The sequence below is a fragment of the Acidimicrobiales bacterium genome, from assembly GCA_035540975.1.
Classification (GTDB): domain Bacteria; phylum Actinomycetota; class Acidimicrobiia; order Acidimicrobiales.
In genome coordinates, this window is the sequence record DATLFN010000064.1 from 1 (window position 1) to 42,094 (window position 42,094).

At 72.2% G+C, this 42,094-nt stretch carries 38 protein-coding genes; 18 read left to right on the top strand and 20 right to left on the bottom strand.

What is annotated here, in order from left to right:
* A partial coding sequence (locus tag VM242_07850; protein HVM05068.1) for an ATP-dependent DNA helicase UvrD2 occupies positions 1-2,484 on the top strand: 2,484 nt, incomplete at its 5' end.
* Between the two features lie 24 nt (positions 2,485-2,508).
* Here VM242_07850 and VM242_07855 read toward each other — a convergent pair.
* Positions 2,509-3,963 carry an FGGY family carbohydrate kinase gene (locus tag VM242_07855; GenBank protein ID HVM05069.1) on the bottom strand — a complete coding sequence of 485 codons (1,455 nt, stop codon included), beginning with the start codon at positions 3,961-3,963 and terminating at the stop codon, positions 2,509-2,511.
* 95 nt (positions 3,964-4,058) lie between these two features.
* Here VM242_07855 and VM242_07860 point away from each other — a divergent pair, with 95 nt between their 5' ends.
* Entirely contained in the window at positions 4,059-4,601 is a 543-nt protein-coding gene (locus VM242_07860; GenBank protein HVM05070.1) for a hypothetical protein, read from the top strand.
* Positions 4,602-4,617: 16 nt separating this feature from the next.
* Here the strand turns inward: VM242_07860 and VM242_07865 are convergent, their stop codons facing one another.
* Genes VM242_07865 through VM242_07875 form a run of 3 tightly spaced genes read right to left on the bottom strand, consistent with a single transcriptional unit; the run spans position 4,618 to position 8,495 of the window.
* Entirely contained in the window at positions 4,618-5,514 is an 897-nt protein-coding gene (locus VM242_07865) for an ABC transporter permease (GenBank protein HVM05071.1), read from the bottom strand.
* Positions 5,515-5,567: 53 nt separating this feature from the next.
* Complete coding sequence (nikB, locus tag VM242_07870) at positions 5,568-6,512, bottom strand: nickel ABC transporter permease (protein ID HVM05072.1); 945 nt, start codon at positions 6,510-6,512, stop codon at positions 5,568-5,570.
* Between the two features lie 33 nt (positions 6,513-6,545).
* Positions 6,546-8,495, bottom strand: a complete 1,950-nt coding sequence (locus tag VM242_07875; GenBank protein ID HVM05073.1) for an ABC transporter substrate-binding protein — start codon at positions 8,493-8,495, stop codon at positions 6,546-6,548.
* A gap of 325 nt (positions 8,496-8,820) precedes the next feature.
* On the opposite strand from VM242_07875, the gene VM242_07880 reads away from it, so the two are divergent.
* Genes VM242_07880 through VM242_07890 form a run of 3 tightly spaced genes read left to right on the top strand, consistent with a single transcriptional unit; the run spans position 8,821 to position 12,764 of the window.
* The gene (locus VM242_07880; GenBank protein HVM05074.1) at positions 8,821-11,301 is read left to right on the top strand and encodes an ATP-binding protein; all 2,481 of its coding nucleotides are present in this window, start codon (positions 8,821-8,823) and stop codon (positions 11,299-11,301) included.
* Between the two features lie 54 nt (positions 11,302-11,355).
* A complete protein-coding gene (locus VM242_07885) occupies positions 11,356-11,832 on the top strand; it encodes a VOC family protein (GenBank protein HVM05075.1) in 477 nt (158 codons plus the stop codon).
* 11 nt (positions 11,833-11,843) lie between these two features.
* Positions 11,844-12,764: an ADP-ribosylglycohydrolase family protein gene (locus tag VM242_07890; protein ID HVM05076.1), complete on the top strand. Its 921-nt coding sequence runs from the start codon at positions 11,844-11,846 to the stop codon at positions 12,762-12,764.
* Here VM242_07890 and VM242_07895 read toward each other — a convergent pair.
* Positions 12,754-13,230, bottom strand: coding sequence for a GNAT family N-acetyltransferase (locus VM242_07895; GenBank protein HVM05077.1), 477 nt, complete (start codon positions 13,228-13,230; stop codon positions 12,754-12,756). The genes VM242_07890 and VM242_07895 overlap by 11 nt on opposite strands.
* A gap of 63 nt (positions 13,231-13,293) precedes the next feature.
* Complete coding sequence (locus tag VM242_07900; GenBank protein HVM05078.1) at positions 13,294-13,968, bottom strand: TetR/AcrR family transcriptional regulator; 675 nt, start codon at positions 13,966-13,968, stop codon at positions 13,294-13,296.
* 59 nt (positions 13,969-14,027) lie between these two features.
* On the opposite strand from VM242_07900, the gene VM242_07905 reads away from it, so the two are divergent.
* On the top strand, positions 14,028-15,047 hold the full coding sequence (locus tag VM242_07905; protein HVM05079.1) for an ATP-binding cassette domain-containing protein: 1,020 nt from the start codon (positions 14,028-14,030) through the stop codon (positions 15,045-15,047).
* Positions 15,044-15,820: an ABC transporter permease gene (locus tag VM242_07910; protein ID HVM05080.1), complete on the top strand. Its 777-nt coding sequence runs from the start codon at positions 15,044-15,046 to the stop codon at positions 15,818-15,820. Before VM242_07905 ends, VM242_07910 begins: the two co-directional genes overlap by 4 nt.
* Before the next feature lie 967 nt (positions 15,821-16,787).
* On the opposite strand, the gene VM242_07915 is transcribed toward VM242_07910, so the two are convergent.
* The 8 genes from VM242_07915 to VM242_07950 all read right to left on the bottom strand — a co-directional run bounded on the left by VM242_07915 (position 16,788) and on the right by VM242_07950 (position 23,410).
* On the bottom strand, positions 16,788-18,977 hold the full coding sequence (locus tag VM242_07915) for a glycoside hydrolase family 15 protein (GenBank protein HVM05081.1): 2,190 nt from the start codon (positions 18,975-18,977) through the stop codon (positions 16,788-16,790).
* A gap of 12 nt (positions 18,978-18,989) precedes the next feature.
* Positions 18,990-19,334, bottom strand: a complete 345-nt coding sequence (locus VM242_07920) for a hypothetical protein (protein ID HVM05082.1) — start codon at positions 19,332-19,334, stop codon at positions 18,990-18,992.
* Between the two features lie 376 nt (positions 19,335-19,710).
* Positions 19,711-20,097: a type II toxin-antitoxin system VapC family toxin gene (locus VM242_07925; GenBank protein ID HVM05083.1), complete on the bottom strand. Its 387-nt coding sequence runs from the start codon at positions 20,095-20,097 to the stop codon at positions 19,711-19,713.
* The gene (locus tag VM242_07930; GenBank protein ID HVM05084.1) at positions 20,094-20,345 is read right to left on the bottom strand and encodes a type II toxin-antitoxin system CcdA family antitoxin; all 252 of its coding nucleotides are present in this window, start codon (positions 20,343-20,345) and stop codon (positions 20,094-20,096) included. The genes VM242_07925 and VM242_07930 overlap by 4 nt, the downstream gene beginning before the upstream one ends.
* A 16-nt stretch (positions 20,346-20,361) precedes the next feature.
* Positions 20,362-20,511: a hypothetical protein gene (locus tag VM242_07935; protein ID HVM05085.1), complete on the bottom strand. Its 150-nt coding sequence runs from the start codon at positions 20,509-20,511 to the stop codon at positions 20,362-20,364.
* 184 nt (positions 20,512-20,695) lie between these two features.
* A complete protein-coding gene (locus VM242_07940; GenBank protein HVM05086.1) occupies positions 20,696-21,058 on the bottom strand; it encodes a hypothetical protein in 363 nt (120 codons plus the stop codon).
* A 264-nt stretch (positions 21,059-21,322) separates the two neighbouring features.
* Positions 21,323-21,922: a hypothetical protein gene (locus VM242_07945; GenBank protein HVM05087.1), complete on the bottom strand. Its 600-nt coding sequence runs from the start codon at positions 21,920-21,922 to the stop codon at positions 21,323-21,325.
* A gap of 1,008 nt (positions 21,923-22,930) precedes the next feature.
* Positions 22,931-23,410: a pyridoxamine 5'-phosphate oxidase family protein gene (locus VM242_07950; GenBank protein HVM05088.1), complete on the bottom strand. Its 480-nt coding sequence runs from the start codon at positions 23,408-23,410 to the stop codon at positions 22,931-22,933.
* A 426-nt stretch (positions 23,411-23,836) separates the two neighbouring features.
* Here VM242_07950 and VM242_07955 point away from each other — a divergent pair, with 426 nt between their 5' ends.
* The 9 genes from VM242_07955 to mnhG all read left to right on the top strand — a co-directional run bounded on the left by VM242_07955 (position 23,837) and on the right by mnhG (position 30,206).
* Complete coding sequence (locus tag VM242_07955) at positions 23,837-24,064, top strand: hypothetical protein (protein HVM05089.1); 228 nt, start codon at positions 23,837-23,839, stop codon at positions 24,062-24,064.
* Between the two features lie 67 nt (positions 24,065-24,131).
* Positions 24,132-24,446: a hypothetical protein gene (locus VM242_07960; protein ID HVM05090.1), complete on the top strand. Its 315-nt coding sequence runs from the start codon at positions 24,132-24,134 to the stop codon at positions 24,444-24,446.
* Positions 24,447-24,449: 3 nt separating this feature from the next.
* On the top strand, positions 24,450-26,786 hold the full coding sequence (mbhE, locus tag VM242_07965; protein ID HVM05091.1) for a hydrogen gas-evolving membrane-bound hydrogenase subunit E: 2,337 nt from the start codon (positions 24,450-24,452) through the stop codon (positions 26,784-26,786).
* Positions 26,783-27,244 carry an MnhB domain-containing protein gene (locus VM242_07970; protein ID HVM05092.1) on the top strand — a complete coding sequence of 154 codons (462 nt, stop codon included), beginning with the start codon at positions 26,783-26,785 and terminating at the stop codon, positions 27,242-27,244. Before mbhE ends, VM242_07970 begins: the two co-directional genes overlap by 4 nt.
* The gene (locus VM242_07975; GenBank protein ID HVM05093.1) at positions 27,241-27,618 is read left to right on the top strand and encodes an NADH-quinone oxidoreductase subunit K; all 378 of its coding nucleotides are present in this window, start codon (positions 27,241-27,243) and stop codon (positions 27,616-27,618) included. The genes VM242_07970 and VM242_07975 overlap by 4 nt, the downstream gene beginning before the upstream one ends.
* A complete protein-coding gene (locus VM242_07980; protein ID HVM05094.1) occupies positions 27,615-29,099 on the top strand; it encodes a Na+/H+ antiporter subunit D in 1,485 nt (494 codons plus the stop codon). Before VM242_07975 ends, VM242_07980 begins: the two co-directional genes overlap by 4 nt.
* On the top strand, positions 29,096-29,620 hold the full coding sequence (locus VM242_07985; protein HVM05095.1) for a Na+/H+ antiporter subunit E: 525 nt from the start codon (positions 29,096-29,098) through the stop codon (positions 29,618-29,620). The genes VM242_07980 and VM242_07985 overlap by 4 nt, the downstream gene beginning before the upstream one ends.
* Entirely contained in the window at positions 29,611-29,868 is a 258-nt protein-coding gene (locus tag VM242_07990; protein ID HVM05096.1) for a monovalent cation/H+ antiporter complex subunit F, read from the top strand. The genes VM242_07985 and VM242_07990 overlap by 10 nt, the downstream gene beginning before the upstream one ends.
* 2 nt (positions 29,869-29,870) lie before the next feature.
* Entirely contained in the window at positions 29,871-30,206 is a 336-nt protein-coding gene (gene mnhG, locus VM242_07995) for a monovalent cation/H(+) antiporter subunit G (GenBank protein HVM05097.1), read from the top strand.
* Positions 30,207-30,233: 27 nt separating this feature from the next.
* Here the strand turns inward: mnhG and VM242_08000 are convergent, their stop codons facing one another.
* The 3 genes from VM242_08000 to VM242_08010 all read right to left on the bottom strand — a co-directional run bounded on the left by VM242_08000 (position 30,234) and on the right by VM242_08010 (position 35,407).
* Positions 30,234-33,149, bottom strand: coding sequence for a UPF0182 family protein (locus tag VM242_08000; protein ID HVM05098.1), 2,916 nt, complete (start codon positions 33,147-33,149; stop codon positions 30,234-30,236).
* 439 nt (positions 33,150-33,588) lie between these two features.
* Positions 33,589-33,744, bottom strand: a complete 156-nt coding sequence (locus VM242_08005; GenBank protein HVM05099.1) for a hypothetical protein — start codon at positions 33,742-33,744, stop codon at positions 33,589-33,591.
* Between the two features lie 277 nt (positions 33,745-34,021).
* On the bottom strand, positions 34,022-35,407 hold the full coding sequence (locus VM242_08010; protein HVM05100.1) for a hypothetical protein: 1,386 nt from the start codon (positions 35,405-35,407) through the stop codon (positions 34,022-34,024).
* A 211-nt stretch (positions 35,408-35,618) separates the two neighbouring features.
* On the opposite strand from VM242_08010, the gene VM242_08015 reads away from it, so the two are divergent.
* Entirely contained in the window at positions 35,619-35,813 is a 195-nt protein-coding gene (locus VM242_08015; GenBank protein ID HVM05101.1) for a transposase, read from the top strand.
* A gap of 1,139 nt (positions 35,814-36,952) precedes the next feature.
* Here the strand turns inward: VM242_08015 and VM242_08020 are convergent.
* The 3 genes from VM242_08020 to VM242_08030 all read right to left on the bottom strand — a co-directional run bounded on the left by VM242_08020 (position 36,953) and on the right by VM242_08030 (position 40,950).
* Positions 36,953-38,329, bottom strand: coding sequence for a S8 family peptidase (locus tag VM242_08020; protein ID HVM05102.1), 1,377 nt, complete (start codon positions 38,327-38,329; stop codon positions 36,953-36,955).
* A 630-nt stretch (positions 38,330-38,959) separates the two neighbouring features.
* Complete coding sequence (locus VM242_08025; GenBank protein HVM05103.1) at positions 38,960-40,267, bottom strand: HAMP domain-containing sensor histidine kinase; 1,308 nt, start codon at positions 40,265-40,267, stop codon at positions 38,960-38,962.
* Positions 40,264-40,950: a response regulator transcription factor gene (locus VM242_08030; GenBank protein HVM05104.1), complete on the bottom strand. Its 687-nt coding sequence runs from the start codon at positions 40,948-40,950 to the stop codon at positions 40,264-40,266. The genes VM242_08025 and VM242_08030 overlap by 4 nt, the downstream gene beginning before the upstream one ends.
* 258 nt (positions 40,951-41,208) lie before the next feature.
* Between VM242_08030 and VM242_08035 the strand changes: the two genes are divergently transcribed.
* Positions 41,209-41,781, top strand: a complete 573-nt coding sequence (locus tag VM242_08035) for a hypothetical protein (protein ID HVM05105.1) — start codon at positions 41,209-41,211, stop codon at positions 41,779-41,781.
* The last annotated feature ends 313 nt before the right edge of the window (positions 41,782-42,094 follow it).

Consider the following 42,094-nt stretch of genomic DNA (forward strand, 5'->3'; position numbering starts at 1 on the left):
GTGTGGTGGTGGGGGCGAAAGGCGCAGCGGGTGGGGGCGGCGGAGACGCCCGACGGTCCGGCCGACGTGGCCCTCGCCGACGGGCGGCCGGCGTGGGTGGACGGCGGCCCGCGGGGGCCCGTCGACGTCGGCGGCGCCGTCGTGCACGCCGAGTCCGTCGAGGCCGGCCGGCTGGCCGTCGCCCCACCGCCGGCGGCGCCGGCCGGCGACCTGGCGCCCGACCAGCGGGCCGCCGTCGCCCACGGGTCGGGGCCGGCCCGGGTCATCGCCCCCGCCGGGTCGGGGAAGACCCGGGTGCTCACCGAGCGGCTCCGCCACCTCGTCGTCGACCGGGGCTACGAGCGGGAGACGGTCCTGGCCGTGGCGTACAACAAGAAGGCCCAGGAGGAGTTGGAGGCGCGGTGCGCCTCGTTCCGGCCCCGGGTCCGGACCCTCAACTCGCTCGGCCTGTCGCTCGTCACCTCGGCCCGGGGCCGCCAGCCGCAGGTGATGGACGAGCGCGACGTCCGCCGCCTCGTCGACGACCTGTTGCCCCGCCGGCAGCGGCGGGCCAACACCGACCCCATCGGGCCCTACCTGGAGGCGCTCTCCCTGGTCCGCCTCGGCCTCCGCGACCCGTCGGGGGTGGAGGAGGAGCGCGACGACGTGCCCGGCCTGGCCGAGGCGTTCGGGCCCTACCGCCGCCGCCTGGCCGAGGCGGGGGCGATGGACTTCGACGAGCAGATCTACGCCGCCGTCGAGGTACTCCTGGCGGACGGGGCGTTCCGCCGGTCGGCCCAGGCGTCGTGCCGCCACCTCCTCGTCGACGAGTTCCAGGACCTCACCCCGGCCCACGTGCTGATGCTGCGCCTCCTCGCCGCGCCCGGCCTCGACGTGTTCGGCGTGGGCGACGACGACCAGGTGATCTACGGGCACGCGGGCGCCGACCCGGCGTTCCTGGTCGACTACGCCCGGCTGTTCCCCGGAGCCGCCGACCACCCGCTCCGGGTCAACTACCGGTGCCCCGAGGTCGTGGTGGGCGCCGCCCGCACGCTGCTCTCGTACAACGAGCGGCGGGTCCGCAAGGAGATCGTCGCCGGGCCGGACGCCGACCCCGAGCCGTCCGCCCTGGCCGTCACCCGCCACCGGCCGGAGGCGGGTGGCGCCGCCCTGGCCGGCGTCGTCACCGGCTGGCTCGCCGAGCCCGGTGTGGAGCCGGCGTCTGTGGCCGTGCTGGCCCGGGTGAACTCCCTGCTCCTGGCCCCCCACGTGGCCCTGGCCGAGGCGGGCGTCCCGGTGGACTCCGTGCTGCGGCCCGAGGTGCTGGAGCGCACCGGCGTGCGGGCCGCGCTCGCCTACCTGCGCATCGGCGCCGACCCCGACCACATCGACGGGGCCGACGTGGTGGAGGTGTACCGGCGCCCGTCCCGCGGCTTCCCCCAGTGGTTCCCGAAGTGGCTGAAGGGCCGCTTCACCCTGGACCGCCTGCGGGCCATGGGCGAGCGCATGGACGACGCCAAGGTCGCCGCCAAGGTCGACGGCCTGGTGGACGACCTGGCGATCGTGGCGCGGGCGGCGGCCGACGGGACCACGCGCGAGGTGCTGACCGTGGTGAAGGGCCGGGTCGGCCTCGGCAGCGCCATGGGTCTGCTCGACAGCTCGGCGTCGGGCGAGGGCGGCTCGAGCCATTTGGACGACCTGGAGGCGCTCGAGCAGGTGGCCGCCCTCCACCCCGACCCGGCCACCTTCGAGTCGTGGCTGCGGGCCACGTTCCATCGCGAGGCGGTGCCCGGCGGAGTGACCCTGTCGACCGTCCACCGGGTGAAGGGCCGGGAGTGGGACCGGGTGGCGGTATTCGGGGTCACCGCCGGGCTGGTCCCCCACCGCCTCGCCCTCGACGAGGAGGAGGAGCGGCGGGTGCTCCACGTGGCCATCACCCGAGGCCGCCGCCGCGTCCACCTGCTGGCCGACGAGTCCCGGCCGTCGCCCTTTCTCGACGAGCTGGACGGGACGGCGCCGCGCCAGCGTCCGCGCCCGGCCCGCCCGGCGGCTCCGGCTCCGGCTCCTGGGGCCCGCCCGCCCCGGGTGGCGACGACCGAGGCCCGGGTGGGGCTGGCCGTGGTGGCCAACGGCGGCTTCGAGGGCACCATCGAGTCGATCGACCCCGAGGGTGCGACGGTCCGGCTCGGAACGGGCGCCGCCCTGCGGGTCCGCTTCGGCGAGCCGGTGTCGGTGCGGGGCAGGCCGGCCGTGCTCACCGCCCGCCCCGCCATGGCGCCCGACGCGGAGCAGGCGGAGGAGGCGCTGCGGGCGTGGCGCACCGACCGGGCCAGGCGCGACGGGGTCGCCCCGTTCATCGTCCTGCACGACCGCCACCTCCGGGCCATCGCCACCGCCCGCCCCCGCACGCTCGTCGCCCTGCGCTCGGTGGACGGCATCGGCCCAACCAAGCTCGAGCTCTACGGCGACGAGATCCTGGGCGTGATCGAGGCCCTCGACGCCTGACCCGGCCACACGCCGGGTGGCTCGTCACCCCGGGGCGACGAGCCACCCCCGCTCCCCCAGCGCCTCCAGGAAGCGCCGGTAGCTGCGGTCGAGCGCCTCCCGCTCGTCGTCGACCGGGCCGACCTCCTCGCCCGGCGCGCCCATGGCCTCGGCGGCGACGGCCACGTCGGGATGGAGGGTGCCCGAGGCGGCCAGGATGCACGCCCCCAGGGCGGTGGACGCCCCCGGCTTGGCCACCAACGGGACGCCCAGGGCCGTAGCCCTGATCCGGTTCCACACCCCGCTGGCGCTGGCCGCGCCCGACGCCGAGATGGGCCCGTCGGCGGCCGCGCCCAGCCCGGCCAACCGCTCGTACCCGAGGCGCTCCACGAAGGCCACGCCCTCCAGCACGGCCCGGTAGCGGTCGACGGCGTCGCCCTCGTCCCCGCCGAGGACGAAGCCCTCGGCGTCGGGCGCCACGAACGGGAAACGCTCGCCCCGCCCGACCAGCGGGTACGCGACGCTTCGCGCCGGCCCGGCGGCGGCCGCCTCCCGGTCCAGGGCGGCCAGGTCGCGACCGGCGAAGCCCGCCCCCAGTGCGGCCCCGCCGGTGCTGGAGGCGCCTCCCGGCAGCCACCACCCGAGGGGGTGCCGGTGGCTGTAGACGGCGCCCCCCGGGTCGGCGACCAGCTCCCGGCTGACGCCCTTGAGCACCAGCGTCGTCCCCAGCACCGACACGAAGCGGCCGGGGACGGCGGCGCCGGCGGCCAGCTGCGAGGCGCAGGCGTCGGTCATGCCGAGGCGGACCTCGCACCCGGCGGGCAGCCCGGTCGCGCCGGCGGCCTCGGCGCCGACCCGCCCAACGGCCGTCCCCGGCGGCCGCACGTCCGGCAGGAGCCGGCCGGGGACGCCGAGGGCGTCGAGCGCCTCGGCCGCCCACTCGCCGGCCAGCGGGTCCCAGCCGCTCTTGAGCGCCGAGCTCCAGTCGGTCGCCACCAGCCCGCCCACCAGACCCGACACGACGACGTCGGAGGCGTGGGCCACACGGGCCGCCGCGGCGGGGACGGCGCCGTGGCGCACCATCCACCCCCACTTGGCCAGGCCGAACGACGGCTGCACCCGCAGGCCCAGCCGCCCCCAGCGTTCCGCGCCGGCGTCCTGCGCCCGGTCGGCCTCGGCGCCCGCCCGCTGGTCGGCGTACGTCAGGGCGGGACCGACGGGCGCGCCCCGGTCGTCCACGGCGACCACCGTCCCCGACGTGGCGCACACGGAGACGGCGACGACCGACGCGCCGGCGTCGCCGAGCCCGTCGGCCAGCCGGCGCAGGGCGGCCACGGTGGCGGGCCACCAGGCGGCGGCGTCCTGTTCGACCTCCCCGGGCCGGGCCGACCGCGGAGGCGGCAACGGCACCGACGCCTGCCCGTGGACGCGGCCGTCGGCGGCGGCGGCCACCACCCGCACGTCGGCGGTGGCCAGGTCGACGCCCACGACCAGCTCCACCGGGCGCAGGCTACGGCCGCCGACGCATCCGACGGGCGGGGACGGGCGCCTCCTCGTCGTGCATCCGGTCCGGGGGGGCGCGCGAGGATCGCGGGATGCTCTGCCTGTTCGGGTTCGACCGGGTCGGCGTGGCCGTGTGCGACCTGTACTTCCTCGACCCCGAGCCCGAGCCGGGCCAGGAGGGTGGCGAGCAGGGCGTCCGGCTGGAGGTCCGCGTACTGGAGCGGGGCCCGCTGCCCGGCTCGGCGTACTCGGCCCAGCCCGTCGAGGTGTCGACGCCGGTGTGGCGGGCCGACCTCCTGGAGTCGGTCGCCAACCCCGGGTCGCTCGACCGAGCCCACCACCACCCCCGCTTCGACGGCTGGGAGCCGGGTCGTCGGCACTTCGACGACGCCCTGACCGCCGACCCCGTGGCGTGGGTGGGGCGACGGCTGGCCGACCTCGACCAGCTCGTCGCCGCCGCCGGGGTGGCGCCCGACGTCCTCGGGCCCGACGACGCGGCCGCCGTGCGCGACGCCGTCCCCGAGATCGTGGCGACTATCGAGCGCCTGCTCGACCGGGCCCGGGCCGCCGGCTACGGCCAGCCCGGGCGTGCCCCCGCGCCGGGCCCCGGCGGAGCCCGGTTCGGCTGGCTGTAGGAGACGGCGCCGGCGGCTACCAGGAGCCGGTGGCCCGCAGGCGGGGGTCGAGCACGTCCCGCAGGCCGTCGCCCAGCAGGTTGAGCCCGAGGACCACGAACGACACCGCCATGCCGGGCGCCAGCATGAGGTGGGGGTACGACGGGAAGTAGGGCCGCGACTCGTTCAGCATCGATCCCCACTCCGGGGTGGGCGGCTGGGCACCCAGACCGAGGAAGCTGAGCCCCGCCACCGCCAGGATGAGCCGTCCCATGCGCTGGGTGACGAGGACGACGACGGCCGGGGCGATGTTCGGCAGGATGTGCCGCCGGATGAGGCGGGCGTTGCCGGCGCCCAGGGCGCTGCTCGCCTCCACGTACGGCTGCCTGCGCACCGACAGGACCAGTCCCCTGACGATCCTGGCGAAGCCCACCCACCACACCGACACCAGCCCCACCAGGACGGCCAGCACGCTGGGCTCGAACAGGCCGGCGATGGCGAAGGCGACGACCAGGCCCGGAAGGGCGAGGAGGAGGTCGACGACGCGCATGATCACGGCGTCCACCTTCCCGCCGAAGTGGCCGGCGACCGTGCCGACGAGGACACCGATCGACATGACGAGGGCGGTCGCCAGCGCCGCCGCGCCGAGGGAGAGGCGCCCGCCGTGCAGGATGCGGCTGAGGACGTCGCGCCCCAGGCCGTCGGTGCCGAGGAGGTGCCCCCACGACGGGGAGCGCAGCCGCTCGCCGGTGATGACCAGCGGGTCCTGGGGCGAGACGAGCGGAGCGAGCAGCGCCGCACCGGCGGCCAGCGCCACGATCGCACCGCCGGCACACGCGTTCCCGCTGCGCAGCACGCGCCCTGCCAGCCGCCGCGGTGCGCCCACCGTGCCCGGGGCCGGGTCGACCGCGGGCGCCAGGACGTCGCCCCCCACCGCCGGCTCCTCCGCCGACGCCGCAACCCCCGCCCGCCGCGGCCCCGCCACCATCAGCGGCCCTCGGCCGACAGTCGGATGCGGGGATCGAGCGCCCCGTAGACGAGATCGGTGAGGAAGTTCACGACGACGTAGGCCGTGGCGGTGACCAGGACGAAACCCTGGATCACCGGGTAGTCCTTGGCGTTGATGGCATTGACGGCGAGCTCGCCGAGCCCCGGCCAGCTGAAGATCCACTCGACGACGAACGCCCCGCCCAGGAGGCCCCCGAGCGAGAGGCCGATGACGGTGACGATGGGCACGGCGGCATTGCGGAGCGCGTGGGCGAACAGGACACGGGAGGTGCCGACGCCCTTCGCCCGGGCCGTGCGGAGATAGTCCTCGCCGAGGACGTCGAGCACGGCGGCGCGAGCGAACCGGGTGAGGCTGGCGGCGGACCCGAGGGCGAGGGTCAGTGCGGGGAGCACCAGATGCTGCGCCGAGTCGAAGCCGAGCACGGGGAGGACCTCGAGCCGCACGGCGAAGAACAGGATCAGCAGATAGGCCAGGAGGTAGCCCGGGAGCGATGCGCCGACCAATGCACCCATGCGGCAGATGTGGTCCACCAGCGTGTCGCGGCGGTAGGCGGAGAGCACCCCGAGGGGCACGGCGATGAGCACCGAGAGGGCGAGGGCGGCGCTCGCCAACAGCACCGTCCGCGGCAGCCGCTCTCGTATCAGCGAGGCGACGGCGTCACCGCTGACGTACGACTCACCGAGGTCGCCGCGCGCCGCCCGCCCGAGCCACCGGGCGTACTGCACCGCCAGCGGGCGGTCGAGGCCGAGCTCCTCGCGCTTGCGCTCGATCTGGTCGGGCGTCGGCGGCAGCTCGAGCGTGAGCTGGAGCGCCAGCTCGGCGGGATCGCCCGGGGCGAGGACGCCGAGGCCGAAGGTGACGACCGAGACCCCGAGGACGACGACGGCGAGCCATACGACCCTCGCCGCCGTGTAGCGGATCACCGGCCGGCACCCCCGGTCAGGCCGCCCCGCCGCTCACAGGTCGCTCGACGCCGTGGTCCTGTAGACGGTGGACCAGTTGAGGTGCGACTCCGCCGGGTGTGGTGGCGTGAACCCCGCCACCCCCTTCTTCATGGCGTAGACCCGGGAGAGGCCGGCCAGGGGGATGATCTTGACCTCTTGATCGAACAGGAGGTCCATGGCCTCGGCCGAGTACCGCTGGGCGCCGTCGAACGTGGGCGACGCCAGCGCCCGCTCCACCAGGGCGTCGAAGGCGGGCCCGGCCTGCTGCCAGGGGCCGCAGTTCGGCGGCGTGGCGGCGAGGCAGGACACCCAGGGGTTGACCGACTTCGACCACCACTGGAGGGTGAGCAGGAAGGCCGGGTTGGCGTCGTTCTGGTTGGGGTTGGTGTGGTCGAGGTCCCACAGCCCCTGGTTCTTGCGAGTCGTGCGCTGCGCGCTGGACAGGTTGCCACCGATCTCGATCTCGATGCCGGCCTTGAGAGCTCGCGACCTCAGGTCCTGCAGCAGCGGGTCGTCGGCGTTGTTCGTGCTGCTGAGCATGTACAGGCTGAGGCGCTCGCCCGCCTTCTGGCGCACCTCGTCGGCGCCGCAGGCCGTGTTGGCGCCCGGAGCGCCGCCGCCGCACGTCCACCCGTCGGCGTCCAGGACCTGTCGGGCCTGCGCCAGGTCGAACGGGACGCCCTGGATCATCGGGGCATGGCTGCCGAGGATCGACGGCGGCGACGGGGTGTGCACGACCGTGGCGACGCCCGGCTCCCAGTTCTGGTCGACGAACTCCTGGCGGTCGATGCTCAGGGCCAGCGCCCGACGGACGCTCGGGCTCTGGAGCTCGTCGTACGCCGGATCGGTCCCGGCCAGGTTCATGTAGAAGTTGAAGACGTAGCTCGGCGGGGCCGTCACGACGTCGAGGTCGGACTTGGCGCGCAGGCCGGCGACCTGGCTCCGACCGACGTCGTACATGGCGTCGATCTGGCCCGCTTCCAGGGCGAGCCGGCGGGTGGTGGCGTCGCCGATGAACCGGAACGTCAGCTCCCGCAGCCTTGCCTTGGTCCCCCAGTAGGCGTCGTGGCGCTCGACGACGATGCGGTCGCCCTGCGTGTAGCTCTTGAACTTGAACGGGCCGGTGCACACCACCGTCGACGCCGTCGCCGGCATGGTGGATGGCTCGGTCTGGTCCTTGATGACGGCGTAGGTGGGGTGGACCAGGATCTCGGGAAGCCGGAGGTTGGACTCGGCCGGCGTGATGTCGATCGTCTGCGGGTCGACGACCACGCTCGATGCCGCGCCGAGCTTGGCCGTGAAGTCGTCTCCCTTGGAGACGAGCCGGTCCATGGACCACTTGACGTCCTGGGCGGTGAACGCCGACCCGTCGTGGAAGGTGACCCCGGGCCGGAGCCGGAACCGCCAGGTCGGGTTGTTGACCCCACCCGTCTTGTAGGTCGGGTTGTTGCCGGGGTTGATGAGCTCCCAGCTCGTGGCCAGGCGCTCGCCCACCGAGTAGTCGTTGCGGACCTTGGCGAGCGTCTCGCACGTTCCGGCGTCCAGGGCGAACCGGGACAGCCGGAGCTTGCTGTTCGCCCACGGGTCGGCCTTGTAGCCGACCGTCATGGTCTGGTCGGCGTCGCCCACCGGTTGGCCGGCAGCGATCGAGTACCCCGTGCCGTCGGACGTCGGTGCGATGTGGTGGTAATCCGACGGCGAGGCGAGGAAGCCGCCCTCGACCAGCTCCTCGACGCTCCCGGCGTAGCGACCGTTCTTGGCGAAGAACGCCTCCTGGGCGGTCCGGATGGTGCGGGCGTCGGTGGCCTCGGCCGCCGACTCGCCCTTGTCGTCGATCCCGCTCACCGAGAACACCACGACCCCGGCCAGGATCCCGAGGATGACGATGACGACCAGGAGCTCGATGAGCGTGAAGCCGTCCTGGCGTGACCGGTTCCTCGTGCGTGAGACCAGCCGGGTCATGTGAGCCCTCCCCCAAGGTGTGCCGGCAGGCCACGAAGGCTCGGCACGGAGCTCCTCGCGGGACCCTCGGTCGTGGCACTCCCGACGCCACATCGTCTGGTCGCACGTATTGTAACGGTCTACTTCCGTGGGTATCTAGTCCCGCCCCACGACGTGCTCGGCCTCGCCGTCGGGCGCGCAACCTTCCACGTTGCTTACCATGACGCCTGTGCCCAGCGATGCCGGCGACGCGCGTCCGGCCGGACGGAGCGCACCGGTGCCGCCAGGCCCGCCGGCCCGCCGTCGCCGCAGCGCCAGCCTCCGCCGCCTCCTCCTCTCGATCGCCGTGATTAGCGGGGCCGTCTACGCCGCGTTCTGGACGTCGTGGACGTGGGACCACCACCAGGAGGAGCGCAGACGGGCCGAGACGGTCGTCCAACGCAATCTCGACCGGGCCACGCTCGGGTTCGTCGGTTTCCTGAAGGCTCGGACGGCCGCCGCGGCCGAGGCGGCGGCGGCCGTCGACCCCGGGGCGCCGGGTGGGCCGGCGTGCCCCCTGCCGAGCATCCCGGTCAGCCCCGGCGACGCGCCGATCGAGCGCTACGACCTCGTGCGGCCCGACGGCTCCCTGGTGTGCACCACGGCTGGCGCCACGAGCGGGCCGGTCCCCTCGGCCCTCGGGGCGCCGTGGCTGGCAACCGACTATCGGCCCGGCTCGCCGTCCGACGACTACGTCGACCCGGCGACCGGTCTCAGCGCGTGGGGCGTGGCGTTCCCGGTCGGGAGCGGCGCCGACGCCGCCGTCCTGGCGGCGGTGGTCCAGCTGGCGCCGGCCAGCGACCAGCTCGGGGGGCTCTTCGGTGACGGGCTCGGGACCGCGTACGTGGTCTCCGACGCCGAGACCGGCGCCATCCTCTCGCGCCCGGCCGGCACCTCGTGGACGGCGGAGCGCCCCGGCGGGCACATCGTCTTCAGCCGCCGCATCCCGGGAACCGACTGGCAGCTCTCGGCCGGCGTCGACCGGTCGGTCGCCTACGCCGAGACCTGGGACGAGGTGAAGGGCGGCGCCCTCGCGCTCGTCGCCGCCATAGGGGCGCTCACCCTCCTGACCACGCTGGTCCACCGCCGCATCGTGCGGCCGCTGGGCGACATCACCGCCGCCGCCCGGCGTGCCGGCGACGGCGGTACGACGTCGCTGGACGAGTCGGGACCGGCGGAGCTGGCCCAGCTGGCACGCGAGCTCAACCAGCTGACGGCGAGCCGGGCCCGGAGCGAGAACCTGCTGAAGGTCACCGCCGAGCACCTCGCCCACTCCGTGGAGCGTCTGGACGCCGTGCTTGCCAACTCGGCCGACATGGTCCTGATCGTCGACGGCGACGGCAAGGTCACCTTCGCCAGCCCGGCCGCCGCCGCCGCCTGTGCGCCCGTCGTCGTGCCCGGCGTCGAGCTGGCGTCGGTGGTCCATCCCGACGACGCGGCCAAGGCGACCGCCCTGGTCCGGCCCGGGGCCCCCGCCGACCCGACCGTCGAGCTGCGGCTCGGCAGCCACGGCTGCGGCTGGCGGCACGTCGAGATGGTCGCCCGTGACCTGCTCGACCACCCGGCCGTGCACGGGATCGTCATCAACGGGCGCGACGTCACCGAGCGCCGGGCCGAGGCCGCCGAGCGCGCCGCCCTGGACGAGCAGCTCCACCAGTCGCAGCGCCTGGAGAGCCTGGGCGCCCTCGCCGGCGGCATCGCCCACGACTTCAAGAACCTGCTGTCGGTGATCGTGTGGACGAGCGACATGGTGGCGAGCGACCCGGCGGCCGGCCCGCTGCTCGGCGACCTCGACGAGATCCGGGAGGCGGCCTCCCGCGGGGTCGACCTGGCGCAGCAGCTGCTCACGTTCGCCCGCCGTGACCAGGCGCTGCCCGAGCCCATCGACGTCGGCGCCGAGCTGCTCGCCCTCGCCGAGCTCCTGCGGCGGGCGCTGGGCGACCACATCGACCTCGACCTGCGGATCGACCCCGGCCTTCCCCCGGTCCGCGTCAACCGGTCGCGTTTCGACCAGGCGATCGTGAACCTGGTCGTGAACGCGCGCGATGCCATGGGTGCGGGCGGCCGGCTGGTCGTCGAGGCGTGCGAGCACCGCTCGACCGGCGAGCCGGGGCTCGATGCCGGTCCCTGCGTCGTCGTCGCCGTCTCCGACTCGGGGTCGGGCATGGAACCGGAGGTGGCCAGGCGGGCCATGGAGCCCTTCTACACGACCAAGGCGCCCGGGCAGGGAACGGGGCTGGGCCTCGCCATCGTCCACGGGATCGTCACGTCGGCGGGCGGCGCCGTGCGCATCGCCTCCGAACCCGGACGGGGGACGACCGTGCGCCTCCTCCTGCCCGCCTCCGACGAGCCCAGCTCGACGACCGCTTACGACACCACCCGCGAGCCCGCCCTCGGCTCCGGCGAGGTGGTCCTGGTCGTCGAGGACGACGACCCGCTGCGGGCGCTGGTCGAGCGGATGCTGCGGGCCGGCAACTACACCGCCGTCGGCGCCGCCGACCCGGCGGCTGCGCTCGTGCTGGCCGCCGACCCCGACCAGCGCCTCGACGTGGTCCTCAGCGACCTCCTCATGCCCGGGATGTCGGGGGCGGACCTGGCCGCCCGCCTGGGCGACAAGCGCCCGGGCGTCCCCGTCATCTACATGTCGGCCTACACCGCCGACATCCTGGAGGAGCTGCTGGAGGCGGGGAGCTCACCGGTGGTCCTCGAGAAGCCCTTCACGCAGCGCCAGCTGCTGGAGGCCGTCGACGAGGCGCTCAGCCGGTCCAGCGCCGCGTCCGGCCGCTGACGCGGCCGCGGCGGGAGGCGCACCCGGGCCGGCCGTCCTCCTACGCTGCCGCCCATGCTCCTCGACGGCGTGAACCACGTGGCGCTCCTCACCAACGACGCGCAACGACTGGTCCGGTTCTACGAGGAGGTGTTCGACGCCACGATGAGCGGCCGGATGGACGCGGGGGACGGCGCCGTCCTCACCTTCATCGACATCGGGACCACCGCCCAGCTCAACGTGTTCGAGGTGCCGGGGAACACCGAGGCCGAGCGCCAGACCCCGATGTTCGGGCGGGGCCGCATCGACCACCTGGGGCTCCAGGCTGCGTCGCTCGACGCCTTCGGCGCGATCCGCGACCGCCTCATCGAGCGGCGTGCCACCGACGGGTTCGTGACCGACTTCGGCGACGTCCTGAGCGTCTTCTTCCGGGACCCGGACGGCCTGGAGTGCGAGGTCTGCGTCGCCAACCCGGATGCCCGGCCCGGCGTCCGCAACCCCCCGGGGACCCCGGCGGCGGGGTACCCGGTCGTCGACGCGCCCGACCGCTGACCGAGGGGCGAATGAGGATCCAGGCCGCCCGCGACGCGCTCGACGGGCTGTCGGTCGGCGACGCCCTCGGCGAGCAGTTCTGCGGGCCGCCCGACGAGATGCGGGCAGCCGCCCTGGCCCGGCGGGCCCGTCCGGCACCATGGCGCTGGACCGACGACACGCTGATGGCGTCGTCGGTCTTCGAGGTCCTCGCCGCCGGGCGGGAGGACGACCAGGACGCGTACGCACGGAGCTTCGCCGAGCGGTACGAGCCCGGGCGCGGGCACGGCCCGGCCACTCGAGACCTGCTGTCCGCCATCGGCAGCGGCGGGGACTGGCGCACGCTCGCGCCGGCCGCCTTCGGCGGCCGCGGTTCGTGGGGCAACGGCGCCGCCATGCGCGTCGGCCCCCTCGGGGCGTTCCACGCCGGGGACCCGGCCGGGGCGGCCCGGGCGGCGGCCCGCCAGGCCGTCGTCACCCACACCCACGCCGAGGCGGTGGACGGGGCGGTCGCCGTCGCGGTGGCCGCCTCGGTGGGCGCCGCCAGCCGCGGGGGCACCGCTCCGGGATTCGCCGAGGTGCTCGGCGCCTCGCTCGAACGTCTCGGCGAGACCCGTACGGCGGCCGGCCTCCGCCAGGCGCTGCGCCTGGGGCCGGGCACCGATCCGGCGACCGCCGGCGCCGTCCTCGGCACCGGCGCCGGGGTCGCCGCCTTCGACACCGTCCCCTTCGCCCTGTGGTCCGCCGCGTGCAGCCCCGACGACTACGAGGAGACGTTCTGGCGCACGGTCGTCGTGCTCGGCGACCGGGACACGACGTGCGCCATCGCCGGAGCGGTGGTGGGCGCCCGGGTGGGCCCGAGCGGGATCCCGCAGGCCTGGCTGGCGGCGCGGGAGCCGCTCCCACCGTGGGTCGGCGCCGGGTCCCGGCCCGGGAGCGCCGTCAGCCGGTGAGCTCCTGCGAGTAGTAGAGGGCACGCTCGGTGGACCCGGGCGTCTGGACGGCCGAGAACCCGTGACGCTCGTAGAACCGCTGGGCGCCGACATCTCCCTCGTCGACGTTGATCTCGACCAGCTCGGCCCCCCGGGCGCGCACGGCGGACATCATCAGGTCGACGACGGCGGACCCGGTGCCCCGACCGCGCCGGTCGGCCACGACGTAGAGCTCGTCGAGCAGCGCGACGGGGCCGGCGTACCACACGTTCGGTCGCAGCGTGGCCAGGGCGACGGCGACCGACGGCGCTCCGGCCAGCACGGCGATGGTCCGGTCCCCGGCGAGCAGGACCCGGAGCCGGCCGGCGAGCACCTCGACGCCGGGTGACGGCGTGTCGAACTCCTCGTTGAAGTCGTGCAGCAAGCGGGCGACCTCGCCGGCATCCTCGACCGTCGCCAGCCGCGGGCTCCACCGGTCGTCACCCACGGCGGCACCGTACCCAGTGCGGTCGGTCCGGGCGACCGGCGTCGCCCACCGGCTCCGGCGAGCTCACCGGCCGCCGCCGGGGCTGCCGTCGTGCGCCGGCGCGACCAGACCGAGGTCGGCGAGGACGGCGTCGAGCACCGCCTCTGCCGGCGGCCACGGGAAGGCGAAGCGCTGGCCGATCCGGAGGTCCACCAGCCCGTGGCCCGACAGCCAGATCTGGAGGGCGAGGAACCAGCTGTCGCGGGCGGTGGCGGCGCAGGCGCCGGCGTCGAGGCAGCGCTGCACGGCGTCGACCAGGGCGAAGAACGTCGGAGCGCCGGGGTGGTGCTCGGGATCGTCGCCCACGCCGGCCGGCGCGGCCGCGCTGAACAGGACGCGGTAATGGCCGGGGCGCTCCTCGGCGAAGCGCAGGTAGGCCAGGCACCATCGCCGCAGGGCGTCAAAGGGGTCGTCGGCGCTGGCGGCCGCCTTGCCGAGCAGCTCGTGCAGCTCCGCCCACCGATCCTCCAGCACGGCCACGAGGAGCGCCTGCTTGTCCTCGAAGTGGCGGTAGATCGACGGGGGCGTCACGCCGACGGCGGCAGCCACGGCGCGCATGGACAGCCGGTTCGTATCGCCGACCTCGGCCAGGAGGTCGCTGGCGGCGGCGACCAGCTCGCTGCGGAGCCGGTGGCCCTCGCCGCGGCGGGCCCGGGCCCGGGTGGGCCGTCCCGCAGGAGGAGATCGCCGTTGACGCATGAGTGAACGGACGTTAGCTTAACGCATGTGACCTTTCACGCGTCCACTCGATGGTGCCCATGAGCGAGGGCCCGGCCATCGAGGTGCGCGACCTGGCCAAGCGCTACGAGCCGGCCGGCGTCGACGCGCTGCGCGGCGTGAGCTTCGAGGTGGCCCGGGGGGAGATCTTCGGGCTGCTCGGCCGCAACGGGGCCGGGAAGTCCACCGCCGTCCGCATCCTCACCACCTTGCTCAGGCCCACCGCCGGCACCGCCGCGGTGCTCGGCGTGGACGTCACCGCCCGGCCCGCCGAGGTGCGGGCGAGCATCGGCGTGGCGCTCCAGGAGGCGGCGCTGGACGAGCTGATGAGCGGCCGTGAGCACCTCGTGCTCGCCGCCCGCCTGGCCGGCACGAGGGCGGCGGCGGCCGCCGCCCGGGCCGACGAGCTGCTCGAGATCTTCGGCCTCACGGGAGCCGCCGACCGCCTGGCCGGCCGCTACTCGGGCGGTATGCGCCGGCGTCTCGACGTGGCCATGGCGCTGGTGCGCGGCCCCGAGGTGCTCTTCCTCGACGAACCGACCACCGGCCTCGACCCGCAGAGCCGGCGCGCCCTGTGGGAGCTCATCGGCGAGCAGCAGGAGCGGGGGACCACCGTCCTCCTCACCACCCAGTACCTCGCCGAGGCGGACGAGCTGGCGCAACGGGTGGCCGTCGTCCAGGCCGGCACCATCGCCGCCATCGGGACGCCCAGCGCGCTCAAGCGCCGCTACGGCTCGACGACCGTGCGCCTGCGCGTCGCCGGCACCGACGCCGAGCACGCGATACGGGAGGCAGCCGGCTCGGCGGAGGTGGTGGCCGCCGGCGACGGGCGGCTCGTCCTCACCGCCGACGGAGGCGACGCCGCCCTGCCCGCCCTCCTCGGGCGCCTCGCCGCCCTCGGATCGTCGTTCGACGAGCTGGAGGTCCGCTCCCCCACCCTGGAGGACGCCTTCGTGGCGCTGACCGGGGCGCAGCTCGAGGCCGACGCCGGCCAGGCGGACGACGGCTCGCTGGCAGCCGTGCGTCGTGGCCTGGGGGTCGCGGCGGGGACGGGCCGGTGAGCGCCGGCCCCGCCCAGGTGCGGATCCTGCTCGCCCGCAACCTGCGCGAAGGCGTCCGCAACCCGGTGCTCGCCTACGGCCTGCCCGTCGTCATCCCGCTCACCATGTTCGTCCTGGTGGCGAAGACGCTCTACCGGGTCACCGAGCTGCCCGGCTTCCCCACCACCAACTACGCGGAGTGGATGTCGCCCGCCATCTTGATGCTCACGGCCATGACCGGCGTGGGCTACGCGGCGACCAGCCTGGTTATCGACATCCAGTCGGGCTTCCTCGACCGCCTGCGCCTGCTCGGTGCCGAGCCGTCCTCGTTGCTGGTGAGCCGCCTCCTGTTCGACGTCGTGCGGGTGCTCCCGGCCGGCGCCGCCCTGTTCGTCACCGGGGTCGTCCTGGGGACCGACGTGAACGAGGGCGCCGTCGGCGTGGTCCTGCTGTTCGGCCTCCTCCTGCTGTGGGCCGCTGCCTATGGCGGGCTCTACTTCGTCATCGCCCTGGCCACGCGCAACGCCCAGGCGCCGCTGGCCCTCGCCCCGCTTTTCCTGCCCCTCCAGTTCCTGTCGACCCAGTTCGTGCCCGAGAGCCTCCTCCCCCGTTGGGTCCAGATCGTCTCCGCCTGGAACCCCTTCACGTACATGGTCGATGCCGCCCGCGCCCTCGTCACCGGCCCCCTCGAGGCCGAGCCGCTCCTCAAGGCCCTCGGCGTGGGGGTGGCCCTCCTCGTCGTGACGCAGCTGGCGGCACGCCACTACTTCGCCCGCGCCGTCGAGGCCGGCTGAGCCCGGGCCCGACGCGCCGGGGCGCCTCAGGGACTGGGATTGAACTACGTGAGTGAAGAGGCGACGCCGGTCTGCCTGCTCGTCGTGGAGAAGCCGTTGCGAGAACTGGGTTGGGACCTGTTCGATGGCAGACCGGCGTCGCCTCTTCCGAGCAGGTAGTTCAATCCCAGTCCCTCACCGCACCCGCCGGTACGCTCCCGCCGGGCGGCGTCGCGGGGGTCCTGCCCGCCACCGCCACGATGGTGCCGGGCCCGGTGGCGAGCCGCCTTGGCCGCGCCGGGTGCTCGTGGTCGTCCCGGCCGTGGCGGGCGGGCTGGCCGTGCGGGTGGCGACGACCCGGTCGAGCTGGACCGTCCTCGAGAGCGACGAGGCGGTCGTCGGCCTGATGGCCCGCAGCATCCTCGACGGCGACGTGCGCGCCCTCTTCCGGGGGCAGCGGTACGGCGGCACGGCGGAGGCGTTCGTCCTGGCCGCGTCTTCGGCATCGCCGGGCCCTCGACCCTCGCCATCCGCGCCGTTTCGGGGTCGATCGAAGCCGCGGCTGCCCTCCCGGTGTGGCGTGGGACGCCGGGGCGGGAGCCCCGTGCAGGGAGCGGGGGGTAGCCGTGGAGGCCCTTGATGCCGCGCTCGGTGTAGCGCCCGTTGCGGCACATGTCCCACGCCCCGGCGCCGCACGGCCCGCACGGGACGGGGTCCGGTCGGCGGACGATCCCCACCACCAGGTCGCCGGGAGCGAGGTCGCTGCGGGCGGGCGCCGCGACCACTCGTCCCAGCGACTCGTGGCCGAGGACCAGGAGCCCGGACCCCGGCGGGGCGGCCCCGTACTCTCCGTCGGCGATCTCCACGTCCGTCCCGCAGATGCCGACGGCGACCCCCTCGACGAGCACGTCGCCCTCGCCCACCGGTCCGTCGTCATCGGCCACCGCGGCGCTGCCGGCCTGCCCGGGCCGGACCACCATCGCCCGCATCAGGCGCACGTGCGCCGGTCGACGGGCCGAGCGGCCGACGTCAGGTTCAGCGCGGTGTTGACCAGGCCCACGTGGGAGAAGGCCTGGGGGAAGTTGCCGAGCATCCGCCCCGAGGCGGGGTCGTACTCCTCGGCCAACAGGCCGACGTCGTTGGTCAGGCCCACCAGCCTCTCGAACAGCTGTGCCGCCTCGTCGTGGCGGCCGGTGACGGCCAGGGCGTCGGCCAGCCAGAATGAGCAGAGCAGGAACGCCCCCTCCTTGCCGGGCAGCCCGTCGACGGAGGTGCCGTGCTCGGTGGGGTAACGCTCGATGAACCCGTCGGCGCCGAGCTCTCGCCGCACGGCGTCGATCGTGCCCCGCACCCGCTTGTCGTTCGGTGGCAGGAAGCCCACGAGCGGGATCATGAGGAGGCTGGCGTCGAGCTCGGGCGAGCCGTAGGACTGGGTGAACGTGCACCGACCCGGATCGAAGCCCCGCTGCGACACCTCGTCGTGGATCTCGTCGCGCACGCGCCGCCAGCGATCGACGGGGCCGTCGAGGCCGAACTCCTCGACGGCGCGCACGCCCCGGTCGAAGGCCACCCAGCACATGACCTTGGAGTGCACGAAGTGGCGGGCGGGGCCGCGGACCTCCCACAGGCTGTGGTCGGGCTGGCGCCACCCGGTCTCCAGCCAGGACAGCAGCTCGCGCTGCACGGCCCAGGCGGCGGCGTCGGGGGGGACCCCGGCCACCCTCGCCTGGTGGAGGGCATCCATGACCTCCCCGTAGACGTCGAGCTGGCGCTGGGTGGCGGCGCCGTTGCCGATCCGGACCGGCCGGCTGCCCTCGTAGCCCGGCAGCCACTCGAGCTCGAGCTCGGGCAGGCGGCGCTCACCGGCCGCGCCGTACATGATCTGCATCTGCGACGGGTCGCCGGCGACGGCTCGCAGGAGCCAGTTCCGCCACGCCACCGCCTCGTCCCCGTAGCCGGCGGCGAGCAGCGCCTGGAGCGTGAAGGTGGCATCGCGCAGCCAGCAGAAGCGGTAGTCCCAGTTCCGGACGCCGCCCGGCACCTCGGGCAGCGAGGTGGTCGGCGCGGCGACGATCCCGCCCGTGGGCGCGAACGTCAACGCCTTGAGCGTGATCAGCGACCGCTCGACCTCCCGGTGCCAACGGCCACCGCCCGTGCAGCGACCGGACCACTCCCGCCACCACGCGACGGTCTCGGCGAGGGCGACGTCGGGATCCGCCCGGCGCTCCAGCGCCTGGTGAGACGGGTGCCAGGTGAGCACGAACGGGACCCGGTCACCGGGGCCGACGGCGAACGTCGCCCTCGTCGCCATGTCCTGGCCGTGGACCTCGGCGGTGGTGACCAGCTCGAGGGCGTCGGGACCGGCGATCAACGAGAGAGCGCCGTCGATGCGCTGGGCCCAGGGGACGGTCGAGCCGTAGTCGAAACGGACCACCAGGTCCATCTCCATCGTCACCGAACCGGAGACGCCCTCCACCACCCGCACGACGTCGGGCGCGGCGCCGCGCACAGGCATGAAGTCGGTGACCCGCACGGTGCCACCACCGGTGTGGAAGGTGGTCTCCAGGACCAGTGTGCCCGCCGCGTACGCACGCTCGACGCGGTGGGCGTCGCCGAGCGGGGCCAGCTTCCACCGGCCGTGGGAACGGTCACCGAGAAGGGCGGCGAAGCAGGCCCCGGAGTCGAACCGCGGCAGGCACAGCCAGTCGATGGACCCGTCGATGCCCACCAAGGCGGCGGTCTGGGTATCGCCGATCAGCGCGTAGTCCTCGATGTTCATCGCTCCAACATGCCCGGTGGGCCACCGCTCCGAATCCCCGGCCCGGAACTGGGCGACCGGCCCGTGGCGCGCACACTTGACGAGTGCCGACGTCGTCGGGACGCGGCCAGGCCGCCGGTGCCGGTGGATACGTTCTGGCGGCAGATGTGGCGAATAGCGCCACTTCTTGCCGCCAGAAGCTCCCCCCCGCCGGTTCTGCGCGGTCGGGGCCGTAGCCGCCGGCGGCGGTGCGTGGAGACGCCGACGGGCGGAGCCACGGCGTCGAACGAGTTCTGGCGTCGCCGCACCGACGTGCCGGTCGGCGCTCCGTTGCCGTCGGCCAGCGGACCGAGACCGCCGGAGGCTGCCGGCGCACCGAAGATGTGCTCGCGCTGGCCCTGATGGCGCCCAAGCCGGCAATCGGGGCCGCGACTACGGCTGCACGAGCCCGTAATCATCGGCCGCATTGAGAGCGTCACCGACAAACCACGCGTCGATCGTCACGATCACGTCGTCGCCGTCAACTCGGCCACGGTCCTCCAAGGCGGCTCCAATGAGGGCAAGCGCCGCGGCCCGGCTGCGCACGATCCGTTCCTCGCACTTCTCGCCCGTCAGATCGGAATCGCCGTCACGTTGCCACGCCTCGACCGCGGCATCGGCAAGTCCCCGAGGAATACGAACCTCGATCTCCGTTGGCTGCTCGGACAAGCGCGCGCCCATCTGTGCCAGGAGGCTCTCGTCGGCCTTCCAGGTGGCGAGCACGTCGGCGTCTGTCACTCCGACATCCTGCCTCACGCATGCGGGCCGCCCCGACGTGCCGGGCGGCGAGCACTGCGGCGGCCGGCGATACGTCCGCGACGACCGGCCTCGTGCTCACGATCACCAGTGCGGCGCGGCGGGCGGCGCCGCGAGCCGGCAGTCGGCGCGGCCGCCTGGTTGACGGACGCTGCTTCCGCGCACGAGTCGAAACGCGTCTCGAGAAGAGTTGCCAGTCATTCCTGAGGTGTTCGCAAGCTTCGTGAGGATCAGTTGCTGGAGGCGGAAGGCACCCCACGGCCGCTCGGAGCGGAAGGCTGGTTGCACCGGAGAACGAGACCTTCTCGTCGGCTACGCCGATCACCATTCGTTCCCCGTTCGGGTCTCGCGGGGTGGATCAGGCACCCCCGACGCGAACGTCGTTGACCGTGTGCCGAGCGAGGGCGCGCAGGTCCCGAAGGTCCCCGGTGAGCACCGTCGCTCCGCCCACTGCATCGGCGAGAGCAACAACGATGGCGTCGACCGCCGACGGCTTGCGGGCGCCTCCTACCGCCGCCCGCAATGCCGCGCCCTTGCGTGCGAGGATTTCGTCGGTGGAGAGCACCTCGCAGGTGCGCAGGAGGCGGTTTTCGTGGAAGTCGCGGCGGTGGTCCCCGGTGAGGACTTCGGTGAGCACCACCGCGGGTACGAGCGCCGGCCACTCGCCCCTGCGTCGCAGCTCCTCCAGGCGGGCTCGGTCCTCGGCCAGCAGGGACAGCCCGCCGGAGTCGAGGACCAATGTCACGCCGAGCGGCGGTCGTGCTCGGTGCCGAAGAGCCTGTCCGCCCAGGCCGTCGCCTCCGTCCGCTCCGTCTCGTTCGTGGGCCCGAGCTCGGTTTCGAGCTCAGCCAGGTAGCTGTCGAGCTCGGCGATCTTGGCCAGTCGGTTCAGCTCGGTTGAGACGGCCCGCTGGGCGAGCTGGGAGATGTTCAGCCCAGCGCCCCGCGCTTGGTGGTAGAGGTCGTCCGGGATGGTGATGTTGACGCGGGCCATGCGCACAGAATACACATCATTGAGGGCGGGCCTGAGGCTCCTCCCCGACGACCGAGGCGTTCGACGTGCCGCTGGTGGCAACGAAGACGACGCTGCGGTTGGCGGTCTTGGCCACGACGGCGTTCTCCATGGCGTCGAGCTCGTCGGCGCTGGACGACCCCGCCAAGCCCTGGAGGCCGAGGACGAGTTCGATCGTCGCTCCCAGCCGGGCGATGACGGTCGCCGCCGGGGCCAGCGGCAGGAGACGGGCAGCAGCGTTGCGCTCGTTGGCGACACGGCCGCCTGCGGTCGCCAGAACGGCACGTTGGCGTACCAGTCGCCGAGCACGGTGGTGGCCGCGGGTGGCTCGCTCAGGGGCCGACCGACGCGGTCGAGGAACTTCCTGGTCCCCCGGATGACACCATCGCGACGGAGGTCAGACCGGCGCGCGCTCGGACGCCAACTCGCCGTGGAGGCGGTCGAACGATGTCGACCAGGGAAGCCTTGATCTCGCCACTTCGAGCCTGGGCGACTCGCCCGACCAGATGGTCGACGATGGCGAGGCGCGTCCCACTGAGATCCGTCCGCACCGGGCAGGCGTAGGCCACGACGAGCTCGGCGTACAGGTCGATCATGGCCGCATCGCTCGGACGCCACGAACGAGGCTCGCTGACCGCAACGGCCGCCGCAGCGCATGCATCGGCCACGAACACCAGCGGGTCGTCGCTGCGCACACGAGTACTGGATCAGCGGCCATCCGAATGCCCCTCTCGCTGTCCTCTCGGCGGAGCTACCCCGCTCCGATCGTGCGCAGGGAGAGACGATTGGGGCCCGGGGAGAGGCCTGGAGAACCGCGCTTCTCTAGCGCGGCGCGTTCTCGGCACCCGACGGTGATGACGCCGACCCGCGCGCGAGTCCACCCTTCAGGACGACGATGTCCGCGCTGACGACGTGATCCCCACGTGCGCCTCACCGACGGTCTTCCGGCATCCGTACCGTCAGCGGAGCCTGGGTTTCGGAATGTCGGCGTACCCCTCGGCGGCGAGGACCCGACCAAACTGCTCGAAGACCGCACGGCCCTGCTCCGAAAGCTCTCTCGCCTCGCCCTCCCGGGCCTCCTGCTCCGATCGGAAGTACGCCACGTCGATGAAGCGGCCGTCCTGCAGCCACACCGTGAAGCCGCCGAGTATGTCCGGTCGCTCCCTGTGAAGAATGGGCTCGGCCTGGACCATCACCGAGCGGGCCGCGACTCTGTCGCCGCTGCCCCAGAACACCTGGACGAAGCCTGCGTCGTCGGATCCACCCCCCATCGAGACGTCGACTGCCGCCGACTCGAAGATCCGAGCGGGCCCGGCCAGTGCCTGCTCCAGTTCGGCCCACCACGCCCGTTGTTCGGGGCGCTCGCTGTTCCGGCGGGCGGCGTCCTCGCCATCGAATCGGGCGACGAGAACCACCTCGCCGTCCGTCGTGAGGCCGGCGGTGGACCCGAGAAAGCCCATCTCACCGGGACGCAGCCGCAGCTCTGTCTCCCATCGGTCGAGGGCAACGACGAGAGCCCCCTCGTCCCGGACCGGAGCACGGATGACCTGGACGAACATCCCACCATTGATAGTGCTCCGGAGGTCTCGGCTGTCAGCCGACCCGACGCTCCTCTCATCGCCAGCGGACGGGACAACCGGCTCTGGGTTGCAGCGCAACGAACAGGGTTCGGCGGCCGCACCCAGTAGGCGGGACGATCGTGAGCGATGGCCAAGACGTGAAGAACGTCGCCCGTGACCAGGTACGCGACGTGCGGAGGTGCCGGTGACCTTGACGTGAGGGCATCTCAGCGGCGCGGCCGGGCCGTCGTTCTGTCCAGCTGCATCGCCGAACACTGGCCGATTACGGTGAGGCGCACCGGGTGAGGAGGATCCATGCGAGTAACCGGAATCAACGCGAACCTTCCGGTTGCCGACATCGCCGCGACCCGCGACCAATCGGGTGGGTCGCTCGATACTCGACGCCCGGCGGCGACGCCTCCGTCCAACTCGTCACCAGCGACGCCACGGCGCCCCACGACTCAGTCATCTCGGTTCACGTCGGCGACAGTATCGATGATGCGTACGAGGAGGCGAAGCGTCGGGGGTACGAGATCGTTCACCCGCTCACCGACGAGCCGTCGGGGGTGCGAAGGTTCCTCGTGCGCGCTCCGGACGGCAACGTGATCAATCTTGTCAGCCACGGGGACGAGTGGGCGCGCCCAGCCCCACCTCCATCACCGACCGTCCGGCACCGCTGACCGAAGCGGCCGGCGAGACCACGTCAACCTTCTTCGACAGGGACAGTGCCGCAACTGGGCACCACGGCCCGCATGAGGGCGTGCGGATCCGGCCGTGGAACGGAAAGCGCCGTCAGCGGGAGACCCGGCCCGGTGAGCGCGACCAAGCCGCCTCGATGCGCCTAACCGGGCACCACAGAAGCGCCTCGAGAGACGGCCTGTGGTTTCCGCTCGGCATCCCGCCCGGCGCTCGAACCCTTCGACGACTGATAGGCGCTTGGCGCCGTTCTTCGGCACCGGTGAAATGGTCGGGCTGCCTGCGCGACGGACCGGTCGGGCGCGCTCGAACCTAGGGCGGGAATCGAAAGCGGGTGACATCGGTCGGGAAGTCGAACCACGCGAAGGCCGTGGTGGGGGTGAACACCACCAGACCGCCGGCACCGGGCCCCTCCCAGGCGTCGGGCTTCGGCTCGTAGCCGCGGTCGCGGTACTTGGCGGCGTACGCCGCGGCGAGGCGGGTGCCGAGATCGATGCCCGGAGGATCGGCCGGCCGGGAGGTGCCGTCGACGATCACCGCCTGCCAGCCGTCCTCGAGGTGCAGGGTGCACGCCGGATTGCGCGTCAGGTTCCGGACATGGGTGGTCGTCGGCGCTCCGTCGTACCAAAAGCGGCCGCCCACCCAGACACCCCACCGCGGCACGATGTGGGGCCGCCCGTCCGGCCGAGTGGTCGCCAGCCAGTACTGCGCCGCCGCCACGAGCCGAGCTTCGACGTCGGACCAGTCGAGCAGCCCGTCGTTGCTCTTCGGAACTCCGTAGCCCTCGGGCATCCGCGCCCGGTCACGTGAGGGTTGAGCGTCGCGCACGGCTCCGCGTTAGCACGTCGCCGCCACTCCGAGCGCACCACGAGCGGCCCGCCGACAGACGCCGACGATGGCGCTGGTCGTGATGCCGTCGACGACTCCGAGGACGCGACCCCCATTTGGCAGGCGGCAACGATGTGCGACGCGCGCTGATCGGCGCTTCGGTACAACCATGTCGCCGACGCCGCGCCAACCAGCCGACGTTCCCGTGCCGAAGACGAGGCCACCGACGCCCGGCGATACTTCCGTTCTTCACCGTTCGCGGTATGACACGGGGATCCCAGCGTCAGTGGGAGTTCGACGCTGGCCCCGTACCGGGCCAACTAGGGTGGTTCTCGGCGTGCCGGGAAGTCTGGTCGGCGACGGAGTTCAGCGACCAGCGAAAGGCGCACCGTGCCACACCTGAAGGACCTTGACAGGGCGGTCGACCTGGCGGAGGAGTGGTTCGTCCTCGCTGCCAGCGGCCAAGGCGCGAGCAGTGCGCTCGCGAGCTCGCCGTGGTCGATGCCGGCCTTCTTCGTGGGTTGGATCGGGCTCGGCGTTCTGCTCGCCGCGGCGCTCGGGAGCCGGGGGCACGACCGCCGTCTGATGATCGCGCTGGGCGTGGTGTCGGCCCGTTGATGGCCATCGACCAGCTCGCCCGCGGCTGTTGGCGCCCGGGTGCGACGGCGGTGACCTGGACGTCCTGGTGCTGATCCAGGAGGCGCCCGTGAGCGTCCGCTCTGTCATCCCGGCGTTGACGGCAGTCGCGGCCGAGATGCGCGTACCGAGTCTCGCTCGGGTGGTGCCGTACGAACGGCTCGAAAGGGAAGGCAACGAGGTGATCGACGCCGCCCCGTCGGTGCTCGTCGCTGCGAGGGAGCTGGTGCGTATCCGCCTCGCTTCGCTCGTCCTGGTGCCCGGCCCGCCGGCGCTCGCCGCCCGTCGGTTCCCGGCACATCGAGGACGAACGCTCGTTCTCCGCGCCATCTACGAATCCGCCAACGCCTCCGTTCGCTGGTAGTCGGTGCTCTTCGTCCTCCTCGCGCTCCACGCTGCGCTTGGCGTCTCCGCGCTTCTGACCGCGCGGCGGTTGGGCCGCTGGGCCCTCGTCCTGGGCGGTCTGGCACCTGCGCTCACGATGGTGTGGGCGCTGGCACGAGCGGCCTCGGTCGTCGACGGCGGTGTCGTCGCTGAGCGGGCGACCTGGGCCGCGGGGCTGGGCCTCGGTCTCGATCTACGGTTCGACGCCTTCGCCCTGCTGATGACGGTGCTCGTCTCCGGCATCGGCACGCTCGTGTTCGTCTACGCGTGGTACTACTTCGGAGCATCGGAGAAGGTCGGCCGCGCCGCCGGCCTGCTGACGCTTTTCGCGGGCGCGATGTTCGGCGTCGTCGTCGCCGACAACCTCCTGTTCCTCTACGTCTGCTGGGAACTGACGTCCGTAACGTCGTACCTGCTCATCGGCATCGATGACGCCGAACCCGAAGCTCGCTCGGCCGCGTTGCACGCTCTGCTCGTCACCGGATTGGGCGGTCTCGCCATGCTCGGTGGGTTCGTTGCGATCGGGCAAGAAGCGGGCACCTACCGGATCGCAGAGATCCTCGCCGACCCACCGACGAGCTCGACGACCGCCGTCGCGCTCATCTTCGTCCTCCTCGGCGCGTTCACCAAGTCGGCCCAGTATCCGTTCCACAGCTGGCTTCCTGCGGCGATGGTGGCGCCGACGCCCGTCAGCGCGTACCTCCATTCAGCCGCCATGGTGAAGGCCGGGGTCTACCTCCTGGCACGGTTCGCGCCGGCGTTCGCTGCCGTCGGTGTCTGGCGCCCGCTCGTGGTCGCCGTCGGGTTGACGACCATGGTCGCCGGCGGGCTGCGGGCGCTGCGGCCGTTCGACCTCAAGCAGCTGCTGGCATTCGGGACGATCAGCCAGCTCGGCTTCATGACCGTCCTCCTCGGTATCGGCCGCCCGGAGGCCACCGCCGCCGGTTGCGCCCTGTTGCTCACGCACGGACTGTTCAAGGCGGCGCTGTTCATGACGGTCGGCCTCGTCGACCACGAGGCGCACACGCGTGACGTCCGCGAGCTGCCCCGGCTGAGCTCGGGCTGGATGCTGCCACGCGCCGTGGCGTTCGTCAGCGCCGCCTCTATGGCGGCGATCCCGCCGTTCGCGGGCTTCATCGCCAAGGAGGAGGCCTACGCCGCACTCGTGCACGGCGGCGGCGGCGAACAGCTCGTCCTCGTCGGGATCGTGGCCGGGTCGATCCTCACCGTCGTCTACAGCCTCCGGTTCTGCGCGGCACTGTGGCGCCCGGACCTCGTGAGCGATGTGCCCCGGGATCGATCGACCCTCGGCCGTCGCCCGCCCCTCGGGTTCGTCCTCCCCGGGGCGGCCCTGGCGACGGCGTCCGTCGTGTTCGGCGTCGCGCCGATGATGTGGTCGGAGCTGGTCGACCATGCCGCGCAGGCGCTCGACGCCGGCGCCGGGACGCACCTCGAGCTGTGGCACGGTTTCACGACGGCGCTCGTCCTCTCGATCGCGACGCTCGCCTGTGGCGCCCTTGTCTTCATCGGCCGCCGACGGGTGGCGGTCCTCCAGGGCCGACTGGCGCCTCCGGTGACGGGCGCGGCCGTCTACGACGGCACCGTGCGGGTGGCCCAGAAGATCGCCGTGCTCGCGACGAGCGTCGCCCAATCCGGTTCCATGCCGATCTACCTGGCGGTGACGCTCGCGACCGCCGCGGTGGTGCCGGGTGTCGGCTTGCTGTCGGGTGAGTGGTTCCCCGGGTGGCCCGACGTGCTGGGCCGCCCGGCACACCTCCCCATCGCGGCCCTGCTGATCACGGCTGCGGTGGCGGCGACGGTCGCAACCCGGCGGTTCGCGGCGGCGCTGCTGCTGGGCGTCGTGGGATACGGGATGGCGATCTTCTTCGTCGTCCAGGGAGCCCCGGACCTGGCGCTCACCCAGTTCGCCGTCGAGACGCTGTCCGTCGTCGTCTTCCTGCTCGTCCTGCGCCGGCTGCCCGACCGCTTCGAGCGGCGTCCGCAGGCAATCGGCCGGGTCTACCGCCTGACGGTGGCGGCGGCGGTCGGCGTATTCGTCGTGCTGATGGCGGTCGCGGTGTCGGGCTCGCGGACGGCCCCTCCGGTATCGCGGGCGATGTCGGAACGGGCGCTCTCCGATGGCGACGGCAAGAACGTGGTCAACGTCATTCTCGTCGACATCCGTGGGATGGACACGATGGGCGAGGTCACCGTGCTCGTTGCCGCCGCGATCGGGATCGTCGCCCTGGCGCGGGTCGGCGAGGTCCCGCGTGGCCGCTCTTTGCGACGCGGCCGCGGCCGGCGTCGGGTGGCGTCATGACGCCACGGCGCTCCGTGATCGTCGACACCACGGTCCGTCTGGTCTTCGACGCCGCGTTGGTCCTGTCGGTGTACCTGCTCTTCGCCGGCCACAACCAGCCGGGCGGCGGCTTCGTCGGTGGCCTGGTGGCCGCCGCTGCCTTCGCACTGCGGTACATCTCCGGCGGACTGGAGGACGTGCACGCCGCCGCTCCGGGCCCGCCGTGGGGTTTCCTGTCCGCCGGACTGCTGGTGGCGGTCGTAGCGGCGCTCGTGCCGGTGGTGGCGGGCGCCGGACCCCTCGACCAGACCGCAGTGGAGTGGGACCTCCTGCTGGTCGGTCACGTGAAGCTCACGACGGCGACCGTCTTCGACACCGGCGTCTACCTCATCGTCGTGGGGGTTGTCCTGATGGCGTTCGAGGGCCTCGGCGAGTACTGGCGGGATGCCGTCCGGCCGCCGCCCGAGGACGGCACGTGACACTGCTGCTGATCGTGACGGCCGGCCTTCTCTGCGCGTGCGGGACGTACCTCGTGCTCGGGCGTCAGCTCAGCCGCGTCGTGATCGGCGTCGGTCTCCTCGGCCACGGCGTCAACATCCTGCTCGTTCTCTCCGGCGGTGACGGCGGCGACCCGGCCTTCGTGGGCGGCGACGCGGGCGAGTTCGCCGATCCGCTCCCGCAGGCGCTCGTCCTCACGGCCATCGTGATCACCTTCGGGGTGATCGCGTTCTTGCTCGCGCTGGCGTTCAGGAGTTGGCGATTGACGGAGGACGACGAGGTCGAAGACGACGTGGAGGACCGCCGCATCGCCCGAGACGCCGTCTTGTTCGCCGATGACGAGGAAGAGTCGTGAACGCGCTCCTCGCCGGGCCCATCCTGCTCCCGCTCGCCGGCGCAGCGCTGTCCATTGGTGTCGGACGGTGGCGGCACGCCCAGCGCGTCATCGGTGTGGTGACCCTCACCGTCGTCACCGGCCTGAGCGTCGCGCTGCTCCTCCGAGTCGACGACGAGGGCCCTCGGTCCGTGCAGGCGGGCGGCTGGGAGGCGCCCGTCGGCATCACGCTCGTGGCGGACCGTCTCGCCGCGATCATGCTCCTCATCGCGGTGCTGATGCTGCTGGCCGTGCTCGTGTACGCGATCGGCCAGCCGGGTGCCGAGGAGGACCACGTCGGTTTCCACCCCGTCTACCTGATCCTCGCGGCCGGCGTCGCCGCGGCGTTCCTCACCGGCGACCTGTTCAACCTGTTCGTCGCCTTCGAAGTCATGCTGATGGCGAGCTACGTCCTCATCACGCTCGGGGGGCGGGCCGACCAGGTGCGCAGCGGCATGACCTACGTCGTCATGAGCCTCATCGCCTCGACCCTCTTCCTGCTCACGCTGGCGTTCGTGTACTCGTCGACGGGGACCGTCAACCTCGCCGACCTCAGCACCAAGATCGCCGACCTCCCCAGTGGTGTCCGAAGCGGGTTGGCGCTGCTGCTCATCGTGGTCTTCGGCATCAAGTCGGCGATCTTCCCGCTCTACTTCTGGCTCCCGGACAGCTACCCGACGGCGCCGACGCCCGTGACCGCCGTGTTCGCCGGGCTCCTCACCAAGGTCGGTGTCTACGCGCTGGTGCGCAGCCAGACGCTCCTCTTCCCCGAGGACACCCAGCCCGGGACGCTGCTGCTCGCCGTGGCGGCAGTCACCATGGTGGTCGGGGTTCTCGGCGCGATCGCCCAGAACGACATCAAGCGGATCCTGTCGTTCCACATCGTGAGCCAGATCGGCTACATGGTGATGGGACTCGGCCTGTTCACCGTGGCCGGCCTCGCGGGCGCCGTTATCTACATCATCCACCACATCGTGGTGAAGACCACGCTGTTCCTCGTCGCCGGGCTCATCGAGCAGCGCACCGGTACGGCCAAGTTGGCCGACCTGACGGGGCTGCGCCGCCTGGAACCAGCGCTCGCCGTCCTGTTCCTGCTCCCGGCGCTCAGCCTGGCCGGGATCCCGCCATTCTCAGGGTTCGTCGCCAAGCTGGCGCTGGTTCAAGCCGGGCTCGCCACCGGTGAGTACGTCGTGGTGGCGGTGAGCCTGGCGGTCAGCCTGCTCACCCTCTTCTCCATGACGAAGATCTGGGCCAACACGTTCTGGGGCCCCGATCCGAGCAGCGACCCGGGGCGGACGCTGACCGCGCCTCGACGAGCGCTCATGGTCGGGTCCACCGCGAGCCTCGTCGTCCTCAGCATCGGGATCGCCGTGGCGGCAGGACCAATCTACGACCTGTCGGAACGCGCTGCTGCGGATCTCGTCGACACGAGCACCTACGTCGACGAAGTGCTGGCGCCGTGACGCGCCTCCTTCACGTCGTCACACTCACGGCGATCTGGCTGGCCCTCTGGTCCGACATGTCCACCGCCAACGTGCTCAGCGGCGTTCTCCTCGCATGTGCGATCGGCCTCTTCTTCGGCACCTGGCGCACCGGCACCGTCGTCGTTCGACCGCTCGACGCCGCCCGGTTCGCGCTGTACTTCGTCGCCAAGCTCGTGCAGGCGACCGTCACCGTCGCTCGCGCCGTGATCGCCCCGCGGCATCGCGTGCACACCGGGATCGTCGCTGTGCCGCTGCGCGGGTGCTCCGATGCGGTCGCGACGCTCATCGCCGACGCCATCAGCCTCACTCCGGGCACCCTGACGCTCGAGCTTCGCCGCCGCCCCCTGACCCTGTTCGTCCACGCCCTCGACGTCCGCGACGTGGAGCAGGTGCAGGCCGACGTCCGCCGGCTCGAGGTGCTCGCTTTGAAGGCGTTCGGCCCACCCGCCGCGCTCAGCGGTCTCGACGTCGATGACACCACCTCCTGGGAGTGCACGTGATCGTCGCCGCCACCGTGCTCCTCGTCGCCAGCGCCGCCTGCTTCATGACTCGGGCGGTGCTCGGCCCCTCGCTCGCCGACCGGGTGGTCGCGATCGACGGCTTCGTCGTGACGATCGTCGCCGTGATCCTCGTGGACTCGATCCGCACCGGCAGCCCGTGGTTCCTCGGCGTCGCCGTCGTCGTGGCGTTCGTCGGGTTCGTCGGCACCACCGCCGCCGCCAGGTTCATCGAACGGCGAGGGGGCTGACGTTGAAGACGGTCGCCGAGGTGCTCGCGCTCACGGGAGCGGTGTTCGCACTGCTCGCCGGTATCGGCGTTCTCCGCTTCCGGGACGTCTACGCACGCATGCATGCCGCCACGAAGGCCACCACCCTCGGGGTCGCGCTCGTCGGGCTCGGCGCCGCCATCGCCCTCGACAGCGGACGCTCGAAGGCCCTTCTCGGCGTGGTCTTCATCTTCATCACCGCGCCGAGCGCCGCCCACTTCGTCGGCCGGGCCGCCTACCGAGCCGAGGGCATCGAGATCGACCTCGCCGCTCGCGATGATCTCGCCACGATGCTCGACGAGCGGGATGCGCTTGACTGAGTCGAGCCAGGCCGTGCGCTTCGCAGCTCAGCCGGTCTCTTGAGCGGGCGGCGCACCGGAGGCGTCCCGGGCCCGCTCGAACGCGTCGCGCGCCTCCTGAGCCTTCTGCGCGTACGTCACGAGGTCGCCCGCCCGCAGCGCGGCGTCCGCTTCGGCGAACGCTGCGGCGGCCGCTCCCAGGTGCTGGCGCACCTCCTGTGACACTCCCTCCGGAGTCCCGCCGGCCGGTACCTCGCCCGGCTCGCTGGTCGCGGCGTCGGCCGGGCCCTCCTCCAGCGTCTCCGGCGCGGCCCCGAAAACTGCCACGAGCGCATCCTGGAAGGTGTCCCGGACGGCGATGCGGTCACCGAACGCGACGATCACCTTCTTGAGCTCTGGAACGGCGTTCGCCCCCGTCGCCTGCACGTAGAGCGGACGCACGTAGATGAGCGACTGCTCCACGGGGATGATGACGAGGTTCCCCAGCCGCACCTCCGAACCGGCCCTGCTCAAGAGGGTGATCAGCTGGGAGACCTCGGGCTCCTGGTTGATCCTCGCGTTCACGATGGCTGGGCCATCGACCTGGCGGTCCCGGGGCATGACGAACACTTCCAGCTCGCCGTAGTCGTCGGGGTCCGCCTTGGCGACCATGAAGGCGGAGAGCTCTCGCCGTGAGTCGTCCTCCGAGAACGGCACGAACGGCTGGAGGATGAGGAACTCGGTCGCCGGAGCACCCGGCAGCTTCATCAGCAGGTAGTAGGGGTCCATCCGCCGTGCCGACTCGCCCCCCGGGGCGGCTGGGGCCGCTGAGGCGGGCTGTGGGGTGGTCGCCTGCGGGGCCGGGGCGGCCGTACCGGGGTCCTGGGCGAGGTTCCAGCGGTCGGACTGGGAGTAGAACTCCCCGGGATCTCCGATGTGGTAGCGGCCCCACATGTCCGTCTGGACCCGGAACAGGTCCTCCGGGTAGCGGAAATGCCTCCGCAGCTCATCGGGTACCTCGTCGGCGTCGCGAAAGAGCCTGGGGAACGCCTTGGCGTAGGCGGCCGTGATCGGGTCGTCCGGGTCGACGCGGTAGAAGATCGGGTCGCCGTCGTAGGCATCCACAGCGACCTTCACCGAGTTGCGCACGTAGTTGAACCCGTGGTTCAGGCCACTGGCCGGGCCGACCCGTCCGCCGCCGGCGGACTCGGCGTAGGGGTAGCGGTCGGTCGTGGTGTACGCGTCGATGAGCCAAGTGATGCGGCCGTCGAACACCACGGGGTAGGGGTCGTCGTCGAAGTGCAGGAAGGGGGCGATGGCCTCGACCCGCTCACGGATGTCCCGCCGGTACAGGATCCTCGAATCCTCGGTCATGAACCCGGAGATGGCGGGATTGACGTCGGCGAAGCGCAGGGCGAACGCCACGCGGCGAAGGATCGACCCGATCCCGACGCCTCCCTTGCCGTCGTAGCGATTGGTGACCGCGGTCCCGTCCTCGCGGACGTAGTCGATCTCGTCGCGCCCGCTGTTGACGATGGCATAGCCGCCGATGGCCTCGCCGTGGTAGAGCCTGGGCTGGGCGATCTCGGGCTCGCCTTGCGGGGGGATGTTCTTGACCAGGAAGTCGGGCTGGCCGTCCGACGTCACGGCGTTGGCGGGGGAGAGCACGGCGCCGTAGCCATGGGTGAACGCCAGGTGGCGGTTCTCCCAGGTGTCGGAGGGAAGGCTGTCGGGGCTGAGCTCCCGAGCGGACAGGAGGATCTGCGTCTTCTCGTCGCCGACCCCGTAGCGGTCGACGTCCACGTCGGTGAACCGGTAGAAGGTCCGCACCTCCTGCAGTCGCTGGTAGGTCTGGCGCAGGACCTGGGGATCCCACAGGCGCACGTTGCGGATCGTCTCCGCGTTGTCCACGAGCGCCTCGGCGCGAAGGTTCTCGTCGTAGGCGAAGTCGCGAACCGTCACGTCGTCAAGCCCCATAGCGGCGCGAGTGGCCGCGATGTTCCGCTCGATGAACGGCGCTTCCCGCGTGGACTCGGCCGGCTCGACGCGGAACCGCTGGATGAGCGCCGGGTAGGCCGTCCCGGCGATCAGAGCGACCAGCGCCCACAGTCCTACGGCGATGGCGGGCAACGTCCACCGCTGCTGACGGATGTTGTAGAGGAACAGCCCGGCGGTGAGCAGCGATATCACGATGAGCAGCTCGAAGGCGGGAAGCTGGGCGTTGACGTCCGTGTACGACGCGCCCTGGACGACGCCGCGTGTCGAGCGGGTGAGGTCGAAGCGGTCGAAGTAGTAGCCGAGCGCTTTGAGCAGGGCGATGACCCCGAGAAGCACAGAGAGGTGGGCCGTCGCCGCCGGCGTGGCCCGCCGGCGACGGACCTGGAACCGCAACCCGCCGTAGACGTAGTGGGCGGCCGTCGCGACCAGTGCCGCGACGACGAGGGCCACGAACAGCCAGTCGGCTACGAAGGCCAGGAACGGCAGCTGGAAGACGTAGAAGCCCACGTCGCGCCCGAACAGGGGGTCCTCGACGCCGAAGGAGACGGAGTTGCGGAGGAGGACCCACTCGTCCCAGCGCCCCGCTGCGCTGAGCCCGAAGAACAGCCCGAGGACGACGGCCACCGCGGCGTGCACGAGCGCGGGCCGGCGGTCGACCACCGCCAGGAGCGGCTGTAGCCCCACCTCCTCCGGTCCGGGGGGGCGCACGTGGGGGGCGAGGCGCCGGGCCATCGCCAGGTTGCCCCAGATCAGCCCCGAGAACACCGCGGTGAACACGAGGGCGAGGCTCACCTTGGACCAGAGGACGCCGGCCCACACGCTGGTCTGCTCCAGGGAGTCGAACCAGAGGTAGTCGGTGTAGAAGCCGGCGATGGCGCGTGCGGAGGTGAGGAGCACTGCAGCAGCGGCGGCACCAAGAAGCACCAGGGTGCGCAGCGCCGAGCGCCGGAAGGCCTCTCTTCGAGGCTCGGGATCCTCAGCGCTCATGTCGGCCCAGAGCGGAGCGGGGATGACGGTCGCGGCGTACCGCCCACCAACGGAGCGTCGCTGAGGGCGTCGCACGTAGACCCGCATGGTTCCGGTCACCAGGCGCCCCGGCCTCCGGACACACCTGCGGGGTGAAGGGTGGCTCGGCCATGAAGCTCCTCATCAGGGTCGACGGACTATCTCGCCGACCAGGCTTCCCGGCACGCCAACCGCCACCGTAGCCCACGGGCACCCCTCCGTGTTGGCGGCGATCAACGAAGCGACGTTCACAGCGCTTCGTAAGGGCAGGTGAACGTTGAGCCGAAGGGCCCACCCTGATCAGGCTGATGACGCCACCCGATGTGCTGACGGAAAGGACCCACAGCCTCAGGACAGGTCGCCGGCATCCGTCAGCCAGGGGGAGGGTAGGCGCGGGCATCGCCAAATCCGAGGTCGAAAGTCACCAGAGCTCGCTCGTCGCGACGGCAGCGGCGAGGACGTCGGGATCGGGTCGGCCGGCGAGCTGCTCTTCAGCAACGGTATCGACGTCGTGGCCGAGAGCGAGAAGTGGATCCTTGGCGACGACAGTGGTGTTCTCGCCGAGCTTGAGCCTCACGTGGTCGGCGAGAGCGGACGGATCTCCTGCTTGGCGAGCCAGGCTCCGTAGGCGACCGCGGCCCCGACGCCGTCGGCAGCTCGAGCGGGTCGTCGTTCACGGCTCCAGTATCCCTGGCGAGAACCCGCCCGCGCCGGCCGCCCGACCCACCACGTGAGCCGCTGGTCGGCTCGTGAGGTCCCCGTCACGGCCGTGTAGGTGGCAACGTGGCGCTCCGCCCCCGCGGCCTTCAGGACCGGCGGACGGCGCGTCGGGCGGGCCGCTCCCGGCGAGGCGTTCATGCGAACAGCCCGGTGCGGGGGCCGGCGGCCCGTGATCGCAGGTAGGCGAGCATGGCGCTCTCGCCGGCGGGAGTAAGCCGGATTCGTCGGGACGGCCAGTCGCCTTCCTCGACGACGAGCGCGAACAAGCCGCCCAGCCGCAGCCACGGCCGGGTCGCCCATCTGACCTCCCGCTCGCCCGGCGGTTCCCCGCCGTGGCCTCCGACCCGCCAGCCGTGCTCGGCGGCGAGCGCCGCGACACGGGGCCACAGTTCGTTGGTGGCGATCTCTCGGCTCTCCTGGTCCAACAGGACCAGGGTGGCGGTCTCGGCCATCATCTGGTCGAAGTCGTCGTCGCCGGCCAGCCAAGGCACCACCCGAGCCCAGGCCAGGGTCGGGTCGGCCGCCATGGCCCGTCCCGACGGCGTGAGCTGGAGCCGGCGTCGGTGGCGGCGGGCGGCACCGCAGTGGCGGACGAGGTCGTGCACGGCGCCGAGCTGCCACACGTCGTCCTGGCGGTTCGGTCCCCGGAAGCCGTATTCCCACCATGCCCACCGCTGGGTGGCCTCGATCACGAATGCCCGGTTGAGGGCGCCGGTCTGGGTCAGGTCAAGGCCGCCGCGGGTCTCGAGCTCGCCGAGCAGCCACCGCAACGGCGCCAAGAGATCGGCGGCGGCGTCGGGCACCGGGATGGGTGGCAGCAGCCGGTTGGCGTGGCGGGCCCGCAGCACCCCCAGCCCCTGGCTGCGACCTCGGGCGAAGGACACCCAGTGTTCGAGGCGCTCAGTGAGGATCGCGCTGCGCCACGTCTGGGTGGGGAGGGTGGAGTGGGGGCGGTCCAGCGTGCCGGCCGCCACCGCCTGCTGGCGTTCCCGCCAGCCCCGTGCACCCGGCACCAGCTCGCCGGCGGCGATCGCCTGCTCCAGGGCCATGGCGACCGTGGACCGGGCGCACGCCTCGTCGGTACCCATCATCGACCCCCAAGCGAAGTCGTCGAGATCGGGCGGGTCGATCCCCGAGCGCGCGACGGCCCGCCGGAACGCCTGCCGGCCCTGGTCGTCGGAGCGGCGGTAGGCGGCGTGGACCTCGGCGGTCACCGGCGAACGGCAGATCGCCGCGTAGCGGTCGAGACCCAAACCGTCGAGCAGCGCCGCGGTAGCGGCGGCGACCTTGGTGACGACGTCCTCCTCAGGGGGCGCCAACCACTTCAGCGGCAGCTCATACCACAAGAAGAGCTGGACCTGTTCCTGGGTCATGGACGCCACCCCCTGGCCCCAGGTCAGGGCGTTCCAGGCCGCTTCGGCGTTCCTGCCCAACTCTTCGTCTCGAGCCCACAGCTTGGCGATGACCGGCTCCGCAGGCCGGTCCCCGTTACCGGAGTCCAGATCCTCGTCGTCGTGCATACCTCATCCTTCCGCGGCGGCGGGCGCTTCCGCCCCCCAGCACGTTCGCTGATCTCCCGACCCGGTGGCCCTGACCAGGGCGGCGACCTCGGGCTACGCGGTGGGCGGCTTCGTCTCAGCATCGGAGGGTCGACGGTGGCGATACGCCGACGGGCCCGTTCGATCTCGGCAAGCTTGTCACGACACCGGCGAGGATGGACCTGACCCGGTCATGGAGACCATGGCAGGGAAGAAGGCCGGGCACCGGCGGTCGTTCTCCGAGGAGTTCGAGGCGGAGCTGGTCGACCTTGTCCGCACCAGCGGCAAGACGGTCACCGAGGTGTGCCGCGCCTTGGACCTCACCGAGACGGCCATGCGGGGCTGCTTACGCCAAGCCGAGATCCACGGCGTAAGCGGAGCGGGCTGACCACCTCCGAGCGTGAGGAGCTGGCCCGGCTGCGCAAGGAGAACAAGGTGCTGCGCGAGGAGCGTGAGGGTCTTGACCTTGGTGGACCTAGCGCTGCGCTTGGCCACCGTCAACGCTCAGATCGCCCACAGAAGGCCCCTCGTCTTGGCCGCACCGGAGGCCCGGCCCGACAGTGCGGCCCGGGCCGCTTCACAGGTCCGAGGGGAACGGACTTGCCCTGGCGGCGTCAGCCATACGATTCAGCCGGTCCACCTCCACGATGTCGATGCCGGTGACCCTCAGCGCACTTGCCAGCCCGGCGCCGTAGGAGCCGGTGCCTTCAACGCCGACGGGGTGACGGTACCGAACGACTGCAACCACGACACCAGGCGTCGGTGGCCGCCGGCACCGGTGGTGTACTCCTCGACGCCTAGCAGCCGCCGATGTCGTCGAGCGCAGCGGTGACGTACACGTCCAGGTGGGTATCCACGCCGCCGGTCACGGCCAAGCGCTGGTTCTACGATGGTCATCGCCCTCCCTTCCGTCTCAGGTGGCCAAGGGGTGGCACGCAGCGAGCCCGGACGGCGGTCACTGAAGCGGTCGACTGATCCAGCAGCCGCCCGCTTCACGCCGCCCGACCGGTGCGGCCGGCAGTTGATCATCTAGGCACTGGGCCGACGGGTTGTTGCGAAGACAACGCGCCGCGTCAGCCAGTCCTCGGGTCAGGCCAAGGCCAGAGGATTGACCGTAGTGAGCACCGCCTCCGGACCGGTGGATGGTCGATCACCCTTCCCCGTACATCCTCCCCGCCAGTTTTCGTTCGGTTGTTCCTCACGGGCCGTACACGCCAGTAGCCGCCACGTTGGCCGCACTCACCACCCGTCCCCCGTCACGATCGAGCCTCTACCGGGCTCCCGTAGGCCGCTTCCCGCCTCCCTGGGCGCAGGGAGGCCACGACGGCCACCCGGGTCCAAGCGCGCAGCGAAGCCGGCCGGTCAGCCGGGCCCGATGTCGCACCACCCCCCGTACCGTCTGGAGCGAGGAGAAGAAAAGCCGATGTCCAGTGGTTTCCGGTTCCGGGCTCCAGGTCGCGAGGCGGTCGATCCGCGGAGCCGCTACGGCAATTTCGACCAGCACGTAGTCGTCTTCCGGGCTTGGGGCTAGTACCTGCCCTCGTAGGCGATCTTGATGGCTCGGCCGTTTTTGCTGGCGGTGCCCGGGGAGAGGACGTTGGTCTTCAGGGTGGCTTCGGCGGTGGCGGGGGAGACAGTGGTGTTGCTCGACAGGTACAGGGCGCCGGCCCCGGCGGCGTGGGGGGAGGCCATCGAGGTTCCCGACATGGTTGCGGTGCCGCCGTTGTTGTAGGTCGACTGGATGCTGACGCCCGGGGCCCAGATGTCGACGCAGGACCCGTAGTTGCTCCAGGACGGTTCCTTGTTGGCCGAGTCGGTGGCGGCGACGGTGATGATGCCGTTGTTGGTGCCGGCGCCGGCTCGGGCGGGAGAATAGTTGCAGGCGTTGGCTCCGCTGTTGCCAGCGGCGACCACGTAGAGGTACCCGTTGCTGGCTGACTTGCGGACGGCGTCGTCGAGCGCCTTGGACGTGCTTCCTCCGAGGCTCATGTTGACCACTGCCGGCTTCTTTGCGTAGCTGGTGACCCAGTCGACGGCGGCGATGATGTTGGAGGTGTATCCGCTGCCGTTGCAGTCGAGGACCTTCAGTCCGATCAGGGCCACGCCTGGGGCGGCCCCGACGACCGCGCTGGTGTTGTCCCTCGCTCCAACAGTGCCAGCGACGTGGGTGCCGTGGCCGTTGCAGTCGTAGTTCTTGCCGTCGCCGGTCCAGTTGCCGTGGGCGACGAGGTTGAGGTCGGGGTGGGTGGAGATGCCGGTGTCGATGACGTAGGCGTTCACCCCGCTGACGCTGCCCGTGCCGTTGCCGGCCAGGGTGGAGCTGACGTCGGCGTCGATGCGGTCGATCCCCCACGGGATCGTCTGCGCTGAGGCGGTCGCGGTCCCGTCGGCCTCGACGTAGGCGACCCGCGGGTCGGCCCGCAGGTTGGCCAACCGTGCTGAGGGGATGCGGGCGGCGTAGCCGTTGAGCGCGGTGCTGTACACGTGGCTCACCTCGGCGTTGAAGCGTCGGTTGTGGTCATCGGCGACCTGACGCTGGTTGCTGCCGTCGCGCAGAACGACGATGTAGCTCCCAGGAGCACCTTCCGGGGGTGCCGGAACAGCTTGGCTGACACCGGGAACCGTCAAGGCCACTGCGAACACGGTGCCGGCGACAAAGAACTTGGGCAAAACGGGCATGTCAGTGACCTTCCGCCGGGTTGTGGACTTATCGGCGAGCGCCTCGCCGAACTGGAGGGGCCACCGAACTGGAGGGGCCCGTGCCGACGTCGACCCGACACGGGTGAGGTTTAGGGTCCCCTTAGCGCTGAGGGCGGCTGGGAGGGGCATCCTTGGTGCGGTGGGACTGCATCGGTTGTTTGCTGTCGGGCTGTGGCTGGCGGCCACGGTGGCGTCGACGGCCATGGTGTGGGCAGCGACGTCGATCGTCGCCGCTGATGTGACGGACCGCCCTGCGCCGGTCGTCGCCCATGACGACGTGGTGAGCGAGCTGGAGGCTGGTTCGTCGGTAATCGGGATGACGACGACCAGCACCACCCGGGCGGTGAGCGGTCCGGCCTCGACCGTTCCGGCCTCTGGTCAGGCGGCGGCGCCTGCGGGCCCGAATTTGCCGTTGCCGGGGACGGCTCCGCCCGGGGCGCCTCAGGCAGGCGCCACCGCCGCTCCGGCGGCGCCTCCCACCACTACCCGCACGACGCCTGCGGCTGGGGTCGGGGTTGTGCCCGCGCCTGGCCCGGTGGGTCCGCCGGCCTCCCAGGCGGCGCCGGGGCCGTCAGCGACGTACTCGACCGATGGTGGGGTAGTGAGGGTGGCTTGCACCGGCGTGTTCATCGACCTGGTCTCGGCGATCCCGAGCGACGGCTACTCGGTGAACGTGGTCGCCGATGGGCCGGAGAACGTGGACGTTCGATTCGTCGGTTCCGGTCAAGAGCTGTCGGTCAAGGCAGTGTGCTCCGGAGAGCCGATCAGGTATTACGGGCAGACCCCACCGAGGCGAGCGCCGGGACCGCCATAAGTGTGGGCGACGCGGGTTTGTCAGCGACGGATGGGCGGTGGGCCGAAGCACACCTCGAACCGGGCTCCTCCATCGGCCGACCGTCCGACGGTGAGGCGACCGCCGGAGGCCTCCGCGGTGCGGCGCACGATGTCCAGGCCGAGGCCGGTGCCGGTTCCGCTGCTCGCCCCCCGTCTGGGGAGCGTGTCTCCTGGGAGTCCGGGGCCGGCGTCTTGAACGATCAGGATCCGGTCGCCGCCGGAGCCGGCGGTAACCTCGACCGAGAAGGACGCACCGGTGGGGGTGTGGGCGAACACGTTGTTGACCAGGGCGTCGAGGCACACCTCCAAGTCTCCTTGGGAGACACCGATCGGTTGCGGGCCGCTGGGCACATCCACCGTCCAGTGGCGGCCTTGGTTGGAGGCCAGGATCGACCAGAAGGCCGCCCGGTCTCGGACGACCTTTCCCAGGTCACAGGCTCCTTGCCGGCCGCGTCCTGTGGCTCGGGTGCTGGAGCGGGACTCCCGGATGGCCCGGGTGACGACCTGTTCCAGCCGGTCGACATCGCCGGTGATGCGCTGGCGGTCCTCGGTTGATGCGAGGCTCTCGGCGTCCAGGCGGAGCACGGTGAGGGGGGTCCGCAGCTGATGCGACATGTCGGCGGCCGCCTCTCGTTCGGCGGCGAGGAGGTCGCCGATGCGGTCGGCCAGCCCGTTGACGGCGCGGCCCACCTCGGCCACCTCGGGAGGGCCCGCCGGTGAGACCCGGGCGCCCATCTCGCCCCGTTGGAGCTGGCTGGTCACCGAGTAGAGCTCGCCCATGGGCCGGACGATCGACAGGGCCAGGCGGTCGGCGAGGGCCACGGCGACGACGACGACGAGCAGGCCGATGGCGGCGATGACGGCCCAGGCCCGCTGGACGCCGCTGCGCAGCAGCGAGCCCTCGACGCGGACCCGGACCACGGTCGCCGCCGTCGGGTCGGGTCCGACGGCGCCGACGAGGATGTCGCGGCCACCGTTCGGGGCGGGGGTGGTGAACGAGCGGCCCTTGCGGGCCAGCTCGACCTCGGCGTCGGCGGGGACCTTCTCCCCGAGGATGGTGCCGTCGGGCAGGTAGACGGTGATGGGCCGGGGGCTGCCGGCGTTGGCCTGTTCGACCAGCTGGGTGATGGTGGCGGTCTGGCCGGGGACGGCGCTGATGGCGCCGGCCAGCGAGCGGGATTCCAGCTTGGCGGCTTCGAGGGCCCGGTTGGCGGCCACGACCTGGATGAGCCGGCCCAGGGGGAGGCAGAAGGCCAGCACGATCATGGTGGTCACCGCCGCCGCGGTGAGGGCCAGGCGGGCCCTCACGGGGTGTGCGGGTCGATGAGCATGACGCCCACACCCCGCACGCTGCGCAGGTAGCGGGGCGACCGGGCCGACTCGCCCAGCTTGGTCCGCAACCACGACAGGTGGACGTCAACGGTCTTCTCGGGGCCCCCGTACGGCTGCCGCCACACCGCGGCGAGGAGCTCCCGTTTGGAGACGACCTCGCCTCGGCGGGTGGCGAGGTGCCAGAGCAGGTCGAACTCCTTGCGGCTCAGGTCCATCGGCTGGCCGTCGATGGCGGCCACCCGGCTGCGAGCGTCGAGGGTGAGCCCACCGATCCGGACCGGCTCGTCGGCGTCGTCCTCCCTGACCCGGCGGAGCACGGCCCGGATGCGGGCGTCGAGCTGGTCGGCCGAGTACGGCTTGATCACGTAGTCATCGGCGCCGGCGTCGAGGGTCCGGATGATCTCGCCCTCGTCGTCGCGGGCGGTGGCCACGATCACGGGGACGGTGCTCACCGCACGAAGCATCCGCAGCAGCTCGAGGCCGTCGATGTCGGGCAGACCGAGGTCGAGGACGACCACGTCAGGGCGCTGGTCGACGATCTCGCCCAAGGCCCGCAGCCCGCTGGACGCCCCCAGCACCACGTGACCACGTTCGGTCAAGCCCCTGGTGACAGCAGCAAGGATGTGGGTGTCGTCCTCCACTACGGCGACGGTCGTCACGCTGCGACGGTACCGCCACGACTGCAAGACGAACCGTTGGAGATCCCGATGCCCGAGTCGAACCGGCGTGGGATGGCGGAAAAAGGGGTGAGTCTTGTGAGCGGCTTTGCCTGGGCTTAGGGATCGGGCCCCCACACTGAGGTCAGTCGCCACCTAGTGGGGGGGCCACCGAAAGGGCTACCTGCTGGTGACAGCAGCGAGCAACGTCACCGGGCCTGCGCCGCGGGCAGCCGGACTACCCAAGTGGAGGAAGACCCAATGATCATCACCGAACTTCTCGCAGCGCTCAGCGTGGCCACCAAGGCCGCTTTCGGCGTGGGCATGGCCACCGTCGCCGTGACCGCCGGCGGAGCGGCCGGCGTTCTGCCCGGCCCCACCCAGGCCGCGGTGGCCACCACCGTCGAGGCCGTCAGCCCGTTCTCGTTCCCCAGCGGCGCCAGCGCCAAGGCTGACTTCGGGGGCACGGTCGCCACCGACGCCACCGATGGCGGCGTCGACGGCACGGCCGTGAGTGCCGACGCCAAGCTGCAAGGCGACGCCAACCGCCCCGCCGACACCGGCCGTCCCGCCGCTCCGGGCCAGAACGGCCTGGACAAGGCAAACACCACGCCTGCTGCTGGCCACGCCCCGACCGCTGTTCCCTCCGGGAAGCCGGCCACCGCCGGCACCCAGGGCTCGACCGGGCTCGACATTGCCAGCACCACCCCGGCCGCCGGTCCTCCGGCCGCCGCCGGCACGCAGAGCACCGCCGGCCTGAGCACCGCCGGCAGCACCCCGGCCGCCGGCTTCATCCCCGACTCGGTCCCCCCGGCCCGACCCGGCCGGCCCTAACCCAGCCGCACCACTCACTTCCCGGGAGGCCCGCAGCGTTGCTGCGGGCCTCCCCGCGTCGCGACGGGGAACATCCACCGACGGCCTCCGCGACGTGACACCCGTCGGGGAAGCGCACTCACGCCATCCAGCGCTGCGCGGGCTCGCTCCACCGGACACTCGGGCGCCTCGACGTAGCCATCGAGCGAAAGGCTGCGTCAACGTGGCTACGTCGCAGGGGATGGTCACCGGCCCCGGACCAGGACATTCCCTCGGACCTGCTCCTTCGCGGTGGGCGCTGAGGGACTCGAACCCCCGACCCCTTCCTTGTAAG

Coding starts and splice junctions, on each gene's coding strand:
- VM242_07860 (HVM05070.1), top strand. CDS start 4,059: ATGCTCTGCCTGTTCGGGTTCGACCGGGTCGGCGTGGCCGTGTGCGAC.
- VM242_07875 (HVM05073.1), bottom strand. CDS start 8,495: ATGACCCGGCTGGTCTCACGCACGAGGAACCGGTCACGCCAGGACGGC.
- VM242_07885 (HVM05075.1), top strand. CDS start 11,356: ATGCTCCTCGACGGCGTGAACCACGTGGCGCTCCTCACCAACGACGCG.
- VM242_07890 (HVM05076.1), top strand. CDS start 11,844: ATGAGGATCCAGGCCGCCCGCGACGCGCTCGACGGGCTGTCGGTCGGC.
- VM242_07900 (HVM05078.1), bottom strand. CDS start 13,968: ATGCGTCAACGGCGATCTCCTCCTGCGGGACGGCCCACCCGGGCCCGG.
- VM242_07905 (HVM05079.1), top strand. CDS start 14,028: ATGAGCGAGGGCCCGGCCATCGAGGTGCGCGACCTGGCCAAGCGCTAC.
- VM242_07930 (HVM05084.1), bottom strand. CDS start 20,345: ATGGCCCGCGTCAACATCACCATCCCGGACGACCTCTACCACCAAGCG.
- VM242_07945 (HVM05087.1), bottom strand. CDS start 21,922: ATGTTCGTCCAGGTCATCCGTGCTCCGGTCCGGGACGAGGGGGCTCTC.
- VM242_07950 (HVM05088.1), bottom strand. CDS start 23,410: ATGCCCGAGGGCTACGGAGTTCCGAAGAGCAACGACGGGCTGCTCGAC.
- VM242_07970 (HVM05092.1), top strand. CDS start 26,783: ATGACGCCACGGCGCTCCGTGATCGTCGACACCACGGTCCGTCTGGTC.
- VM242_08000 (HVM05098.1), bottom strand. CDS start 33,149: ATGAGCGCTGAGGATCCCGAGCCTCGAAGAGAGGCCTTCCGGCGCTCG.
- VM242_08010 (HVM05100.1), bottom strand. CDS start 35,407: ATGCACGACGACGAGGATCTGGACTCCGGTAACGGGGACCGGCCTGCG.
- VM242_08015 (HVM05101.1), top strand. CDS start 35,619: ATGGAGACCATGGCAGGGAAGAAGGCCGGGCACCGGCGGTCGTTCTCC.
- VM242_08020 (HVM05102.1), bottom strand. CDS start 38,329: ATGGCCGTCGACGCCACCGTGGCCGCCAGCCACAGCCCGACAGCAAAC.
- VM242_08035 (HVM05105.1), top strand. CDS start 41,209: ATGATCATCACCGAACTTCTCGCAGCGCTCAGCGTGGCCACCAAGGCC.